The sequence below is a fragment of the Bacillus niameyensis genome (genome assembly GCF_001375535.1).
Taxonomy (GTDB): Bacteria; Bacillota; Bacilli; order Bacillales; family Bacillaceae_C; genus Lederbergia; species Lederbergia niameyensis.
The window spans coordinates 3398184-3455854 of record NZ_LN831197.1 but is presented as its reverse complement, the minus strand read 5'-3'; the positions used below and the strand labels follow the sequence as shown (position 1 = coordinate 3455854).

Annotated in this window: 56 protein-coding genes and 2 pseudogenes (1 of these 58 only partly in view); 7 read left to right on the top strand and 51 right to left on the bottom strand. The window is 40.2% G+C overall.

What is annotated here, in order from left to right; genetic code table 11:
• Window positions 1-339 carry the end of an efflux RND transporter periplasmic adaptor subunit gene (locus BN1243_RS16200; RefSeq protein WP_062108520.1) on the top strand. Its footprint begins 894 nt before the window's first position, so 339 of the gene's 1233 nt are visible here — the last part of the coding sequence; its start codon lies beyond the left edge, outside the window; its stop codon occupies window positions 337-339.
• Window positions 340-447: 108 nt separating this feature from the next.
• Here BN1243_RS16200 and nagB read toward each other — a convergent pair whose 3' ends face one another.
• A complete protein-coding gene (gene nagB, locus BN1243_RS16195) occupies window positions 448-1155 on the bottom strand; it encodes a glucosamine-6-phosphate deaminase (RefSeq protein WP_062108517.1) in 708 nt (235 codons plus the stop codon).
• Between the two features lie 44 nt (window positions 1156-1199).
• The gene (gene nagA / locus BN1243_RS16190) at window positions 1200-2339 is read right to left on the bottom strand and encodes an N-acetylglucosamine-6-phosphate deacetylase (RefSeq protein ID WP_062108515.1); all 1140 of its coding nucleotides are present in this window, start codon (window positions 2337-2339) and stop codon (window positions 1200-1202) included.
• A gap of 324 nt (window positions 2340-2663) precedes the next feature.
• Between nagA and BN1243_RS16185 the strand changes: the two genes are divergently transcribed.
• From BN1243_RS16185 to BN1243_RS16170, 4 genes are all read left to right on the top strand, one after another.
• Window positions 2664-3794, top strand: coding sequence for a C40 family peptidase (locus tag BN1243_RS16185; protein ID WP_062108513.1), 1131 nt, complete (start codon window positions 2664-2666; stop codon window positions 3792-3794).
• Between the two features lie 135 nt (window positions 3795-3929).
• Entirely contained in the window at window positions 3930-5507 is a 1578-nt protein-coding gene (locus BN1243_RS16180) for an SWIM zinc finger family protein (protein WP_062108511.1), read from the top strand.
• On the top strand, window positions 5497-8316 hold the full coding sequence (locus BN1243_RS16175) for a DEAD/DEAH box helicase (protein WP_062108509.1): 2820 nt from the start codon (window positions 5497-5499) through the stop codon (window positions 8314-8316). Before BN1243_RS16180 ends, BN1243_RS16175 begins: the two co-directional genes overlap by 11 nt.
• A gap of 17 nt (window positions 8317-8333) precedes the next feature.
• A complete protein-coding gene (locus BN1243_RS16170; RefSeq protein WP_062108506.1) occupies window positions 8334-8645 on the top strand; it encodes a hypothetical protein in 312 nt (103 codons plus the stop codon).
• Between the two features lie 142 nt (window positions 8646-8787).
• Here the strand turns inward: BN1243_RS16170 and BN1243_RS16165 are convergent, their stop codons facing one another.
• Entirely contained in the window at window positions 8788-8982 is a 195-nt protein-coding gene (locus BN1243_RS16165) for a hypothetical protein (protein ID WP_062108504.1), read from the bottom strand.
• A gap of 30 nt (window positions 8983-9012) precedes the next feature.
• Window positions 9013-9381, bottom strand: coding sequence for a single-stranded DNA-binding protein (ssb, locus tag BN1243_RS16160; protein WP_062108502.1), 369 nt, complete (start codon window positions 9379-9381; stop codon window positions 9013-9015).
• A 245-nt stretch (window positions 9382-9626) separates the two neighbouring features.
• On the opposite strand from ssb, the gene BN1243_RS16155 reads away from it, so the two are divergent.
• The gene (locus BN1243_RS16155; protein ID WP_062108500.1) at window positions 9627-10040 is read left to right on the top strand and encodes a YwpF-like family protein; all 414 of its coding nucleotides are present in this window, start codon (window positions 9627-9629) and stop codon (window positions 10038-10040) included.
• Window positions 10041-10130: 90 nt separating this feature from the next.
• On the opposite strand, the gene BN1243_RS16150 is transcribed toward BN1243_RS16155, so the two are convergent.
• The 46 genes and pseudogenes from BN1243_RS16150 to BN1243_RS15930 form a co-directional block, all read right to left on the bottom strand.
• Entirely contained in the window at window positions 10131-10451 is a 321-nt protein-coding gene (locus tag BN1243_RS16150) for a hypothetical protein (RefSeq protein WP_062108499.1), read from the bottom strand.
• Window positions 10452-10709: 258 nt separating this feature from the next.
• Complete coding sequence (gene fabZ / locus BN1243_RS16145; RefSeq protein WP_062108498.1) at window positions 10710-11135, bottom strand: 3-hydroxyacyl-ACP dehydratase FabZ; 426 nt, start codon at window positions 11133-11135, stop codon at window positions 10710-10712.
• A 70-nt stretch (window positions 11136-11205) separates the two neighbouring features.
• Window positions 11206-11505 (bottom strand): DNA-directed RNA polymerase subunit beta, encoded by a 300-nt coding sequence (locus tag BN1243_RS16140; protein WP_062108497.1) that lies wholly within the window; start codon window positions 11503-11505, stop codon window positions 11206-11208.
• 88 nt (window positions 11506-11593) lie between these two features.
• Window positions 11594-12430 (bottom strand): flagellar hook-basal body protein, encoded by an 837-nt coding sequence (locus BN1243_RS16135; RefSeq protein ID WP_062108496.1) that lies wholly within the window; start codon window positions 12428-12430, stop codon window positions 11594-11596.
• Window positions 12431-12455: 25 nt separating this feature from the next.
• A complete protein-coding gene (locus BN1243_RS16130) occupies window positions 12456-13238 on the bottom strand; it encodes a flagellar hook-basal body protein (RefSeq protein ID WP_062108495.1) in 783 nt (260 codons plus the stop codon).
• Window positions 13239-13365: 127 nt separating this feature from the next.
• The gene (gene mreB / locus BN1243_RS16125; protein WP_062108494.1) at window positions 13366-14367 is read right to left on the bottom strand and encodes a rod shape-determining protein; all 1002 of its coding nucleotides are present in this window, start codon (window positions 14365-14367) and stop codon (window positions 13366-13368) included.
• 225 nt (window positions 14368-14592) lie between these two features.
• On the bottom strand, window positions 14593-14865 hold the full coding sequence (spoIIID, locus tag BN1243_RS16120; RefSeq protein ID WP_062108492.1) for a sporulation transcriptional regulator SpoIIID: 273 nt from the start codon (window positions 14863-14865) through the stop codon (window positions 14593-14595).
• A gap of 480 nt (window positions 14866-15345) precedes the next feature.
• Window positions 15346-16233 (bottom strand): stage II sporulation protein SpoIIQ, encoded by an 888-nt coding sequence (locus BN1243_RS16115; protein ID WP_084781985.1) that lies wholly within the window; start codon window positions 16231-16233, stop codon window positions 15346-15348.
• Between the two features lie 172 nt (window positions 16234-16405).
• On the bottom strand, window positions 16406-17422 hold the full coding sequence (spoIID, locus tag BN1243_RS16110) for a stage II sporulation protein D (protein ID WP_062108488.1): 1017 nt from the start codon (window positions 17420-17422) through the stop codon (window positions 16406-16408).
• A 1178-nt stretch (window positions 17423-18600) separates the two neighbouring features.
• Window positions 18601-19908, bottom strand: a complete 1308-nt coding sequence (gene murA, locus BN1243_RS16105; protein ID WP_062108486.1) for a UDP-N-acetylglucosamine 1-carboxyvinyltransferase — start codon at window positions 19906-19908, stop codon at window positions 18601-18603.
• 32 nt (window positions 19909-19940) lie between these two features.
• A complete protein-coding gene (locus tag BN1243_RS16100; RefSeq protein ID WP_062108484.1) occupies window positions 19941-20684 on the bottom strand; it encodes a YwmB family TATA-box binding protein in 744 nt (247 codons plus the stop codon).
• Window positions 20685-20856: 172 nt separating this feature from the next.
• Window positions 20857-21090: a DUF1146 family protein gene (locus BN1243_RS16095; RefSeq protein ID WP_062108482.1), complete on the bottom strand. Its 234-nt coding sequence runs from the start codon at window positions 21088-21090 to the stop codon at window positions 20857-20859.
• A 97-nt stretch (window positions 21091-21187) separates the two neighbouring features.
• Window positions 21188-21589 carry a F0F1 ATP synthase subunit epsilon gene (locus tag BN1243_RS16090; RefSeq protein ID WP_062108479.1) on the bottom strand — a complete coding sequence of 134 codons (402 nt, stop codon included), beginning with the start codon at window positions 21587-21589 and terminating at the stop codon, window positions 21188-21190.
• 17 nt (window positions 21590-21606) lie between these two features.
• On the bottom strand, window positions 21607-23028 hold the full coding sequence (gene atpD / locus BN1243_RS16085; protein ID WP_062108477.1) for a F0F1 ATP synthase subunit beta: 1422 nt from the start codon (window positions 23026-23028) through the stop codon (window positions 21607-21609).
• A gap of 202 nt (window positions 23029-23230) precedes the next feature.
• Window positions 23231-24088 (bottom strand): F0F1 ATP synthase subunit gamma, encoded by an 858-nt coding sequence (locus BN1243_RS16080; RefSeq protein ID WP_062108476.1) that lies wholly within the window; start codon window positions 24086-24088, stop codon window positions 23231-23233.
• A 111-nt stretch (window positions 24089-24199) separates the two neighbouring features.
• Entirely contained in the window at window positions 24200-25708 is a 1509-nt protein-coding gene (atpA, locus tag BN1243_RS16075; protein WP_062108474.1) for a F0F1 ATP synthase subunit alpha, read from the bottom strand.
• A gap of 31 nt (window positions 25709-25739) precedes the next feature.
• Window positions 25740-26276 (bottom strand): F0F1 ATP synthase subunit delta, encoded by a 537-nt coding sequence (locus BN1243_RS16070; RefSeq protein ID WP_062108472.1) that lies wholly within the window; start codon window positions 26274-26276, stop codon window positions 25740-25742.
• 2 nt (window positions 26277-26278) lie between these two features.
• The gene (gene atpF / locus BN1243_RS16065; protein WP_062108470.1) at window positions 26279-26788 is read right to left on the bottom strand and encodes a F0F1 ATP synthase subunit B; all 510 of its coding nucleotides are present in this window, start codon (window positions 26786-26788) and stop codon (window positions 26279-26281) included.
• A 212-nt stretch (window positions 26789-27000) separates the two neighbouring features.
• On the bottom strand, window positions 27001-27216 hold the full coding sequence (gene atpE / locus BN1243_RS16060) for a F0F1 ATP synthase subunit C (protein ID WP_062108468.1): 216 nt from the start codon (window positions 27214-27216) through the stop codon (window positions 27001-27003).
• 62 nt (window positions 27217-27278) lie between these two features.
• Window positions 27279-27989, bottom strand: coding sequence for a F0F1 ATP synthase subunit A (atpB, locus tag BN1243_RS16055; RefSeq protein WP_062108467.1), 711 nt, complete (start codon window positions 27987-27989; stop codon window positions 27279-27281).
• 21 nt (window positions 27990-28010) lie between these two features.
• Window positions 28011-28388, bottom strand: a complete 378-nt coding sequence (locus tag BN1243_RS16050) for an ATP synthase subunit I (protein ID WP_062108466.1) — start codon at window positions 28386-28388, stop codon at window positions 28011-28013.
• A 283-nt stretch (window positions 28389-28671) separates the two neighbouring features.
• On the bottom strand, window positions 28672-29811 hold the full coding sequence (wecB, locus tag BN1243_RS16045) for a non-hydrolyzing UDP-N-acetylglucosamine 2-epimerase (protein WP_062108465.1): 1140 nt from the start codon (window positions 29809-29811) through the stop codon (window positions 28672-28674).
• Between the two features lie 69 nt (window positions 29812-29880).
• Window positions 29881-30510 (bottom strand): uracil phosphoribosyltransferase, encoded by a 630-nt coding sequence (gene upp / locus BN1243_RS16040; protein WP_062108464.1) that lies wholly within the window; start codon window positions 30508-30510, stop codon window positions 29881-29883.
• 575 nt (window positions 30511-31085) lie between these two features.
• On the bottom strand, window positions 31086-32321 hold the full coding sequence (glyA, locus tag BN1243_RS16035; protein WP_062108462.1) for a serine hydroxymethyltransferase: 1236 nt from the start codon (window positions 32319-32321) through the stop codon (window positions 31086-31088).
• A 162-nt stretch (window positions 32322-32483) separates the two neighbouring features.
• Complete coding sequence (locus BN1243_RS16030) at window positions 32484-33032, bottom strand: TIGR01440 family protein (protein WP_062108461.1); 549 nt, start codon at window positions 33030-33032, stop codon at window positions 32484-32486.
• Between the two features lie 202 nt (window positions 33033-33234).
• On the bottom strand, window positions 33235-33672 hold the full coding sequence (gene rpiB / locus BN1243_RS16025) for a ribose 5-phosphate isomerase B (protein ID WP_062108459.1): 438 nt from the start codon (window positions 33670-33672) through the stop codon (window positions 33235-33237).
• A gap of 109 nt (window positions 33673-33781) precedes the next feature.
• A complete protein-coding gene (locus BN1243_RS16020) occupies window positions 33782-34654 on the bottom strand; it encodes a methyl-accepting chemotaxis protein (protein WP_407638894.1) in 873 nt (290 codons plus the stop codon).
• A gap of 81 nt (window positions 34655-34735) precedes the next feature.
• Window positions 34736-34954: pseudogene (locus BN1243_RS23075) on the bottom strand (HAMP domain-containing protein); the annotation flags it as partial.
• A 155-nt stretch (window positions 34955-35109) separates the two neighbouring features.
• The gene (locus BN1243_RS16015; protein WP_084781982.1) at window positions 35110-35541 is read right to left on the bottom strand and encodes a low molecular weight protein arginine phosphatase; all 432 of its coding nucleotides are present in this window, start codon (window positions 35539-35541) and stop codon (window positions 35110-35112) included.
• Between the two features lie 168 nt (window positions 35542-35709).
• Window positions 35710-36231, bottom strand: coding sequence for a manganese efflux pump MntP (locus tag BN1243_RS16010; protein WP_062110694.1), 522 nt, complete (start codon window positions 36229-36231; stop codon window positions 35710-35712).
• 124 nt (window positions 36232-36355) lie between these two features.
• Window positions 36356-37405: an L-threonylcarbamoyladenylate synthase gene (locus BN1243_RS16005; RefSeq protein ID WP_062110692.1), complete on the bottom strand. Its 1050-nt coding sequence runs from the start codon at window positions 37403-37405 to the stop codon at window positions 36356-36358.
• A 239-nt stretch (window positions 37406-37644) separates the two neighbouring features.
• Window positions 37645-38418: a stage II sporulation protein R gene (gene spoIIR, locus BN1243_RS16000; protein ID WP_062110690.1), complete on the bottom strand. Its 774-nt coding sequence runs from the start codon at window positions 38416-38418 to the stop codon at window positions 37645-37647.
• Between the two features lie 92 nt (window positions 38419-38510).
• Window positions 38511-39350 carry a peptide chain release factor N(5)-glutamine methyltransferase gene (gene prmC, locus BN1243_RS15995; protein ID WP_062110688.1) on the bottom strand — a complete coding sequence of 280 codons (840 nt, stop codon included), beginning with the start codon at window positions 39348-39350 and terminating at the stop codon, window positions 38511-38513.
• An 11-nt stretch (window positions 39351-39361) separates the two neighbouring features.
• On the bottom strand, window positions 39362-40432 hold the full coding sequence (gene prfA / locus BN1243_RS15990) for a peptide chain release factor 1 (RefSeq protein WP_062108456.1): 1071 nt from the start codon (window positions 40430-40432) through the stop codon (window positions 39362-39364).
• A 79-nt stretch (window positions 40433-40511) separates the two neighbouring features.
• Entirely contained in the window at window positions 40512-41111 is a 600-nt protein-coding gene (locus BN1243_RS15985) for a thymidine kinase (protein ID WP_062108454.1), read from the bottom strand.
• Between the two features lie 258 nt (window positions 41112-41369).
• Window positions 41370-41570, bottom strand: coding sequence for a 50S ribosomal protein L31 (rpmE, locus tag BN1243_RS15980; RefSeq protein ID WP_062108450.1), 201 nt, complete (start codon window positions 41568-41570; stop codon window positions 41370-41372).
• A gap of 150 nt (window positions 41571-41720) precedes the next feature.
• Complete coding sequence (locus BN1243_RS15975) at window positions 41721-42410, bottom strand: ATP-binding cassette domain-containing protein (protein ID WP_062108448.1); 690 nt, start codon at window positions 42408-42410, stop codon at window positions 41721-41723.
• Window positions 42407-43195, bottom strand: a complete 789-nt coding sequence (locus tag BN1243_RS15970; protein ID WP_062108446.1) for a hypothetical protein — start codon at window positions 43193-43195, stop codon at window positions 42407-42409. The genes BN1243_RS15975 and BN1243_RS15970 overlap by 4 nt, the downstream gene beginning before the upstream one ends.
• Window positions 43188-43733: an RNA polymerase sigma factor gene (locus tag BN1243_RS15965; protein WP_062108444.1), complete on the bottom strand. Its 546-nt coding sequence runs from the start codon at window positions 43731-43733 to the stop codon at window positions 43188-43190. Before BN1243_RS15965 ends, BN1243_RS15970 begins: the two co-directional genes overlap by 8 nt.
• Before the next feature lies 1 nt (window position 43734).
• Window positions 43735-44412 carry a hypothetical protein gene (locus BN1243_RS15960; RefSeq protein WP_062108441.1) on the bottom strand — a complete coding sequence of 226 codons (678 nt, stop codon included), beginning with the start codon at window positions 44410-44412 and terminating at the stop codon, window positions 43735-43737.
• Window positions 44409-46541: an ABC transporter permease gene (locus tag BN1243_RS15955; protein WP_062108439.1), complete on the bottom strand. Its 2133-nt coding sequence runs from the start codon at window positions 46539-46541 to the stop codon at window positions 44409-44411. Before BN1243_RS15955 ends, BN1243_RS15960 begins: the two co-directional genes overlap by 4 nt.
• The gene (locus BN1243_RS15950; RefSeq protein ID WP_230200224.1) at window positions 46538-47476 is read right to left on the bottom strand and encodes an ABC transporter ATP-binding protein; all 939 of its coding nucleotides are present in this window, start codon (window positions 47474-47476) and stop codon (window positions 46538-46540) included. The genes BN1243_RS15955 and BN1243_RS15950 overlap by 4 nt, the downstream gene beginning before the upstream one ends.
• Before the next feature lie 4055 nt (window positions 47477-51531).
• Window positions 51532-52809 (bottom strand): transcription termination factor Rho, encoded by a 1278-nt coding sequence (gene rho, locus BN1243_RS15945; protein ID WP_062108435.1) that lies wholly within the window; start codon window positions 52807-52809, stop codon window positions 51532-51534.
• Between the two features lie 632 nt (window positions 52810-53441).
• The gene (locus BN1243_RS15940; RefSeq protein ID WP_062108433.1) at window positions 53442-54728 is read right to left on the bottom strand and encodes a UDP-N-acetylglucosamine 1-carboxyvinyltransferase; all 1287 of its coding nucleotides are present in this window, start codon (window positions 54726-54728) and stop codon (window positions 53442-53444) included.
• Between the two features lie 441 nt (window positions 54729-55169).
• On the bottom strand, window positions 55170-56033 hold the full coding sequence (gene fba, locus BN1243_RS15935; RefSeq protein ID WP_062108431.1) for a class II fructose-1,6-bisphosphate aldolase: 864 nt from the start codon (window positions 56031-56033) through the stop codon (window positions 55170-55172).
• A gap of 218 nt (window positions 56034-56251) precedes the next feature.
• Complete coding sequence (locus BN1243_RS15930) at window positions 56252-56614, bottom strand: response regulator (protein ID WP_062108427.1); 363 nt, start codon at window positions 56612-56614, stop codon at window positions 56252-56254.
• A 190-nt stretch (window positions 56615-56804) separates the two neighbouring features.
• Here BN1243_RS15930 and BN1243_RS15925 point away from each other — a divergent pair, with 190 nt between their 5' ends.
• Entirely contained in the window at window positions 56805-57329 is a 525-nt protein-coding gene (locus tag BN1243_RS15925; protein WP_062108425.1) for a DUF2529 domain-containing protein, read from the top strand.
• Here the strand turns inward: BN1243_RS15925 and BN1243_RS23135 are convergent.
• A pseudogene (locus BN1243_RS23135) lies at window positions 57326-57671 on the bottom strand (transposase); the annotation flags it as partial. The gene BN1243_RS15925 and the pseudogene BN1243_RS23135 sit on opposite strands and share 4 nt — an antisense overlap.

Sequence of the window (57671 nt, the reverse complement as noted above, 5' to 3'; positions counted from 1 at the left end):
GTAGATGCGGAAATTGTGACAGCTCAAGCCGAAAATGCCATTATAGCTCACGAAAACAACATTCATAAGCAAGGTGAAGCTGCTCACCTTTGGGCTATTAACCGTAATGGCGGGTTAGAAAAAAGAAACGTCACACTTGGACTTCAAGTAGGGAAAAAGTATGAAATAGCAAGTGGCGCTGACTTGGACGAATATTATGTTCATCATGCGGAAGCCGTAAAAAAACCTGGACCGTTTATAACGCCTTTTAAATGGGACAAGGGCATTATTACGATCTGGAAAGAAGCGAGCTTCCGAAAAATATTGAAGTATATTTTGGTAGGTGTGCTGCAGAGGTAGGTATTGGCTGCATTATTGTGAGCCATGAGAGCTGATTTGCATGCTATTGCTCTTCATAAAAAAGTAGTGCCAGAATCCCTTACATTCTAGCACTACTTTTTTCATTCATTATTTTAATTTACTAGCTGCCGCCTCGTCGAGGACGATGGTAACATTTGGATGGTTTTGCAAGACAGAAGCTGGGCAGTCTTCGGTTACTGGGCCTTCCACCATTTGCTGGACAGCGTCTGCCTTTGCTTCCCCGAATGCGAGCAAGACGATTTCTTTCGCTGCCATGATGGAAGCAATCCCCATTGAGACAGCAAGAGTTGGAACATCTTCTTCTCTTTCGAAGAAGCGTTTATTCGCTTCGATCGTTGATTGTGTTAACTCAACGACATGCGTTTTAGCTGCAAACGGTGTGCCTGGTTCGTTAAAACCAATGTGTCCGTTTGTGCCGAGACCAAGAATTTGCAAGTCTACGGGATGGTCAGCCAAAATGCTTTCATATCGCTCACATTCCGCTTCTAAATCTTCGGCTACCCCATTTGGTAAATAGGATGCTTTAAAATTCATGCTTTTAAAAAGTTCCTGCTCCATATAATAGTTATAGCTTTGTGGGTTATCAGCTTCAAGGCCAATGTATTCGTCGAGATTTACAGTCGTTACATCCGCAACGTCTAAATTTGCCTCACGCATTTGCGCATATAGTTTTAATGGTGTACTCCCTGTTGCAAGGCCAAGTGTCTTAATTTTGCCATTTTGCAGGCCTGTTTTGACAAGCTCAAACGCCTTTTCTGACGCTTCTTGATCATTTTTTGCAATGATAATATTCAACTTTCGTCCCCCTCTTATAACAATTCTTATTGTTCAAATTATACTTATTTATAACTAATACCCATACGATAAGTATTTTCTACTTCTAGTTCTTCGTTCATGATGACAAAATCAGCATCTTTCCCTGCTTGAAGAAGTCCTTTTTGTTCAAGACGGAATTCTCGCGCTTGGTTGCCGGATGTCATTTGGACAGCTTCCGCAATGGAGCATCCTGTGAATTTTATAATATTTTGGAATGCCTTGTCCATTGTCAAAGTACTTCCTGCAAGTGAACCGTTTTCGAGACGCGCTTCCCCATTGGAAACGAATACCTTTTGTCCGCCAAGTTCTGATTCACCTTCTAAAATCCCTTTCGCCCTCATCGCATCGGAAATAAGGGTGATCCCTTCTGCACCTTTTAGACGGTAGGCAAGATCAATCATGTCCGGGTGAATGTGAACGCCGTCTGCTATGATTTCCACTTGTAAACCTTCTGTTAATAAAGCATGACCTGCTACTCCTGGTTCACGATGGTGAAGCCCGCGCATTCCGTTGTACAAATGAGTTGCATGGCTTGCAGAGCTTTCCAGAAGCTCCGCGCGAACAGCGTCAGAGTGGCCGACAGAAGGAATAATTCCACGTTCGTCCATAACTTTTTCAAATTCACGTCCACCTTCTAGTTCAGGTGCATATGTAACGAGCTTTATATCTTCACCTGATGCTTCATACCATTTAATAAAAGTTTCAATATTTGGCGGGCAAATGTATTCAGGGTATTGAGCCCCTGCTTTGTTCACATTAATGAACGGTCCTTCTAAATGAACACCTTCAATGTTAGCGCCCATTTCTTTTGCCGTCTTGATTGCTGCCATCGCTTCAGTAATTCTATCATGAGATTGAGTCATCGTTGTCGCAAAGAAAGAAGTGACTCCTTCACCGAGCAACATATGACTAAGTTCTACAGTTTTTTCCGGGTCAGCATCCATAAAATCAATGCCATGCCCACCATGGATATGAACATCAATCATTCCAGGAATGACGATTCGCCCACCCGCATCAAGAACTTTTTCACCTTCTTGCTCTTTATACGCTTCCATATTTCCTACTTCGATAATTTGCTCAGAAAACCTTAAAAAGCCTTTTTCGATTGGTTGTTCATTGCCCCCAGGATAAATCGCTGCATTAATAATGACCTGCTGTTCCATATTCTCCACCTCTCATTTTCGCATTTCTATTATCTTTATTATAAATCTACTTACCAGTAATGACAAACAAGATCAGTCGCAAAAGATATTGAGCATTCATATGCTATTTGCCGTTCTCCTTTTTTAGCCATTAAACCTTTTTACTCTCTTTATATAGGTCATTCATCCTACCTTCATCAAAAATTTGCTATTTTTCCCTAAAAACCCGCACCTTTTATCCCGTTTCTTTAAATTCATGTTACAAATTGGAAGATATTACAAAATTATAGTCATTTTATGCTAGAATATTTGTAAGTAATTAGGGAAGATAGGGGGATTAATAGAATGCGCAAAGCAATAGTTGGCACAGCAACAGCTGTAATGTTAGCGACTTCTTTTACTGGCACTGCGTTAGGCGCGACTCATGAGGTGAAATCCGGAGACTCTCTCTGGAAAATTGCATCAAAGTATAATACATCTGTTACTCAATTAAAAGATTGGAATGACCTAAAGAGTGACTTGATCTATCCTAAACAAGTTCTCTTAGTAACTTCAGATGAAGTGAAAAAGGAACAAGACAAAAAACCTGCAACAAAAGAACCATCCGAATCAACTGCTGGCAAAACACAGACAAGTCCGGCAGCGGTAGCTAAAACATATGTTGTAAAATCAGGGGATAACTTATTTAACATTGCTATTAAACATAAAATCTCGTTAGTGAATTTAATAGAATGGAATAATTTGAAGACTGATCTTATCCATCCAGGTCAAGTACTAAAAGTCTCCAATTCGAAAGCGACGACTACTAAACCGCCAGCTGAGAACACGACACAAAATAAAGATAATAATACAAGTACTAAACCTGAACAAAAACCAGAAACGAACAATACTGCTACATATACAGTAGTTAAAGGCGATACTTTAAGTGGTATTGCTGTAAAATATAATACAACAGTAAAAGAGATTAAATCCTTGAATGGGTTAAGCTCTGATTTAATAACGATTGGACAAGTTTTAAAGCTTAAAGGTACAGCAGCGACCCCAGAAAAGGAGCAGACAGCACCAACTCCAAACACTAACCCAAAACCTGAAGTAAAACCTGAAGCTCCAAGCAGTGTAACGAATTTAATTAATACAGCTAAAAAGGCGCTTGGAACAAAATATACATGGGGTGGAACGACGCTAGGCGGCGGATTTGACTGCAGCGGCTTTATCTATTACGCCTTTAATCAAAGCGGACAAAAGATTAGCCGTTCAAGCACAGATGGCTACTATGATCGTTCTTATTATGTTGACAATCCTCAACCAGGAGATCTTGTTTTCTTCCGTAATACATATCGTTCCGGAATTTCTCATATGGGGATTTACCTTGGTGATGGCAACTTTATCCATGCCAATGATAATGGAGTAAACATTACAAATTTAAGTAATTCCTACTGGAAAAGCAAATTTGACGGTTTTAAAAAGTTTTATTAATCCAAAAGAGGTTCTCTACATTAGAGACCTCTTTTTATTATTTCATTTAAAAAACTTCAGGAATTCCCCCCCTTTTTATCCACACTCTTTTTAAATTTTCTAAATCGCGGTATAATAACCTTTTGGAGGTTAATTATGATCAATAATCAACAATTACGACGGGCAATCGAATTTTATAGTGATGAATTGCAGAGTCTCCTTGATCCTAGGATAGAAGAACATCAAAAATTGGTTCAAAAGGGGTTGATGCTATTTCGAGGACAGCATGTGACTGGAGTGAAGTTTAGCCATAGAAAGATGGTAGGAACTGTCCGGGATGTCACTCCTGTTCGAGTTGATTTATTTTTCGAGCAGCTTTCTGCCAATAGATGCTCTTGTCCTGAAGAAGGTATGTGCCGCCATCAGGTTGCGCTCTTCTTTACGATTTTGAGCAGAGAGCAAAATGTCTTTTCGTGGGTGCAAAAATGGAAGGCGCGCTGGAATATGGAAGACATTCTTTCCACTTTACAGCGCGGGTCGGATTTGTTAAAGAAGCCTTCTATTGCTACTGAAAGCGGTCCTGGTCAATGGGTCGAGCGAATTCGCCGCTCTTATGAGCAAGACACGACCAAAAATTTCTATCAGCTAGATGAGTGGGCTAGAATATGTCACCAACGTCTGATGGGATCCGCTCCTGTGGAACGAGAATGGCGACCGCTTTTTCGGCTATTTACTGCTTGTGAATCATTAAAAGTGATCAATTCGATTGCGAATGATTCCAGGAAGCAAAATGAATTAGCACCTTTCGTTGATAAAATGGTTGAAGAAGCAAGCATTGCCCTTTCAAGTTTGGCAATGACCGCCTCCCCTTTTGCTTTTGACGAGTATTTTCACTATTTGCGTGAACAAAGTACTCGATTTTTAGAAGAGGAAACTGTCTTTGATGATGAATTTATTGATTTATATACAATGTTATGGACGAGACTTTTTAAAAACAGGCAAGACCGATTAGACGAATGGAATTACCTTCAAGGCTTAGACCATACAGACAATAAGCGAATCGCACTTGGCATTATTCATTTAGCTATTTTACTTGAAAAGGATCCAATTGCTATTGGAAAAATTAATCAGTTTGGCACTAATTTTGCTCCGTTTGCATTGCGTTATATGGAATGGATGCCAAAGGAACGTCTTACTGCATTTTTACCTTCCTTTATTTCGGAAATGGAGGATTTTGTCGCTAATCTCGACAATCAGCATGAGAAAATCCACTTTACAAGGGTGCTATTCCAAGCTCTTGATAAAGGTGGTTCAGATAAAATCGACACGCATACATTAGAGAAGCTATATATGGCTTTAATGCCTTATAGCCGTTATCGCTATAAAGACCTCTTGTTCGACCGTGAGGATTATAAAACATGGGCTGCTTTGCAAATGTATACGAATAATACGATTGATTTAATTGATCGGCATACGTTAGATATCGTCGCTAAGAATGATCCCGAAGCATTAAAGCCTCTTTATCACGCGTCAATTATAAGCTTAGTTGAAAATCGTAATCGGGATTCATATAAAAAAGCAGTTCGTTACTTAAAAAAGCTGCGAACCCTTTATCGCAAACAAAAAAATCTGGCTCAGTGGGAGCGCTATTTAACAGCATTGCTTGACAACACAAAGCGCTTGCGTGCATTTCAAGAAGAATGCCGGAAAGGAAAGTTAATCCATGAGGAATGACGACATAATGAAACTTTATATTCTGCCACTTTCATCAGGTTCTTTTTTCATCTCTGCTTTCTATGGGGCAGACGGTTCCTTAGCAATTGATCCGATCAACTGGAAAGATAACCTGTTTCTTTGGCATGAGGAAAGTTTCTACGGCTCCTTTCTAGAAGGTACAACAGTCGATGGGAAGATCGGAATTGAATTAGATAGCTATAGCTTATTAACATTGCTAGGACGAGAGCAATTCACTCCTTTTATTCAATGGGTTTGGGATGAATCAAGTGACCCGCTTTTAGCCGTGACGCCTATTATGTTAGACGCCATTCGTGATGGAAAATGGAATCCAAAGTTTGCTGATGACGATGAAAACTTGTTTACTTGGCGAGTTCCTCAAATCGTCTGGGATGAGTTTCCAAGCGATTTTTGGGAACAAACTTTTCATGATGAAACGATGAAAACTTTCGTTGAGCGTTTTTATCATCATGCCTTGTCCGCCCATTTAGAGCAAAACCCAAGCAGCCAAGTTTTGGCGGAAAAGCTCGCTGTTTTAAAAGAAAGCCCGCTTACAGCAAAAGAATTAAATGCTTATTTTGATGAAAAACGGTGGAATGAATGGGTTGATCCAAGTGTAGAAAGCTTGCCTTTTTCGATCGGGCTTCGCCTTTCGGAACCAGATGCGGATGATGAACCTTGGTTACTTGAAACGATTCTTCGTGATGTAAAAAATCCAGATCGTCTTTATTCCACTTTAGAAAAATTCCCAAAACGTTGGGAAGGCCATCTCGATTGGGTGAAGGATGAGGAGGAACGATGGATCAAGCTGTTTCCGTGGCTTGAAGGGGAAAATGGCTTGACTCATGAGCTCGAAGAAGCAGCTGCTTGGGATTTCTTAACGGAAGCAAGTGAAAAATTACATTCCCTTGGTGTGGAAATTTTGCTTCCTTCCTGGTGGGAAGCAATGCGGGAAGCAAATTTAACCGTAAAGGCGAAAGTGCGCCAAACGGGGACGAATTATCGCCCCTCTTTCGTTGGTCTTGACGCGATGCTCGATTTTAATTGGCGTTTTTCCATGAATGGTGCAGACTTATCCGAGGAAGAATTCCAGAAATTAATTCAAGAACAGCGCCGGCTTGTAAAAATTCGCGGGCGTTGGGTAAAGTTAGATCCAAAAATGATTGCCCATATTCAAGCTCTTATGCAACAAGCGAAAAAAGAAGGGTTGCGCGTTCAAGATATTTTTGCGCTTGGAGCAGAGGATGAGGATATTCCTACTACTGAAGAAGAGTTTGATCCACGGGCTTTCGCACAGATCAAGGTCGAACTCAATCAATCCATGAAGCAAATGCTTCGACAGTTAAATACGCTCGAAGAAATACCACAAGTTGAAATTTCATCAGACTTATTAGGTGAACTACGCCCTTATCAAAAGTTAGGCGTCGATTGGCTCGCCTTTTTACGGCAATTCGGTTTTGGGGCTTGTCTTGCAGATGATATGGGACTCGGGAAAACGATCCAGCTTATCGCTTATTTGCTTCATGTTAAAAAAGAAACATCAAGTAGCCAGCCTGCTTTAATTATTTGCCCAACTTCAGTTCTCGGTAACTGGCAACGTGAGCTAGAGCGCTTTGCACCGAGCATGAATGTCGTGCTCCATTATGGTTCGAATCGACCAAAGGGCGAAGATTTTACCGCAAGTGCGAAAGCTGCCGACATTATTTTAACAAGTTATGGGCTCTCTTCTTTAGACTTTGAAGAACTGTCTGCAGTTGAATGGAGTACGATTGCTCTTGATGAAGCGCAAAACATAAAAAATGCGGATACAAAACAATCACGGGCGATTCGAAAATTGAAAGGTTTACATCACATCGCCTTAACAGGAACTCCGATGGAAAATCGTCTTGCTGAATTGTGGTCTATTTTTGATTTCATTAACCATGGCTATTTAGGAACGTTCGGTCAATTTCAGAAAAAATATATTGCTCCAATTGAGAAGGACGGCTCCGAGCGAAAAATTCGTGAATTGCAACGGCTGATTAAGCCGTTCTTATTAAGAAGAACGAAAAAGGATCCTGATGTTGAACTGAATTTACCAGAGAAATTAGAGCAGAAAGAATATTGCGCTCTGACTGCAGAGCAGGCTGCCTTGTACGAGGATTTAGTTCAGGAAACATTTACTAAAATAGAAACACTGAGCTTTTTTGAGAGAAAAGGGTTAATTTTACAAATGCTGAATCGATTAAAGCAATTGTGTAACCACCCCGCTCTTTATTTAAAAGAAGATTCACCGGAAAATGTTTTAACCCGCTCGAATAAAATGGAAACATTAGTCAGCATTGCAGATGCGGTCGTTGAGCAAAAAGAAGCAGGAATTATCTTCACTCAGTACATTCAAATGGGAGAAATGATTCGAAAGCTGCTCGCAGAACGTTATTCGATACAAGTACCATTCTTAAATGGAAGTATGCCAAAAGCACAACGAGATGAATATGTCAGCCGTTTTCAAAATGGAGAATTTCCGTTTTTCCTACTTTCCTTGAAAGCTGGTGGCACGGGTCTGAATTTAACAGCGGCCAACCATGTCATTCATTACGATCGTTGGTGGAACCCAGCCGTTGAAAATCAGGCAACAGACCGCGCCTACCGCATTGGCCAAAGTCGCTTTGTCCATGTCCATAAATTGATAACAACAGGAACGCTGGAAGAGCGAATTGATATGATGTTAGAGAAAAAACAGGCGTTAAATGAAGAAATCATTCGCAGTGATCAATGGGTAACAGAATTATCTAATGATGAATTACATTCGTTATTAGCATTAGCCTAATAGGGAGGGACTCAATTGTGTCTGAGGATTTGGCGAAACTACTCCATCAATTAAAAGCAAGATATGATTTATTTGAAGCAGAAAGAGCGGAAATACGAATGGATTTTCTCATCCGCGGAATTTGCGATAAAGAAGTCGATGGTTTGCTAGAAGATCCCGGACTTTATTCAGAAAATTGGCTTCCCCCCCATTTGCGCTGGCCGTCTTTAAAACAATCGGGGAACCGACTGTTTGAATTACTAAATGAAGCAGCCGAGTTTATGCAGATTGCTCCTATCGACGACTTTTCTATTTCCCAAGTTGAAAAAGTAATTAAGGAAATCGAGTGATGAGCAGGATCTTTATTCGGGGTTATCCGCTATCCTAGGCGTGTGCGACTATTTTATCCCAACAAAATGAGGCTGTTCCCTAGTGGGTGCAGCCTCTTCAAGTGGGGAAGAAAGCGAGGATGAGTTGAGCACAGCTGTAAGGTTATTGTGCCATCATTTTTCTCTCTATAATGGGGCGGGAATCTGAGGAACTATTTGCTAACTGATTTTGCAGGAGAAATTCAAGTTGTGAAACTCTTATTGTCAGTTGATGGATTTGCTGGTTCGCTTTGCCCAATTTAAAAATGAGATCACTAATTAAAATTTCCATTGAGTCATTTTGGTAAGATTGCTGCAAATGGTCACCCCCTAAAAAAATTGTCTCTCCCTAAAAAGGAAGTGCTTCTTCAGATATATTCACTTTTTTATTTTCAGGTGGTCTGCCATCCATGAATTTTATAGAGTCCGCGATGACTTCTGTTACATAAACCTTTTTCCCTTGGTCATTATCATAATTTCTAGTTTGGATCCTGCCTGTTATTCCTACAAGCGAACCCCGATGGCAATATTTTGCTGTGTTTTCAGCGGTCTTGCCCCACAAGGTACATAAAACAAAATCAGCTTCATACTCTCCTTTCGCATTTTTGAACTGGCGATTAAGGGCGATCGTAACATTTAAGACTACTTTGCCGTCCACTGTATAACGTAGATTAGGTTCCTTCGTCAATCTACCGACTAATGTCACTTGGTTGATCAACTTATTTTCACTCCTCCTTCCAAGCAATGTAACCACATTTTATAGGACTTACTACCCTATGTAAAATCGTCAAAATATGATAATTATCGCTATTTTCGACAACAAAGGTCCTGTATTTGACTTATTAATCTAATTTTAGAATCCATTATAGTTCCAAAATTCGAAATCTAACTATTTTAGATTATTTTTTAAAGATAGGTGAAAAATGATATAATTTTATAAAAAGGTTGTGGAGGCGAATTGGTTTGAAGACCTTTAAAATTGTTGCCCTACAGATTATCGAAAAACATAAGGCCGTGGACATTCCTTTAACAGATGGTTTAATTATTAATAAAGAAAATCGAGATGGAGTCTGGATTATTGAAGCGTATATAGATAAGCAGTATCTAGAAGTTTTTCAAAGCAAATTTGCTGAACGCTTGTCCTTTGAAATCAGGGTGATTATTACTCATGCTGCTAACGATCCCGCCCCATTTACTGCAAAGATCATTTCAATCAATGAATTCGAACGGCATTTCAGTATACTATTTGAAGGTAAACTTAGCAGAAGACGCAATCAATATCCTGAATTACTGCTAGATGACTTAATTAAGGAAGGGTTTAGCGGTGACCATTTAATGGCTGAATTTAAGAAACGAATGAAGGCAAAACAAACATAAGTTACAAAAGCGCAGGCGCATTGCTCATCGGGCTAAAAACGCGCAGTCCGATTTTCTAAACAAAAAAAAGACAAGCAGGGAATCCCCTGCTTATCTATTGTCATCATCATTGCGGTCATTATTATTCAAATCATTATCATCGACATCGTTATTATCATTCAAATTATCGTTATTCGGATTGTTGATATCATTGTTATTGTCATCGTTTAAATCATTATCTAAAACTCCATTATCATCATTTACTCCGTTATTGTCATTCACACCGTTGTTATCATTAACCCCGTTATCATCCACTCCATTGTCATTGACTGGTGGCGGTGGATTTTGATCGTCGTCATTGTTTGCACAACCTACTAATAGTGCAGATGCTAATGCGAAACTTCCTACATACTTTGTCCATTTTACCTTCATTTTGGTAAGCTCCTTTCAGATTTTCCCCACTGTGGAGGGATTTGGGCTTTGTCATATTTGACATTGCACTTTGCCTGACATTAGCTTTCCCAAAAATTTATAAATCCTTCATAAAATTTAATAAAAATTTTATTTTATGTGTGTGGACGATAAATCCCCCCGGAATCTTTATGTATTCCGGCATTCATAATATAACCCTTTTCGAAAAAGAAACGCATGTAAAAAGCTGACAGCTCATTTACAAGCTGTCAGCCTATATTAACCTTGTATAGCAAACATAATTTCAGCTTCCATCGCTATCTCACCATCGACTTTAGCTATAGCTTTTCCTTTACCAATCCCACGACGAATCGTTAATAATTCAACTTCCATCATAAGAGTATCACCAGGCCGAACTTGGCGTTTCCAGCGGCATTTCTCTACGCCAGCAAAGAAAGCAATTTTCCCTGCATACTCTGGCATAGATAAAAGTGCGACCGCACCTGTTTGAGCACACGCTTCTAATGTTAAGACACCTGGAAAAACAGGATAATCAGGAAAATGACCATTAAAAACTTCTTCATTTGCTGTCAAATTCTTTTTTCCAACGGCTCTTTTTCCTGGCTCTAATTCCTCAATTGAGTCAATAAGTAAAAATGGATGACGATGTGGAATAATTTCTTTAATTTGTTGAATATCTAACAAAAACGTCTCCTCCTTTAATGATATGTATTGGCAAAAAGGATTCACCGTTATGATGAACCCTTTAACAATTTTATTTACCTTTTTTCACTAAATCTATGATATGAGTCCATGTTTCTTTCTGGAAGACATCTGTTGGTTTCCCGTCTCCGATGACACCATATCCAACTAGCAAACCGCCTGCAAGACTTGCCGCTAACAGAATAACGAACAAAATAATTCGCAGCCAAATAGGAATTAATCTAATTCTCACACGCTTCATAGATTGCTTTTCAATCTTTTGTTCGCGTTTCTTCCTTTTAGCTTCAGATTTCTTTTTCTTCAGTTCTTCTCTTGTTTGTACTTGCTCTTGGCTGATTTGATTGGCCATCATTTGCTAAACTCCTTTGATCCCGCCAATTTGCAGTGGAAATAGGGCAGAACAGAAAATGGATAAAAGACTGATATTATCATAACATATTTTAGCGAATATTGTTGACAATTCCCAGCATTTGGTCAGATAAAGTGATGGATTTTGACTGGAATTGAAGTGCGCGTTGCACCATAAGCATGTTTGTCATTTCCTTACTCAAGTCGACATTCGATCCTTCAAGTGCGCCTTGCTGCAGTCCAATATTATTTCTTTCAGCAAATGTAGCCAAATTCGTAAAAATCGTTCCTTGATCAACTTGCACATCTTGAGAAAGTCCAATTAATGAGTCGCCTTTTTGCTCCATAAACTGCGGTTTGTGGAGAGCGATAACTCCTAAATCAAATTCCCGAGGTTGTCCAGTCGCGCCTTTTGCTTGAAAGCTACCATGATCGGTAACATAATATTCATCAAGCTGATTCGAAAAAATAATCGGTTGATCATCTGCATCTAAAACTGCATGTCCATCTTGAGTAACGAGCATGAGATTTTCATTATCCGTTTGAGTTACATATAAAGCTCCATTACGGGTATATTGAACTTCAGAACCTTCCCCTGTTTGAACTTGAACTTTTAAATATTGATTAGGTTTTGTAAAAGCAAGATCAAGAGAGCGATCCGTTGTTTTAACTGGCCCTTGTGTAGAATTTAAAGAAGACTTCGCAATCTTCGCTCCAACACCTTGACGAATTCCAAGCGGAGATACTCTTCCAACTTCCTTCTCAGGAGAGGATTGATTGTAAATTTCTTGGACTAATAAATCCGTAAATGAAACATCCCTGCTTTTAAATCCTGTAGTTTGGGTATTGCTAATATTATGGCTAATTATATCAAATTGCTTCTGCAATTGATTCATTGTATTCATTGCGGTTGTCATTGAACGATTCATTTAAAATGAACCTCCTAGTGATTCCTTATCCATTAACTCTGCCAATTTCGTTAACAGCTTTTTCCATACTTTTATCGTAAGCCTGTAAAACTTTTTGATTCGCTTCGAATGCTCTATAAGCCGTGAGCATTTCTGTCATAGCCTTCGAAGGATCTACATTAGCTCCCTCAATAAAACCTTGGGAAATAGCATATGTATCGATATTCGCGTTCATGAGCGGCTCGTTATTCTCTGTTCGAAACAGACCGCTCCCTTCCTTAATTAAGGCTTCAGGATTGTCTGTGATCGCTATTCCAAGGCGGGCAACTTCATTCCCATTTTCTAAAATAATTCCTCGATCGGAAACCGTAAATTCTTCGCTGTTCAGCTGGATTCGATTCCCTGCCTCGTCTAATACTGGAAAGCCCTCTGAAGTAGTCAGAAGCCCGTCTGAATCAAGCGTAAAGCTTCCATTTCGAGTATATTTTATTTGATCATTATTTTCCACCGTAAAAAATACAGGTTGATCACTTCGATCCGTTAAAGCCAAATCCATATTACGGTCCGTTTGGCGTAAATCTCCTTGAATAAAACGTGGCAAGATTTCTTGCATATAAACACCTGTATTCAAACTTCCCACTTCACGACTGCCGGTAAATTGGTTTTGACCCCCGATTCTTTGCAAGAGCATTTCTGGAAATGCTCGAATAGCAGCTTGATCTTCTTTGTAGCCAGGAGTATTCATATTAGCTAAATTATTCGTTAGCATCTCTGTGCGACGCTGCTCCGCAAACATACCAGAAGCGGCTGTATAAAATCCTCGTAACATTTTATCACTCCATTTAAGAGTCCTTATCTATTTTATCGACGGAAAGGGGATTATCTTGATAGACAGATTATACCAGATCTGATTCTCAGGCTACGGCAAGATGTAGCCTGGGAACTCACTGTGGGCATTAAATGAAACTGCGTCGAGAAATTCGGTCCATATTCTTCAGCATGATGCCCGTTCCGATTGCTACGGCATCCATTGGCTGTTCGGCAATTAGAACTGGAACTTTAAGCTCCTCAGCTAGCAATTGATCCATACCGTGTAATAAAGCTCCTCCACCTGTTAACATTATACCGCGATCAATAATGTCTGCAGATAGCTCAGGCGGTGTTTTTTCCAAGACAGTTTTCGCTGCATGAACAATTGTTTCAACTGATTCATGTAAAGCTTCTTCAATTTCTTTGGAACGGACGGTAATTGTGCGTGGCAGTCCAGAGACCATATCACGACCACGAATATCCATTTCTTCGTTCCGAGAATCATGAAAAACAGTTCCGATATTAATTTTAATATCTTCGGCTGTACGTTCACCGATTAACAGCTTATACTGTCTTTTGACGTAATTTAGGATTTCGTTATCCATCTTATCTCCAGCCATTTTAATGGAGGAAGATGTGACAACATCACCCATCGACAATACTGCAATATCCGATGTTCCACCGCCAATATCCACTACCATATTCCCGCTTGGCTGAAAGATATCCATCCCTGCACCAATTGCGGCCACTTTTGGCTCTTCTTCAAGATAGATTTTCTTGCCACCGCTCTTTTCAGCAGCTTCTCTAATCGCTTTTTGTTCAACACTTGTTATATTTGTTGGACAACAAATTAGAATTCTAGGTTTCGATAAAAATCCTTTAACATTCAATTTGTTAATAAAATGTTTCAGCATTGATTCTGTTACATCAAAATCAGCAATGACCCCATCTTTTAAAGGACGAATCGCAACAATATTACCAGGTGTTCTCCCAACCATTTTTCTTGCTTCCTCACCAACAGCAAGCACTTTATTCGAATTCTTTTCAATAGCTACAACGGAAGGTTCGTTTAAAACAATTCCTTGCCCCTTTACATGAATCAAAACATTTGCAGTTCCTAAATCAATGCCGATATCCTTTGCAAACATCCCGTAATCCCTTCTTTCCCTTTAAATCTTTATATTTTTATATAGTAAAAAAGTCATTAGTAAGTTTATTCCCTAATTGTTTATTTTACCATACTCTTAAACATTTTTATTCATCTTTTTACAAAATACTTGCTTTTTTGCTAGGCAAATTTCAGGTGGAAGTTTATACCGAATAAACAATATGATAAGGCTATCCAAACAGCATTGGATAGCCTTATCAGGTTCCTATTTAGTTACAATATTCATTTCTTCTTCTTTCTTATATTTTTGTCTAGTTGCTTCACCACCTCGCAAATGTCTAATTGATTTATGATATTCAAGAATCGTTTTGACTTCGTTTGCCAAATCCGGATTAATCTCTGGCAGGCGTTCAGTCAGGTCCTTATGAACTGTACTTTTTGATACTCCGAATTCCTTAGCAATTACGCGAACTGTCTTTCTCGTCTCCACGATATATCTTCCTATCTTGATTGTTCGCTCTTTGATGTAATCGTGCACACCTCTCGCCCTCCCCAAATTGGATGTGAGGAGTGTGAAATGAGACTCGTCTGTATTATATAAATTCTACATTTGCCAACAAGGGTTATTAAATTGAATGCACCCTTCCGCAGCTAGTATTAGTCTAGTAAATGTTCTATTTCAAATCCCTCTCTTTTTTCTGGACTTAAGCATATATTCAACTGAATGTGGCTTCCATAAACGATTACTCACCTCAAACACTCACAATATTTTGTACAGTTTGTATATACTTATTTCCAAGCTAGGAAATATATGCTTAAAATCCATAATATTCCGAATCAATCGGCTGTAAGTTAGAACCTTTCCCATATCATGTTTCGATTTTCAATGACAAAGAGCCAATTATTCCGACGTATTTGATAAAAAATTGCATTTATTTCCCGAGAAATGATTTATTTTTTCTCGAATCAAGGCAAAAAAAGACGAGCCTATTTTAGACTCGTCATACATTTTCATTCATTACTCTTGTTCATCAGCGGGTGGAGTATCTTCCGTTTTATTCTCTTCATCAGTTTCAGTTTCACTTTCAGAGTCAGTTCTACTATCGGAATCTGTTTCATTTCCAGTTTCCAGTTCTTCTTCTGATTGAGACTGATCTGCTCCTACTTGCTCTTCTGCATTATTTTCAGCTGAAGATTCAGTGTGGAGTGCAGTAAGTGGTTGCCCGAAGAAGTTTAACGGATTCATTGCTGTGCTATCTTTCCTAATTTCAAAATGGAGATGGTTTTTTGCCGCCTTGTTTAATTGGCTTGTACCAGATGTTGCTATCACATCACCTTGTTTGACGCTATCTCCAGCCTTAACTTGAATGTCCTTAATAGATTGATAAATGGTAGCAACCCCATTTTCGTGATCAATTTCAATGACATTTCCTAGTAAAGAGTCATCACGTACTGCTGTTACTTTACCACTTAGAGCCGCAAGCACTTCAAACTCTGAACCATCTTTGGCTGCGTAATCAATCCCCATATTAGGATGATATTTATTGCCATTTACTACTAGAGCCATTTCTTGTTCTTCTGCAGATGCATTAATATCGAAAAATTCCGTTACAACTTCGACATCGTCTTGATTTTTCAGAGGTAAAGCAATATCTTCAAAAGTTTGAGTTACTTCGATTGCTTCCCCATCTGGATTATGCCCTAGTAAATCATCTGGATTTTCAGATACATTCGGCTGTTCAGCAATATCTTTATTTGCCGTTTGGAACCAAACAATACCTGAAATGAGCAACGCTGCACAAGCAAGATAAACTGCTGGATATACCCACCGCTTTTTAAGGACTTTTTTCCATCGAGAAGATTGATTCTTTTCTTCCTCTCTCATTTTCATCACCTCTGTCACCATTCTGAACAGAAAATGAGAATAATATACTTGGTGCTGAAATTTTATCCACTTATTTTTCGACAAATGTGAAAAAATTATACAGTTTTTTTGAAATTGGTTAAAATTCCCTTATAAAGAAGGTTTTTTATTGAAAAAAAGCGTTAAATCTCCGTTTTCCGGAGATTCGACGCTTTTATTTAGATACATATTTTTTATCCATAAAATCATTTGCTTTTGTAATACTTACATCCTTGTAATAATGTTCCACTATGTCTCGATAGTTCTTTCCTTCTTTAGCCATTCCATTTGCTCCATATTGACTCATCCCTACGCCGTGACCATATCCTTTTGTCGTAATGATAACGGAGTTCCCGTTTCTTTGCCAAGTAAAATGGGTTGATCTCAAGTCTAACTTTTCTCTGATTTCTCGTCCTGTGAAGGTTTTGTCATTAATTTTAACAGCTGCCACCTTGTTACCTGTCGTCCTTCCAGTGATCGTTCCAATATCTTTGCTATCACTAATTTTCACGCCAAGTTTTTCTTCAAATTCTGCAACACTTAAAGTTTTTTTACTTTCAAACTCGGGAGCTTGAGTATCCCAAGGACTTTCCACACTTTTTAAGTAAGGTATTTTATTTTCCCAATATTCCTCGGAATTCTCTGTAAAACCATTACCTGTTGAAAAAAAGGAGGCTGTAATCGGCTTATCTTGATAAGTTAGGATCTCCCCTTCTGTTGCCTGAACAGCTTCGGTTATTTTTTTATATTTTTTTTCAAAATCTTTTCCCCATTGTTTCTTTAATTCTTCCTTATTTTTAAATACTTGATGGTTCACTGTATCTGTAATATTTGCTCCATCAGGTAGGGATTTATCTTCAGACGAATTAAGCAGGTAGTTCGTAATATATGTTCTGGCCGCAAGTGCTTGAGCTTTTAAAGCTTCTATTTCAAATTCAGCAGGCATTTCCGATGCGACAACGCCTACGACATACTCCTCAAGTGGTAAAGTCTCAATGGTCTCTGTCGCATTCCGAAATACAGCAACCTCTGTTTTTGAGCTATCCACAACCTTTTTAGACTCCTGTTTTAATTCTGATAAGTGAGGGCCATCTTTTTCTTTGGCAGAAGGCAAAACGAGCAGAGACGGTAGTACAAATGTAAGAGCAAGTAAAATACTGACAACAATAAATAGTGGTTTTAATGGTTTCATGCCTATTCCTCCATATTTAATTTTCGATCTGATTTATGTATATGGGCTTGGACAAGCAATTATGATAATTTTAGTATTTGAAAATTATTAAAAACAAAGGAGAGTAATCTATTCGACCATCGAAGGCTCTTCTCTTTCGGTTCGGGAGAATAGGGATGCCCTATTCGACCTTTGGACGACTCGACCTGGCGATTCGGGCGAATAGAGACGTCCTATTCGACCTTTGAAGGACTCGACCTGGCGATTCGGGCGAATAGAGGCGCCCTATTCGACCTTTGGACGACTCGACATGGCGCTTCGGGCGAATAGGGACGTCCTATTCGACCTTTGGACGACTCGACATGGCGCTTCGGGCGAATAGAGACGTCCTATTCGACCTTTGAAAGACTCGACCTGGCACTTCGGGCGAATAGAGATGCCCTATTCGACCTTTGAACGACTCGACCTGGCGATTCGGGCGAATAGAGACGCCCTATTCGACCTTTGAACGACTCGACCTGGCGATTCGGGCGAATAGGGGCGCCCTATTCGACCTTTGGACGACTCGACATGGTGCTTCGGGCGAATAGAGACGCCCTATTCGACCTTTGAAAGACTCGACCGGGCGATTCGGGCGAATAGAGACGCCCTATTCGACCTTTGAAAGACTCGACCTGGCACTTCGGGCGAATAGAGGCGCCCTATTCGACCTTTGAAGGACTCGACCGGGCGATTCGGGCGAATAGGGACGTCCTATTCGACGTTTGGACGACTCGACCGGGCGATTCGGGCGAATAGAGGCGCCCTATTCGACCTTTGAAGGACTCGACCTGGTGCTTCGGGAGAATAGGGACGTCCTATTCGACCTTCGAAGGACTCGACCTAGTGCTTCGGGCGAATAGGGATGCCCTATTCGACCTTTGGAAGACTTTCCCTGGTGCTTCGGGCGAATAGAGATGTTCTATTCGACCTTTGGACGACTCGACCTGGCGATTCGGTCGAATAGGGACGCCCTATTCGACCTTTGGACGACTCGACCTGGCGCTTCGGGCGAATAGAGGCGCCCTATTCGACCTTTGGAGGCGCTTCTCCTGTGCTTCGGACAAATGACCCTTTTCACTCTAATAGAAAAACCAGATACTCAAGTACCTTTAACTAAAAAAATGAGAAAGCCTTGGAAAGACTTTCTCATTTTACTTTTAAATTTCAGCCACTTCGGACTGTGCTTCATCCGTAATCATTTGTTCAATTTCGTCGTTAACTCGCTCTATATCTGCGCCTAATCCACGAAGTTTTAAATGAAAATCTAAATAACCTCTATCTAAGTGTTGTAGTTCCGTTATGCGAGTGTAGCCATCTGCTGCTAAACCAGCAATAATTAGCGCTGCAGCTGCTCTTAGGTCTGTAGCTGCTACTTCTGCTCCTTGAAGTTCACATGGACCAGAAATAATGACAGATCGACCTTCAATTTTAATTTCTGCGTTCATTCTACGGAATTCTTCGACATGCATATAACGGTTTTCAAAAACGGTTTCCGTAATTAATCCTGTTCCTTTTGCACTTAATAGCAAGGCCATTATTTGTGATTGCATATCTGTCGGAAAACCAGGGTGTACCATCGTCTTAATATCGACTGATTTTAAGTGATCAGAACCAATTACACGAAGTCCATCGATCTCTTCAATAATCGTAACACCCATTTCTTCTAGCTTAGCAATAACGGATGACAAGTGTTCAGGAATCGCTCCTTGCACAAGTACATTTCCTTTCGTAATAGCCGCAGCCACCATAAATGTGCCTGCTTCAATTCTGTCTGGAATGACAGTGTGCTCTGTACCATATAGTCTTTCTACACCTTCGATTCGGATTGTCCCTGTTCCAGCACCTTTTACATTAGCTCCCATTTTATTTAGGAAATTAGCAAGGTCGACAATTTCCGGCTCTTTTGCACAGTTTTCAATCACGGTCGTTCCTTCAGCCAATGTTGCAGCCGTCATAATATTTTCTGTTGCTCCAACACTTGGAAAGTCTAAATAGATTTTTGCTCCCTTTAACCGATCCGCTGTAGCTTCAACAAAACCATTATGCACCTTCACTTTTGCTCCCATCGCCTCAAATCCCTTTAAATGGAAATCGATGGGACGGGAACCGATGGCACAACCGCCTGGCAGGGCAATTCTTGCTTTGCCATACCTTCCAAGTAAAGCCCCCATAACCTGTACGGAAGCACGCATTTTGCGCATGAACTCAAATGGAGCTTCTATACCAAGCTCATTTGAAGCATCAATGGTGACAGTTTTATTTTCAAACTCAAAACTCGCATTTAAACTGCGCAATACTTCGCCAATTGTATATACATCGGAGAGAGATGGTACATCCCGAATGATGCTTTTTCCCTCACTGGCTAATAATGATGCAGCGATAATAGGCAATACAGCATTTTTTGCTCCTTCAACTTTAACAATGCCGCTAAGCCTTTTTCCGCCGCGGACGATGATTTTTTCCAAGAGTATTCCCCTCCGCGTCCGTAGTCTTTATATTAATATTCAATCGTCAAGATGGGTGTGCCGACTACGACAGTAGTCCCTGTACCCAAATCGTTTTTTCTCATTCCAATTTGCATATTCATTTGTTTATCGGTAAATGATAAGTTCTGTGTTAAAAGAGAGGAATATGCTGAGATGGATTGAAATTCCTGTTCTTTTATTGATTCAATTTCTTCTGCGTTTAAGGAATTTAGAAATTCGTTTAAAGAAACGTTCATAAATTCTTCGCTTGTTTCATTGAATTCGCCTTTTATACAAGAGAACAAAACGGGCTCCTTGCTAAAAAGTTTGTTAAGTTGCTCACTTGCTGATTCAGAAACGGTATGATTCGTTTCAGAGTTCCAATCAGAACCTTTTAGCTCGTATGAAATATACGATGGAGAATAAATATTTTCCCCATTTACAATTAGTTTAATGATCATACTAAAAGATGGCAGGCTGTCATTGACACCTTGCAATGTGTTAGTTTCCTCGGAAAATGTCCAATTGAAATCAGGAAAATCTGTCATCAACTGAACTTTCTTGTCCGACCACTCATCTTTTGTATTAAAATAAATGGGTTCTCTTGCATATAGAGACCATTCAATCATCTCTCCATGCAAATGCTCCATTGTTTCTGCTAACTCATTCATATCTTTCAAAATGGGATTTGCACTTGTCCTATTCCCATAAAAAATAGTCGTCAAACAGATGAAACAAACAAACAAAATAAAATATAGCTTTTTTTGGTTTTTCACTTTTCTCTCCCCCTCATTAACATTGTTTCCTTTCGAGGGGAAGCCATACGATCAAATTGCCGTCAATATCAGATATTTATCTCATCAATATTCGACATAAATTGTCGCATACTATCAAATCATAACTAAAATTTCATTTCTTGCAAACAGGTAAATAGTCCCATATTTCATTTTAAAACAAAAATTGGATTTGTCTAGACCAATATAAGTAATCAAGGAAAAAATTACTAACAGTTGTTCCAATGACAATCGTTAATAGAATGTAAAGAAGGCGAGCTTGAAAAACGCGATTGGCTTTAATAAATTTATCAAAATGTAATGCTTGCAGTGCGAAAAAAGAGATGCCAATGAAAAATAAATGGGAGAATAACGTTAGTAGAGCTTGTTGACCCAGATCTTCATGCATTCGACTACCCCCTGACATTGTAAATTTCATTACCTACCTATATACACAAAAGCAACACCTTCCGACAACAAAATCGGAAGGTGCCATATTTTGCAAATTAATGATGCTTATACACATTAATACGATTCATGGCCCGCTTCAGTGCCAGTTCTGCACGTCTAAAATCAACTGCATCTTGATTTCCTTGAAGTAAACTTTCAGCACGTTTCTTCGCTTCTTCAGCACGAGCAATATCGATGTGATCTGCCTTTTCGGCTGTTTGAGCAAGAATCGTTACCTTTTCTTGTTGAACTTCTAAAAAGCCGCCATTCACTGCAACATATTCGGTTTGATTGCCAATATTTAGGCGCACAGCTCCGATCTGCAATGGAGCAACCATTGGAATATGCCCTGGCAAGATTCCAAGTTCACCAGATTCAGCTTTCGTGCTAATCATTTCCACTTCACCGTCAAAGACCGGACCATCGGGAGTGACAATACTAACTTGCAATGTCTTCATTTGGAACCCTCCCTATTTTAAACTTCTACGCCCATTTCTTGTGCTTTTTTAATTGCATCTTCAATTGTACCAACTAGGCGGAAAGCGTCCTCAGGCAAGTGGTCATATTTACCTTCAAGTAATTCTTTAAAACCTTGAACTGTTTCTTTAACAGGAACATATGAACCTGGTTGACCTGTAAACTGTTCTGCAACGTGGAAGTTTTGTGACAAGAAAAATTGGATACGACGAGCACGTGCAACAGTTAGTTTATCTTCATCAGAAAGTTCGTCCATACCAAGGATCGCAATAATATCTTGTAACTCTTTATAACGTTGCAATGTTTGCTGAACTTGACGAGCAACTTCATAATGCTCTTCGCCCACAATTTCAGGGGAAAGTGCTCTTGAAGTTGAAGCAAGTGGATCCACCGCAGGATAAATACCCATTTCTGAAAGCTTACGCTCAAGGTTAGTTGTAGCATCTAAGTGAGCGAATGTTGTTGCTGGAGCCGGGTCAGTATAGTCATCCGCAGGAACATAAATTGCTTGAATGGATGTAACTGATCCAACGTTTGTCGATGTAATCCGCTCTTGCAATTGCCCCATCTCTGTAGCAAGTGTTGGTTGGTAACCAACGGCAGAAGGCATCCGTCCAAGTAGTGCCGAAACCTCAGAACCTGCTTGCGTGAAACGGAAGATATTATCGATAAAGAACAACACGTCTTGTCCTTGTTCATCACGGAAATATTCAGCCATAGTTAGACCTGTCAAGGCAACACGCATACGTGCACCAGGAGGTTCGTTCATTTGCCCAAAGACCATCGCGGTTTTGTTAATAACCCCTGAGTCTTTCATTTCATAGTAAAGGTCGTTTCCTTCACGTGTACGTTCACCAACGCCTGCGAAAACGGAAATACCACCGTGTTCTTGGGCGATGTTATTAATTAATTCTTGGATAAGTACTGTTTTACCTACACCCGCACCACCAAAGAGGCCGATTTTACCACCTTTGATATATGGAGCTAGCAAGTCAACAACTTTAATACCTGTTTCAAGTATCTCAACCTCTGTGGAAAGTTGATCAAATTTAGGTGCGTCACGGTGAATCGGATCACGGCGCACATCATTTGCCAATTTTTCATCGAGGTCAATGTTTTCACCTAACACGTTGAAAACACGTCCTAGTGTAACGTCACCGACAGGAACGGAAATTGGTGCACCTTGGTCTTCAACATCCATTCCACGTTGAACACCATCCGTGGATGCCATCGCAATGGCGCGGATCGTATCGTCTCCAAGATGAAGAGCTACTTCAAGTGTTAAATCAATATTGACTTCAGAACTTGTTTTAGCATTATAAGTTACTTTTAATGCATTATAGATGTCAGGGAGTTGACCGCTTGGAAATTTAACGTCAACGACCGGACCCATTACTTGTAGAACCTGTCCTTTGTTCATCTTTTTCCCCTCCTACCTGGGATTTCTTTCTCATTATTTCCGCTTTTCACTGTCTAGCTACAGGCGGCAGCGACTTGCGAACTTTCAGCTTCTTCCTACGATAAGTCAACATCGGTTCGTCCTATCGGACTTACCGTGTTTCCTTTATCTCGTCTGAAGCTTAAAAAGTTCGTACGTCGCTAAGCGCCGCCTTCCGCTTTTCCTATTCTAACGCTGCCGCACCAGCCACGATCTCAGTCAATTCCTGAGTAATAGCTGCTTGACGTGCACGGTTATATGATAGTGTTAAGTTATCAATGAGTTCAGCAGCATTATCTGTTGCACTCTTCATCGCTGTCATTCTTGATGCATGTTCACTTGCCTTTGCATCAAGCAATGCTCCATAAATCAAGCTTTCCGCGTACTGTGGAAGTAATACTTGAAGAATAGCTTCAGCTGATGGCTCATATTCATAGGACATTAATTTCGTACTATTGGCAAGATCAGATAGTGGCAAGATTTTTTTCGTTGTCACTTCCTGAGTAATTGCACTTACATAGTGATTATAGTACATGTAAAGTTCATCGAAAGTTCCATCAGAGAACATAGCTACTGTTTTACTAGTGATTTCCATAATATCCGCGAAATTTGGCTGATCTGGTAAACCGCTAATATCAAGCATAACCTTCATGTTTCTTTTTAGGAAAAAGTCCTTCCCCATCCGTCCGATGGCGATAATGGCGTATTCCTCATCAGATTTATGTCGCTCTTGAATCTTTGAATAGACAGCTCGCAAGACATTACTGTTGTACGCTCCTGCCAATCCACGATCTGCGGTAATCACTAAGTATCCAGTTTTCTTCACTGGCCGTTTTACTAGCATAGGATGATTAACATCATTACTTCCAAGTGCAATACTAGCTACAACTTCTTGAATTTTCTCCATATAAGGTACAAACGATTTTGCATTCGTTTCTGCACGATTCAATTTAGCTGCGGAAACCATTTGCATCGCTTTCGTTATATGGCTTGTTTTCTTTGTCGAGTTGATGCGAGATTTGATATCCCGTAAGGATGCCACGAATTCTCACCATCCTTTCCCAAAGTTCGAACCTCATGTATAAGTGGAACATTCCTTAAAACCGATGTTCCACTTATAAGGATCGATATTTCTTGTAAATGGGTTTTATATTTATTCGCTCTTCGCAAATGTCTTTTTAAATGAGTTAAGTGCTTCGGACACTTTATCATCACTTGGAAGATTACCGGTTGTACGGATCTCCTCAAGTAATTCGGCACGATTATGATCAAGCCAACTATACAAGGAATCTTCAAAACGCATGATGTCATGAACTGGAATGTCATCAAGGAATCCCTTCGTTAGTGCATAAAGGATCATAACTTGCTTCTCAACCTTAATTGGTTTGTTCAAATCTTGTTTCAATACTTCAACAGTACGTTGTCCACGAGCTAATTTAGCTTGAGTGGTTTTATCAAGGTCTGATCCGAATTGAGCAAATGCCTCAAGTTCACGGAAAGACGCCAAGTCAAGACGCAGCGTACCCGCAACCTTCTTCATTGCTTTGATTTGAGCTGATCCACCAACACGGGATACGGAAAGACCGGCGTTAATCGCTGGACGTACACCTGAGAAGAACAAATCGGATTGTAAGAAGATTTGTCCGTCTGTGATGGATATAACGTTTGTTGGAATATAAGCGGAAATATCACCAGCTTGTGTTTCAACGAACGGAAGAGCTGTTAATGAACCTGCTCCTTTAGCATCACTTAGTTTCGCTGCACGCTCCAATAAACGGGAGTGTACGTAGAAAACATCCCCTGGGTAAGCTTCACGGCCTGGAGGGCGACGTAATAGCAAGGAAAGTTCACGGTAAGCAGATGCTTGTTTAGAAAGGTCATCGTAAACAACCAATACATGTTTACCGTTGTACATGAATTCTTCACCCATTGTTACACCAGCATATGGTGCAAGGTAAAGAAGTGGTGCTGGCTGTGAAGCAGATGCTGTCACAACGATTGTGTAATCTAATGCTCCGTGCTTACGTAACGTTTCAACAGCTCCACGCACAGTGGATTCCTTTTGTCCAATCGCTACATATACACAAATCATATCTTGATCTTTTTGATTCAAAATGGCATCAATTGCCACTGTTGTTTTACCAGTTTGGCGGTCACCAATGATCAATTCACGTTGTCCGCGACCAATTGGAACTAAGGCATCAATCGCTTTAATTCCCGTTTGGAGTGGCTCATGAACAGATTTACGATCCATTACGCCTGGTGCTGGGCTTTCAATCGGACGAGTTTTCGTAGTATTGATCGGACCTAAGCCGTCAACAGGTTGCCCAAGAGAGTTAACTACACGACCAATTAGCTCTTCCCCTACAGGAACTTCCATGATACGCCCTGTACGGCGAACTTCATCACCTTCACGAATATCTTTATATGGACCAAGGATAATTATCCCAACGTTAGATTCTTCAAGGTTTTGCGCCATTCCCATAACACCATTAGAGAATTCAACAAGTTCTCCAGCCATGACATTATCCAGTCCATAAACACGGGCGATACCATCCCCGACTTGGATGACTGTACCAACGTCACTAACTTCCATATCAGCCTGATAATTTTCAATTTGCTTTTTTATCAGGGAGCTGATTTCTTCAGCATTAATGCTCATGTATTTCACCCCTCATTTTCTAAGACTTTCATCAAGTTGTAAGTGTTCGTGCTAAACGATCAAGTTGTCCCTTAAGACTACCATCAAAAATACGGTTTCCAATTCTAACCTTAATTCCACCAAGTAAATTACTGTCAACAACATTCTCAATGTTTAAGGAACGTCTATCGACTTTAGCTGCAAATGTCGCAGAAATTAATTCTGTTTCATTTGAAGTAAGCGGTCGAACAGAATAAACTTTCGCTTCTGCCACTCCGCTGTCTCGACTTGCATAATCAATAAACGATTGAGCTACATCTGCAATGTCATTTTCTCGATCACGATCGATTAACAGCATGATCGTATTTAAAACGGCTGGTGACAATTTTGCAAAGATCTCATTGACAATATTCTTTTTTTGTTGAATGGTTAAGTTTGGGGAGGATAATAGTGTGGTGAAAGCCGGATTTTCATTGATGGCCTTTCGGACAACACGAAGTTCCCCTTCAATCTTTTGAACATCATTTGTTTCTTTGGCTAGTTCATAAAGAGCCAAAGCATAGCGTTCTGCGACAACGTTTTGGCTCATTTTTATTCTCCTGCCTTTTGAACGTAGTCATTGATCAATTTTTGTTGATCTTCTTCATTCAGTTCCTTTTCGATTACTTTCGAAGCAATCATGACGGAAAGTGTTGCCACTTGTTCACGTAAAGCAGTAATGGCTTGCTCTTTTTGTTGTTCGATTTCGGCACGCGCAGAATCTTTAATGCGCTCGGCTTCCCCGCGCGCGATTTGAATAATCTCTTCACGCTGCACTTCGCCGTGTTTCTTGGAATTCTCGATCATTTCTTGAGCTTCTTTTCGTGCATCATTTAATAGCTTTTTTTGCTCTTCCAATAGTTTATTGGATTCAACGCGGCTTTTTTCCGCCTCTTCAATTTCAGTTGCGATATAGTCTTCCCGCTTGATCATGATCCCCATTAAAGGACCCCAAGCAACTTTTTTCAATATGAATAGTAACACTAGGAAAGCAAATAATGTGAAAATGACATCTCCACTATTAAACACTTGTTGACCTAGTACCATATTATTTGCAAGCACGTTTGCTTCACTCCCTTCGAATTAAGGCATATCTAGGGTAGGTATTGCCGCGAATAGGCAGGTACCTTCAATATTAGTTATACATAAACGAATGGCGAAGTTTCTCACGAGCTTCGCCATTTTAATCTTGTAAAAGCCCGGATAAGATACAGGCTGGCTATTCTAAATCTTTTTGAATTCAAGAATGCCAGCCTTACCGAGAAAATTATTGATTAGACTCTACCTTGAAGCATGAACGCAATAACGGCACCCATGATCGGAATCGCCTCAACGATACCAACACCGATAAACATAGTTGTTTGAAGCATACCACGAGCTTCTGGTTGACGAGCCATACCTTCAACTGTTTTGGAAACGATCATTCCGTTACCAAGACCTGCTGCTAAAGCGGATAAACCTACTGCAATTGCTGCTGCGATACCATACATTATTATTTTCCTCCTTATTTTTAAAAGAAATATGTTTTCCGTCCATAAAGAACGGTTATATATTAATGGTCGGAACTCACTTTATGCGAGATATAAACCATCGTTAACATTGTGAAGATGAATGCTTGAAGCGCACCTACGAAAATACTAAATCCTTGCCAAGCCATGAGTGGTAGTAAACCACCGATTTTCCCAATCCAACCTGTTGCTGCTAGGGATGCCAGTAGAGAGATTAACACTTCACCAGCATAGATGTTCCCGTAAAGACGCAAACCAAGGCTCAGGGAGTTGGCAAGTTCTTCGATAATTTTAAAAGGAAACATAAATCCAACCGGTTTAAAGAAATCTTTTCCGTATTCTTTGAATCCTCTCATTTTCATCCCATAATAATGAGATAAAAGAATAACCATAACTGAAAGTGTTAATGTAACTGTTGCATCTGCGGTTGGCGATTTCCACCAAAGCTCACCATTAAACTCCATGGCAAATGGCAAACCTAGTATATTAGCTACAAAGATAAACATTAGCAGCGTAATACCTAATAGATGAAAGTTTCCACCTGTTCTCCAGTCCATATTACTATTGATGATTCCTTTTACAAAGTCCATAATCCATTCCATGAAGTTTTGCATACCAGTCGGTTTCATTTCAAGCCTTCTAGTACCAATCACGGCGATAAGAATCACAATTACAGCTGTAACCGTAATCATCAACACATTGGACAAATTGAATGTAAGTCCCGCAAACTCCTGTAATGGTGCTTTGTGTTCCAATAAAATTCACCTCTCTTCCGACTAGTTACGCGGTTTGAAAATTTGCATAATGACAAAATCTATCATAACAACAACATAGGCTGTCACTATTCCAATTATAACACTTATTAAGTGAAAAACAGTAGGATATTTTGTTGCAACAAATACGGCCAAAATCACAGCAGCCATCCGAATTAATGTACCCATGCCATATGCTTTTTTGCCTTCTGTTACAACCTTTTCAATCCGCTTTGTTTTCCTGTAAAGATTCCAATGATTGAATAAACTAACTGCGGTACCGAGAATAAGACCCATAAAAATAGTTTTGTATTCTGTAAAACCCCAACCAAGTACGAGAATGGACAATAAATACAGCATGTATTTACAATGTCTATAGAATAATTGTTGAAGTTCTGGCATATTTTATAGTCTCCTAAAATGTCGAACCTTGAGGTATAATCAGCAGAATAAAACAGGATATGTAGTCGGTTTCCGTTATGAAATACGTTAATATGTAAGTGGTCTCATCCCGACTAATAAAAGCGGTTTTTGCCGTGTATTCACAGCTTTTTTTAGCATACAATAGCACTATATCAATGTCAATGAGTTTTCTATCAATTTAGTAGTTGGTATTTTGTAGAAATTCAGTATTTGTTCACAAAATCCCAACATTTCAGCGTTTTTCATTTTTCAACATTTTTCCTTAAAAATTTTCGGGGCGATCCGCTCTTTTTTTGTAGTGATAAAGAAGAGCTTCGCAAATTCTAGATGATGCTTTTCCATCTCCATATGGATTTGCTGCATGGGCCATTTTTTTATAATCTTGTTCATTTGTTAATAGCTCCATTGCAAGTTGGTAGATTGTCTCTTCCTCTATCCCTGCTAATTTCAATGTTCCCGCATCGATTCCTTCCGGACGCTCCGTCGTATCTCTTAATACGAGAACAGGAACACCTAGTGATGGTGCTTCTTCCTGAACTCCACCTGAATCCGTTAGAATTAAATAAGCTCTGTTTGCAAAATTATGGAAGTCAATGACATCAAGCGGTTCGATTAAATGAATTCGATCATCATTTCCAAGAATTTCATCCGCTAGTTCGCGAACGACTGGATTCAAGTGAACCGGATAAACTACTTGCACATCGGGTTGCTCTTGAACAATTCGTTTTATTGCCCTAAACATATTGCGCATCGGCTCTCCTAAATTTTCTCGGCGATGAGCAGTCATAAGAATTAGACGATCGTCTCCGAGCTTTTCGAGCACTTCGTGGTTATACTCTTTTTTTACTGTAGTTTGTAATGCATCAATTGCAGTATTCCCTGTGATAAAAATAGCCTCAGCATGTTTACCTTCATTTAAAAGATTCGTTGCTGCCTTTTCAGTTGGTGCAAAGTGTAAATCAGCAAGAACTCCTGTTAACTGCCGGTTCATTTCTTCTGGAAATGGGGAGTGCTTATTCCAAGTTCGAAGGCCTGCTTCAACATGCCCAACTTCGATTTGATTATAAAAGGCTGCTAGACTTGCAATAAAAGTTGTAGAAGTGTCCCCATGGACAAGGACAATGTCTGGCTTTACTTCTTTCATAACACGATCAAGTCCCTCGAGTCCTCGAGTGGCGACGTCTATGAGCGTTTGGCGATCTTTCATAATGTTTAGATCATAGTCAGGAGTAATCCCGAAAATTCCCAAAACTTGATCAAGCATTTGCCGATGTTGAGCCGTTACTGTTACGATCGACTCAAATTGATTTGACCGTTTTTTTAGCTCCAAAACAAGGGGTGCCATTTTTACAGCTTCTGGTCTTGTCCCAAAAATAGACATTACTTTTATTCGTCTTTCCATTACCTTCCTCCCCTTCTCAGTATAGTAAAGAAGGTGAGAATGATCATCCCACCTTAGTCCTTTATAACTTTATTTTGTTCCAAATAACCGATCGCCGGCATCTCCTAGCCCAGGAACGATATATCCTTTTTCATTCAATTTTTCATCTAGCCCCGCAATATATATATCAATATCAGGGTGTGCCTTCTGCATCGCTTCTACACCTTCAGGAGCGGCAATTAAGCACATAAATTTAATGTTTTTTGCGCCGCGAGTTTTTAATGATTCAGCAGCAGCAATAGCTGATCCTCCAGTAGCGAGCATCGGATCAACTAGAATTAATTCTCTGTCTGCAATATCATTAGGAAGTTTCACATAATATTCAACAGGTTTTAATGTTTCAGGGTCACGATATAAACCAACATGTCCCACTTTAGCAGCTGGGATCAAGTTTAAAATTCCATCCACCATACCAATTCCGGCTCGAAGAATAGGAATAATTCCAAGTTTTTTTCCAGCTAAAACTTTTGACTTTGCGGTAGCGACAGGTGTTTCAACATCTACCTCTTCAAGGGACATATCTCTTGTGATTTCAAACATCATTAGAGTTGCAACTTCATCTACAAGTTCACGAAACTCCTTTGTCCCTGTGTTCTTATCCCGAATATATGTCATTTTGTGTTGGATGAGAGGATGATCGAACACATATACTTTAGCCATGGTATCTCTCCTTTAATGTTAATCTTGCCGAAATTTGCGGATTTTTGTCTTCTGCGTCAATCAGCTTACCTCTGATTATTTTACAGAAAAGATATGAGCGGAGCAAGGGAAAGGGGGAGAATCTGCAATTATATTAGGATGAGGGCAAATACTTAGTTGAAAGAGCGTGGTTTCTTGAAGGGATTCGCTGGATTCTTTCGACTTTTGGGAGGGATTTCGCGAATTCCGGTGGAAATTTTTTGAATTTGCTGGAGATTTCGCGACTCTGCGAGATATTCTTTTAAATTTGTTGAGAATTTCACGACTTTGAGAGATATTCTTTTACTTCGGTGAGATTTTCACGACTTAAACAGATATTCTTTTAAATTTGTTGAGAATTTCGCGACTTTAAGAGATAATCTTTTAACTGCGCTAGGATTTTCACGACTTCAGAATATAATCTTTTAACTGCGCTCCGATTTTCGCAACTTCAAGAATTAATTTCTTACTTGCTCGGAATCTCCCGACTTCAATGGATACTCCGTTAACTAACCTTTTTCTCCATAAGAAAAACCGGCCGTGGAGCCGGTCTTTTCTTATTCATATAATGAAAACTTAGCCGTTAAAGCTTCAACGCGATTACGTGCTTCAGCTAATTTAGCTTCGTCATCATGATTTTTCAATACAAGTCCAATAAGGGATGCAATTTCGTCCATCTCTTCAGGACCAAAACCTCTTGAAGTAACGGCTGGCGTTCCGATCCGGATTCCGCTTGTTGTGAACGGACCTTCTGGATCGAATGGGATTGTATTTTTATTAACTGTAATTCCAACCTCGTCCAAAACTTTTTCAGCCACTTTTCCAGTTAGGCCGATTGGTCGTAAATCGACTAAAAGTAAATGATTGTCTGTACCGTCAGAAACGAGATTCAGGCCTTCCTTTTTCAAAGATTCGCCAAGGCGCTTAGCGTTATCAATAATATTTTGACTGTAGACTTTAAATTCCTCTGTTAATGCTTCACCAAATGCAACTGCTTTTGCAGCAATAACGTGCATAAGTGGACCACCTTGAATCCCAGGGAAAACGGATTTGTCAATTTTCTTAGCGAATTCCTCTTTACATAGAATCATTCCGCCACGAGGTCCGCGCAATGTTTTGTGGGTTGTCGTCGTGACAAATTCGCAATATGGAACTGGATTCGGATGAAGGCCAGCTGCTACTAGACCAGCGATATGCGCCATATCCGTCATTAAATAAGCACCGACTTCATCTGCAATTTCACGGAACTTTTTAAAATCAATAATCCGTGGGTAAGCGCTCGCCCCAACTACGATCAGTTTCGGTTTATGTTCTAGAGCTTTTTGCCGAACATCTTCATAATTTATGCGATGGTCGACTTCATCTACTCCATACTCAACAAAATTATATTGAACACCGCTGAAATTCACAGGGCTACCATGTGTTAAATGACCGCCGTGTGACAAGTTCATGCCAAGGACAGTATCTCCAGGCTCTAGTACTGTAAAATAGACAGCCATATTCGCTTGAGCACCGGAATGCGGCTGTACGTTTACATGTTCTGCGCCAAAGATTTCTTTTGCACGGTCGCGAGCAAGATCTTCCGCGATATCAACATATTCACAGCCGCCATAATAACGGCGACCAGGATAACCTTCTGCATATTTATTCGTTAAAACTGACCCTTGAGCCTCCATAACAGCGGAGCTTACAAAGTTTTCTGATGCAATTAATTCAATTTTCGTCCGCTGCCGTTTTAATTCTTTTTGAATGGCTTCATACACTTGCGGATCTTGGTTAGCGAGGTTACTCATTTTATCCGTTCCCCCTTCATCTTTTTGACAATTTTCAAGTTTTAAATTCCATCTCATTCTACCACGGTAGAGAAGCAATGCCAAACGATTTTTTCATTTTTTGAAGCTAAATCCTAACATTTAGGACATACATCCTATTAAATGTTCAGCTTTAGGCAAACATCATTCATATATAGCTCTTGCTCCACCAATTAACTTCGGTCTCGTTGTAGCTAATGTTACATGGGCATTGCCTAATTGTTTTTGCGAGATGCGAATTGGGACGGCTACATGCTTCAAATGCATTCCTATAAACGTATCACCAATATCAATACCAGCATCAGCCTTAATAAACTCAACGACAATCGGATCTTCAAAATGTTGATAAGCAAATGTAGCCATTGACCCGCCAGCTGTCGGGGCTGGAATTACAGATACTTCTTCCCATCCGTGTTTTTGGGCCGTTTTTTTCTCTGTAACGAGAGCACGGTTCAAATGTTCACAACACTGAAAGGCTAGCGCAAATCCATGCTCTTGTGCATAGTTCCGCAGCTCTTCAAAGATAACCTTTGCTGTTTCCATTGATCCTGACGTTCCTATTTTTTCACCCGCGATTTCCGAAGTGGAACAGCCAACCACTAACACCTTGCCAGGCCCTAGATTCAATTGATCCTTACATTCTTGAGTGATTCGCTGCATCTGATTCATCCATTCACTCAAAGGTAGAGTCAAGTTGTTACCTCCCTTACCACTATTCGACAAATTTCGGGGCGTGTCCAGCTCCAGGCAGCAGCGCCTAGCAAACTTTCGGTTTCTTCCTACGATAAGTCAACATCGGCTCGTTCCTCGCCGTGTTTCCTATATCTTGTCAGAAAACCTAAAAAGTTTGTACGGCGCTAAACGCTGCCTTCCGCTTTTCTTTGTGCCAGGCACCTTATTCTTCGTAATGGGTAATTTTTTCGATTCGCTTTTGGTGGCGTCCACCTTCAAATTCTGTTTCAAGCCAAGTTTTAGCAATTTCCCGAGCAAGGCCTGGGCCGATCACACGCTCTCCCATCGCAAGGACGTTGCTGTTATTATGGAGACGGGTCATTTTGGCACTGAAAAGATCATGGACAAGTGCACAACGAATGCCCTTTACTTTATTGGCCGATATACTCATTCCAATTCCCGTCCCACAGATTAAAATCCCTCGGTCAAATTCCCCGTTTGCCACTTTCTCAGCAACTGGAAGAGCATAATCCGGATAATCAACAGAGCCTTCACAGTTACAGCCAAAGTCCTCGTATTCAATGCCCATCTCGTCCAATAAATGTTTAATATCTTCTCGAATATGGATTCCTCCATGGTCTGATGCCAATGCCACTTTCATAATTACAGTCCTCCTTAATGAATAGACACTCTTTTAAAAGAGTGTCTTCTTTTTCTTTTATTATAATGGAAACTTCTATGATTGGCTGTTTTTTTACTTACAATAATTGTTAGTTTGTCGTTTCTGTTAAATCAAAGCGGGAAATCGTATCTTTTAATTTACTAGCTTGCTCTTTTAATTGTCCTGTTAATTGATCAATTTCTTCCATGTCAGCTGCTTGCTTTATAGCCATCTTAGCTACTTCTTCGGCCCCTGCTGACGTTTCCTCCGCAATGGCAGCTACTTCTTCTGCCTGTGCAGAAGTTTCTTGAACGTTATCCATTTGCCTGTCTACTAAATGAGAAATCGACTCTACCGCTTTAGCAGATTCATGAATCGTTTCTGTCATTTTCGCAATGGCGATATTCGTTTGTTTTCCTTTTCCTACTTCTGAATTAGCTGAGACAACTTGCTCACTAATTTGCTCGACTACTTGATTTACTTCTGATTGGATCGCATTAAGAAGTTCAGAAATTCCATTTACTGCTTTGGCACTTTCATCTGCTAGTTTCCTAACTTCATCTGCGACAACAGCAAAACCTTTTCCATGCTCGCCAGCCCGTGCTGCTTCAATCGATGCATTCAATGCTAATAAGTTCGTTTGATTCGCAATATCTCCAACGAGTTGAATGATTTGCCCAACTTGAGAAGTATTTTCCTCGAGTCGTTTAACAGAATTAAGTGAATCATTATTGTTCACTGCCAAATTGGTAATCCCTTCAACAAGTGACTCTACGACTTCTTGGCTTTTAATTAGTTCAGTCAGCATCACCTGCGAAATTCTCTCGGACTCTTTTGCTCTGTCTTGTACTTCATTCGCTATTCGAGTAATATCTTCTACTGATTCAGCTGTCTGTTGAATCGCCGCAGCTGAACTCTCAGCTCCTAAAGATATTTCTGAAATTGTGTGAGCAGCACTTTCTGCTTCTCCTGCCACTTTCATTGTTTTCTTGGAAATGGAAACGACATTCTCATTTGTACTTGTTACACTTTCTTCGATTTGCTGAACCATTTCTCGAAGATTATGCAACATTAGATTAAAAGCTTTCCCTAAGGAATTGATTTCATCATCTGTTTTACTTACTATCACATCTTCTCTAATGTCTCCATTTCCAGCTCGAACCGCTGCTTCCTCGAGTCGATGTAAAGGTCTAGTTATTACGAATGCTGCAAACCAAGCAATAATCCCCGACCAAATGATTCCTAATAACAAAGTTCCGAGAGTAAACAAAGTCTGATTCATATACTCTTCTACAAGTGGGTAAATAAAATATAAAAAGAAGGCACTTGTAGAAAAGGTTACGGTTGCAACCGTTGTCGTAAACATAACCAATTTCTTCTGTAAACCCATTCGATATTTACGCTTTTTTTTCATTGAACTTCCTCATCCTTTTATGATTAATCTTTAAAAATTCGGCTAATTAAATGGTCAAGCTCAGAAAATGTCATTTTATAAACTTCTAGATCTCCTCCAAAAGGATCAATCACATCGAGGTCATGTTCAGAATGATGTACATATTCTTTTAGGGTAAAAATCTTATCGCTTGCTTCAGGGAAATAATTCATCAGCATTTCCTTATGTGCCAACGTCATCGTCAAAATATGAGTTGCCCAGTTCATATCTTCCTTTTTCACTTGGCTAGATTGATGCTGAATTTCAATGCCATGTTCGTTCAATACACTGGATGCGTTTAATGCTGCCTCTTGCCCTTCTGTTGCAAATAAGCCAGCAGAACGTGCTTGACCTTTTTCTGACCATCTATCGTTAAAAATGGCAGCCGCCATCGGACTTCTACAAGTGTTACCTGTACATATAAACAAAACTTTCAATTAATTTTACCTCCTTTTCTTTTTCTATTTAACATAACGTTCTAAATATGTAGGTCAAAAGCATTACGTAAGTTTATTGAAATTATGCCATATTTGAAAATAAAAAGACAGCCCTCTTTTGAAATAGCTGTCATGAAATAATTATTTTCATAAAGAAAACGGAATAGTTTACCAGGGAAAAGGGAGCAATAGTTTGATCCCAAACGATATAAGGATTACGCCCCCTAGCAGTTCTGCATAGGCGCCAAGCATACTTTGGATTTTACGTCCGATTAAAAGCCCAGACCATGTTAAAAAAATGGATACAGCTGCAAAACAGATAACAGCGATTGCTGCTTTAACTCCAAAAATACCAAGGCTTAATCCAGCTGAAAAACTATCAATACTTACAAGTAAAGAAAAAAGGAATAATCCCCAGCCAGTCGGAATAATAACCGTATCCTCTTCTTTCCGAAAAGAGGAAAAAGCCATCTGCATTCCGATAATAACTAATAAAATTCCTCCAACATATATCGTAATTTGCCCAAATGTGCCGGATAATAGATGACCCATCAGAATTCCAACTAATGGCATTAACAAATGAAAAAGGCCAACAACTAGACCGATATAGAACATTCTTCTTAGTCTTATCTTATAAACACCCATGCCGAGGGATATGGAGAAAGCGTCCATCCCAACTGCAAAAGCCATAATGATCAGCGCAATAAATTCCGCAAGCACTTTCTATTCCCCTTTCACTTTAGGACATGCCTATTAGGGAACATATGCGGATTTATGCAAGAGTAGACTAGCTTTTTTCCTATTCTTATTGAATTCAGTCTTTCTGACGAATCCAGTGATGTCCAGCTGCTTTATCCAATCTATTCATAATCGCAGCTCCAATTCCAGAGTCTGGGAAAACTTCGGAAAAAATACAATCCAATGGAACCTCATCAAATTTTCGCAGTACTTCGTATAAATGGTGAGCAACGGATTGTAAGTCCATTCTGCTGCCACATTCCAGGACAAGATCTGCATTATAATAATGCGTATTTTCAGTTGTAGACATTATGCCTACTTTCAACCCATCCCGGCGCTTTTGATCGATCATACTCTGAATCCATGACGGTTCACCGTCTAATAAATATAAAGGAGCGACAGGAGCATAGTGCTTATATTTCATGCCTGGCGATTTCGGAATTTCCATCTGATTTGGCGAAAGTGGTCCAGCGAGTACATTTCCTATCACCTTTTCTATGTCTTCCATGGAAATACCACCTGGGCGCAATATAATCGGTACTTCCCCTGTACAATCAACGACAGTCGACTCAAGACCTACACCAGTTGGACCGCCGTCAAGAATACCCGCAACTCTCCCATCAAGATCTGTTGCTACATGACGGGCAGTTGTAGGGCTTGGTTTCCCCGATCTATTAGCACTTGGAGCTGCAATCGGCAAACGGGCTGCAGATATGAGTGCTAGCGCAACCGGATGGTCCGGCATCCTTACCGCAATCGTATCAAGACCCGCTGTTACCTTCTCGGAAACAACACCAGCCTTTTTTGGAAAAATAAGCGTTAATGGGCCTGGCCAAAATTCCTTCATTAACAAATGAGCATGGGCTGGTATCGAATCAACTAATTCTTCAAGTTGTTGCAATTCAGCTATGTGGACAATTAGTGGATTGTCAGAAGGTCTTCCTTTCGCCTCATAAATTTTTGCGACGGCGTCATCAGATAATGCATTAGCACCAAGTCCATATACGGTTTCTGTAGGAAATGCCACAACTTGATTAGACTGTAATAATCGAGCTGCCTCTCTAATTTGTGGATAACCTTTTAAATTATCCACATCTTTATTCACAGACCAATGTAAAGAATCCATTGTTCTTTCCTCATTTCTTTTCAAACATTTATTTATTAAAACATCATATATTTTGGGGATTTCCTCTTTTTTTTTAATAAATGAAAGAGGTGTTCCATATTGAAGGTTATACACATATTGTGGATAATTTTCCACATTCCGTGGATAACTCCTGTGATTAATGTGAATAACTACCTTATTATACACAAGTAATTCACAATATTCATATAAAAAAAGAAAAAATCTCCCCCTTGAGAGATTTAAAAGATTTTATTAAATAGTTCCACCAAGAAAAATTTTACCTCAACTTCACTTTCATCATCAACAACAATTGGAGCTTCTGCAGTCTTATCCACATTCTTATCCACAACTTCAGAATCCGCTTCCAGCTGTTCGTTCTTTGACTTCGTTTCTTTCTTTTCTTTAGCTTCTTTTGTTTGTTTCTTTTCTTTCTCTTCTATCTTTTCTTGCTCTTCTCCGGACTCCTCAATCCCTTCACTAACTGCAAGACTATTGGAAAAGTCAAGGAAACAGAGGGGCGGGAATAGAACACACCACCAGTTAGCACCATTACCTTTTCCAAGTGTGATCACAATGGCTTCGTAAGTTCCAGCAGGATAAAGAAATTGACCATAAAGCTTTGTAGGAAACTGTGCTTCGCCAAATTCTACATTAAGTGAATAATCGAATCCTTTTTCTTTTAAAATTTGCTGAGCTATTTCTTCAATTTCATCAAGACGAGAAGTCATCACATGACGTGCGTCTTCTATAGAAGTCAATTCCTCCACCCAACGATTAATTTCGTCATTTACAGCATCGCGAATTTCACGCTTCACTTCTTGGTCTTTCTCACTGTCGCTATTGGCAAGGATCCTGAGACGAATCGCCTCATTCGGAATAACTAATGGATCGACCGCTGCCGCTTGCTCATACTTTGGAATAGCTAAACTAGCCACCGTTCCCAATACGAGTACCAATATATAAATTAACGCTATATTTTTTTGATAGAATCTATGTTTCCTGTAATCTTTCATCATGTCCATCTCCCCTCTATGAGAGCATTATGGACAAAATGATAGAATCGTATACATCTATTTTTTTGAGTACGTTAAAATCTACTGGCTTTTTATAATTGCGTCAAAACAATCCGATCTTTCCCATTTATATCAAATATAATTTCTGTATTTGCCCGAGGAAAAGCCGCTTGCATAATCGCTTGCACAGCAAGCCCCTGTCCAGCTCCGATTTCAAAACCAATTAGCGCTCGTTCATTCACGACTTTAGGCAAGTCGCGCGCCAATCTTCTGTAAAAATCAAGACCATCTATGCCACCAAACAAGGCACTATGCGGCTCATAATTTTTTACGACATCAGATAAATTTTCGCCATCGGGTATATAGGGTGGATTGGAAAGAATGATATCCCACTTTTCACTAGTTTTTAAAAAGGGCTCTAGTAAATCTCCATGGAAAAATGCCATATTTGCATCCAATAAGGAAGCGTTCCTTTTCGCGATTTCGAGTGCATCTTCAGAAATATCAGAAGCAGCTACAGCTAATTCGGGAAACTCTAACTTCATTGTAATAGCGATGGCACCACTGCCAGTCCCGATATCGGCAAGTCTCAAAGGAGTATTCAAACGAGTCTTTATATGCGACGAAATCGCCTCGACTAATTCCTCCGTTTCCGGTCTCGGGATCAAAACATCCTCATTAACGATAAACTTTCGACCGTAAAATTCTTCATACCCAATTATATGTTGAATCGGACGACCTGCGACATGCTCCATGATCGCCTGTTCAAAACGACTCCGATCATGGTCTGATAACGGCATTCTTAACTCAGCAAGAAGCTGGGCTCGCTCCATCTGTAAGATCCACTTCAAAAATAACTCTCCTGCATTTTCATCGCGACCATGGTCTTTTAAAAAAGAAGAAGCCCATTTTAGGGCCTCGAACACTTTCATTTCCGACATGTTTACTCTTCCACGCTCTCTAATTTTTTTGATTGTTCTTCAATGACTAATGCATCGATTACTTCATCAAGTTTTCCCTCTAAAATTTGATCAAGCTTTTGGATCGTCAAACCAATACGATGATCAGTCACACGATTTTGTGGGAAGTTATAAGTACGGATTCGTTCCGAGCGATCTCCAGTTCCAACAGCAGATTTCCGGTTTGCATCATATTCTGCCTGTGCTTCTTGCTGGAATTTATCATAAACCCGAGCACGCAATACTTTCATCGCTTTTTCCTTATTTTTAATTTGCGATTTCTCATCTTGACAAGAAACAACAGTTCCAGTTGGTATATGTGTCAATCGCACAGCAGACATCGTTGTGTTAACACTCTGTCCACCAGGACCACTGGAAGCAAATGTATCGACGCGAATATCTTTTTCATGGATATCTATTTCAACTTCTTCAGCCTCAGGAAGAACAGCAACGGTAGCCGTAGACGTGTGGATACGTCCGCCAGATTCAGTTTCAGGCACACGTTGAACACGATGGGCGCCATTTTCATATTTTAACTTTGAAAAAGCTCCATTTCCATTGATCATGAAGATAATTTCCTTATATCCACCAAGACCTGTTGAGTGAGCTTCAATCACATCTGTTTTCCAACCTTGGTTTTCAGCATAGCGGCTGTACATTCTGTAAAGAGCCCCAGCAAATAACGCTGCTTCATCTCCCCCAGCTGCCCCACGGATTTCCATAATAACGTTTTTATCATCATTAGGGTCCTTAGGGATAAGGAGAATCTTCAAACGTTCTTCCAGTTCCTCTAGTCTATCTTCAAGCTCATTTACTTCTTCTTTCACCATTTCCCGCATATCGCTGTCTAAGTTTTCATTCAGCATTTCTTTCGCATCATTGCATTCATCTTTGGCATTTTTATATTCACGATAAACTTCAACAGTTTCTGCAATTGCAGACTGTTCCTTTGAATATTCACGTAGTTTATCGGCATTGCTAACAATTTCCGGGTCGCTTAAAAGCTCATTTAACCGCTCATAGCGTTCCTCAACAGATTGCAATTTGTCAAACATATCGGTTCACCTCAAAAAGTTGACTTCAAGCACTATTATATTATAACGTGGCAAGGCTCTAAAGCAAATAGTTGGAAAATCATCGTTCTTTAGAAACTTTTTCTCTAACTGGCACTTCATGATGATGGCGGCATCTAGCTTCATACGCCTCGCTTGCACCTACAAGAATAACTGGATCATCATAATAAGCTGGTTTACCGTCAAGGAGCCGTTGAGTTCTACTCGCCGACGATCCACAAACTGCACAAACAGCATGGAGTTTCGTTACTTCCTCCGCAACAGTTAACAGTGCAGGCATTGGTCCAAAAGGCTCACCGCGAAAATCTTGATCAAGACCAGCGATAATAACACGATGACCACTATTAGCCAATTGTTGTGCCACTTGGATCAATCCATCATCAAAAAATTGTGCCTCATCAATTGCAACAACATCCACTTCAGCATTTACACTATGTAAAATGTCGGAAGAGTGTTTAACTGGTAAAGCTTCAACGGCTGTCCCATTATGGGAAACTACTTCATTCACACTATAACGATTATCGATTTGGGGCTTGAAGACGATCGCGACTTCTTTTGCAAATTGAGTTCTGCGCACACGGCGGATTAATTCCTCAGATTTCCCCGAAAACATGCTTCCACAAATAACTTCAATCCAACCTGACTGTTTCATGATTTCCATTATGAAGGATCACCGCACCTTTCTATCTGATGCCTTTATTATTGTATTTTGGGCAATAAAAAAACAGGCAACGTTCTTGCCTGTTTTTCTACTATACAAATCTTACTGTCTAGCTACAAGCGACAGCGACTAGCAAACTTACGGTTTCTTCCTACGATAAGTCAACATCGATTCACCCTACTGGGCTCATCGTGTTTCCTTTATCTCGTCAGAAAACCTTAAAGTTTGTACGTCGCTAAACGTCGCTTTCCGCTTTTCTTACTTCATTCCATACTTCTTATTAAAGCGATCTACACGTCCAGCTGCAGATGCGAATTTTTGACGTCCTGTATAGAATGGATGACATTCTGAACAGATTTCAACACGTACTTCGTCTTTTACAGAAGCACTTTCAAATTCATTTCCACAAGCACATTTAACCATAACTTTTTTATAACCTGGATGAATTCCTGCTTTCATCTTTTCCACTCCTTATGCCCTGAATCATTTGCTGAGTCAGAGTTTAATGTATGTTGATAGGAAGCGAATACGCTCCACTGTCTTTACAAAAATCACATTCTTTATTATAACAACTGAGTTTTTAATTTGCAATAGCTGGTCCAAAATTGTTTAACGCTTCCCACCGAAACATTCGAACTCATTTCCTTCCGCTCTAGCAATATTCCCTTCCTCCATATAAAGAAAATCCCCATCAATTATTTCATCCATTATATGGGTACTTATTAACACAATACTATGAAAGGAAAGTCGTTGAATCGTTCGTTGAAAATATAATCTCTCCGCAATATCTAGCCCTTCAAAAGGTTCATCCAAAATACAGATGCGAGGTTGATTAATTAGAGTTTGGATTAAGCCGACCTTTTTCAATTGGCCACCTGATAGGGAGCGCAACTTCCGTCTTTTTAGTTTAGCCAACCCGCTCTCTTCTAACCATTTTTCTAAAGTTGATTTTACAATCTTATACGGAATCCCTTTATGATAGGCCATATATTTTAAATATCTTTCTATCGTCATTTCTGGGTAGCCTGAAAATTCTTGCGGCATATACCCGATCATTGTTCTAATCTCATCGACATTCAATTGTTTGCGATATAACCCATTATCTTTCATTAGTCTTCTATAACAAATCGTTCCTTTTGCAGGTTGAATGGCGGTCGCGATTAATTTTAAAAGAGAGCTTTTACCAGATCCATTTTTTCCGACAATATTGGTGATTCCTGTTGTAAAGGAACATGTCATTCCTTTAATAATCTTCGTTCCCTCTTTTTCGTATTCTACTCCTTCTAATGAAATTCTCATAAAGAGTCCCTCATAGGTCGATAGCGCCAACGCACTGTTCCAAGCAGGAGAATCGAAATTCCTAAGATCACCGCATGAATAAGCAGATTTGATTGGGCAAAAAGCGAGAAGGACAGTTTATCAAAAAAGATTTGAACGAACCATATCAAGATTGTAAGCAATAACCCCAGTTTTGAACCGAGCCAAATCGTACTAACGAACCCAACAACCCCAAAGAAGAATAAAGGTGTAAATACTTTGAGCATATACATTAATATTCCCGCTTTTCCAGTGATGACAAACACTAAAGGAAAGGCGATCACACATTGCAACACTATAACGATTATAAACCGAGCAAACATTTGCTGAATAAGCGGATAATAACTTAATGTCTCAATCGCATAATTCCCTTCATCTTTCGGGCGAAATGCATAACCAATCACCGCAATCATGATGAGAGTCACCCATTTAATCCAAGCTGCGAACCCAGTCATTTCATCGGCCATATTTTGACTAATCGTGACTGATAAAATCAGCATAATAACGCCTGTTAGAAGCCAGCTTTTCATTCCGTGGAATGTCCACTGGGATAAAAACAAATTGATCCATTTATCTTTCCATGATAAGGAGGATTGGGCGATTTCCAGCTGTGCTCGCAAATCAATCGGCATTGTCACTTCGTCCGATGCTTTTATTTTTTCAATTAAACGAAATGTATCTTCTCTTGTCGGTTCAGGCGCTGTAAAGCGTTCAAAGCGGTCTTTCCACTCTTCTTCTAACCGTGTTAAATCTTGCTCTTCAGTCATTGGCCCTCGCCCCTTTCCTCTCATCCTCTTTTATAATAGATTCAAGTTGTTTCAATCCCCTTGAAATTCGCGTTTTCACCGTGTTAATCGGAAGATCTAATGCGATCGCAATTTCGGCATACTGCAAATCTTGATAAAACCGTAAATAGAGAACCGTTCTATAATCGAGTGATAATTGATTCAATGATTCGACCATCCATTGCCGCTCTATTTGACGATCGATAATATGATGGACTTGACTGTTTTCATTGATTTCAGAGATTCGTTCCCTTTGGGTCGAAGCTTTTCTCCAATAATCTTTGCATGCATTCGTCGCAATTTTATAGATCCACGGCTTAAACTGTTCTGGAACAAATCCCTTTTTTCCTTGTTGATAAATTTTAAGAAACGATTCTTGGACAATATCTTCCGCTAACTTTTCATCTTGCAATAATCGAAATACATAGCCAAACAATGGTTTGTGGTAACGGAAAACAAGAGATTCAAAAGCTGAATCGATTCCAAGCGACAGTTGGCGCATATATTCTTCGTCTTGCATTTTATTTCCTCCATTTAATGTGAGCTGTCATCATCGCAGCTCCCATCAATAGTACTCCTATCCCGATATAACTGGAACGATTATAAAGAATCCAGCGATTTTCCGAAGCCCAAAAGCCACTTTCCCCGCTGACAAATCGCTCAACACTTCCATAGACAAGTAATATAACATTGAAATCCTTCAATAGGGCACCACCGAATAAATAGAACATCCAAAAGAAGATTCCCATCAAAAGTCCACCAAGGGAGTGTTTACCAATTAACGTTCCAAAAAACACAAATCCGCTCATAGCCATATACAAGGGAATTGCAAAAACGAAACTTTTCCAGAAATAATTCCCATAACTATAGGATAAGATGACAGTAACGACGCTTAATAACCCCAGGAAGATCAACGTTGCAAATAGGAGTCTTTCGATTAAAAACTTCCATTTTACAATCGGATAGGTGATAAGTTGATGATAAAATTTTGAATCAAACTCAATAGCAAGGAACCATTGTAAAATAAAGATGAACCAAATAGGTGCTGCTTTTTCATAAATGATACTTGTTAAGTCAGCGATTGTATACGTTCCCGAGTTGTAAATGACAATCGCCATAACTGGTATAGATAAAACAATGAGCAGGGAGTATATCGATCTAAGCCATAGTTTTAAAAAAAGTTGGAGTCGTACGATCATCGCCCTGACTCCTTTTCATATAATTTCAAGGCTGCTGTCATATCAAATTCCTGACCGTTCTCTAATTGGGTCCAATTATAATAAAGGTATTTGACAACGTCTTGAAATTGCTCAGGACTTTCCTCTTCGTAACTAGATAATATATCAACAAGCGTAAGGTCATCATCTTCATTCCACCAAAGACTTTTATACCATTCTTTAAAAGTAGACTCTCCTTGTAAATGATGAAGAATCGGCCAGATCATCGCATCTTCCAACAGGAAAACATCCTCTACGCTCTCCATATCGGACCGTTCTTGAAATAAACTCCTTTGTAATCTATAAGCAATCTGCTCATCATTCGAATCTTGAATGTCCCTATTCCCCCAAACTAAAAAGCCTTGATTCACCGTATCATCGGATAAATAATAATGCTCATCGTTCATTACAAAAATAACGGAAGGGACCATTGGAATACCTAGCCAACCTTCAACAAACCGAGAAGCCTTTTGGTATCTTTCCGCTACATCTTTTGCACCTTTCAAAGCCTCAGGATGAGCAAGGATACGAGTTTCCCCAACAGTCTCTTCTTTGAAGTTGCCCCCAATTAAGGAAAGACCATAAAATGAATCACCTTTATAAAATCCTGCTTCTACTTTTGGAACAGTCAAAGCTATCGGAAGATCCTCGCTCTCAATCTCCACAGTGAAGTTTGTCGGATAATCTTCTACTAATCTTGCATTTCGCATTTCAAAACCAAAATAACGTTCTTCATGTTCTCGGGCAATCACTAACGATCGCTTGCCAATGAGCGGATACCAACCAGCTTCTTTTGGGAGATAAATTCTATTTTTATCAATAAAGGCTTGCTCTACATAGCCATCATACCGGTATTGTAAAATATTCCCCTCATATTCGAGACTTACTTCCATCTCACCTTCAGGCTCCATCATTTCGTCAAATTGAAGCGTGATCCAATCGCCATCCCTTATACAAGTTACTCCCGCTGGACTCGTACATTCTTTAACAGTTAAACCGTGATACAATGTTAACTCGACATCTTTGACAGGAGCTTCCCCATTATTTTTAATCGTTACCTTACTTTGGACACGGAGTTCATCATTGCCTAGAAGTTGCACCTTCAAATCCGCTTTTTCCATGGCAAACTCATACGGCTCATCATCCAAATGTTCATCATAATACGAATTCATCCACTCATAATACTCCATCCCAACCTCTTTTGAATAAGATTGGGCATAGGTCTTTCCTGTTTCAATTAACTTTTTCAATGCTTGTTCATATTGCATATATCGAAAACCACTTACTACTACTGTTGAAATGAGAAAGATCGTTACAAGTAGTAAAATGAGCCGTTTCTCCTGATGACTTCTCCGATTTGGACGGAATATCCACAATGTGATAGAGATTAGAACAATTCCTAGTAAAAAGACACCGATTTGATGCAAGATCGTTGGTGCAAAAACTCGTTCAATCCCCCAAATTCCCTCATAGGGGGTTCCAATAAACATATAATCAAAGGGTGTTAATAAATGAAACCTTGGATTATCGTAAGTTAGTGCCGTACCTACATTATCAAAAGGGAGTGCGAGTGTGAGCAATAAAATAACAGGAATCGAAAGATAAGCAAACATATTTTTTATCAATGTACCAAATAAAAAACCGAAGGAAATAATGAAGAAAAGGGCTCCTTCCATTTGAACAAATACATAAACGAGATGTTTGCTCCATTCCCCAAGTGACATGTCCGCCCCTATGAACCAGAGTGCCTGAATCGCGACCGTTAAGACCGTAATCAGAACTCCATACAATTGGGCCACAAGCCACTTTCCGAGTATCCACTCCATATTTTTCACATGATAGCTTGCCATTAATGGTTCAAATTTCGTTTCACGATCTTTACTAGTAAGATAAACTGCGATAAGACCAATAATTAACAAGTTCAATAGCAACATCCAAATGAATCCGCGGTAAAAAACAGCAGCCGTCTCTTCATAGTGAACTCCTTGGATTTCATAGGAAATAATGATATATCCCCAACAGAGGAGATTGATGATCAAAGGGATCGCAAAAAATTTATTACGTAATAATAAAATCAGTTCTTTTTGAAATACCGTCTTTACTCTCTTCATGCGATCACCCCATTGATCAGAGCCATATATCCGTCTTCGATCGTTGGTTCGATTGCAATCGCATCTTGTCTAGGGGATTCTTTCGCTAAAACTCGGAAAATCACATTCTCTTGATCTCTTCGACTAGAAAGAACGAGATAATCCTTTTCCACACTGTCATATTCTATATAGGGAACAGTGATTTCCCAAACGACGTTTTTAGCCTGTTTTGCTAAAACTTCAGTCGTTCCTTGATAAAGGACATCGCCATGGTGGATGACCCCGACATTTTTACAGCTCGACTCAATGTCACTAATAATGTGGGTCGATAAAATAATCGTATAATCTTTACTAAGCTTTTCGATCACATTGCGGAAACGAATCCGTTCGGATGGATCAAGTCCTGCAGTAGGCTCATCCAAAATAATGAACTTCGGATTCCCAATGAGTGCTTGCGCAATTCCAAGTCGCCTCTTCATCCCACCAGAATATCCTTTAATTTTTTTATTGGCATGATCGAGTAAATTCACTTGCTCTAATACTTTTTCAACCTGTAAATCACGTTCAGCCTTCGCTGTGACACCTTTCATCGAGCATACGTAGTGGAGAAATTCTCGCCCTGTAAATTGGACAGGCGGATGAAAATGCTGTGGCAAATAACCAAGTAATTCGCGAATCTTTCCGCCTTCCTTTGCGAGGTCAAATCCGTAGACTGTTACTTTTCCTTCGTCCCAAGGCAGAAGGGTGCTCAATATATTCATTAAAGTTGATTTCCCTGCTCCATTTGGACCAAGAAGACCAAATAAGCCAGTCCCAATTTGTAAATCAATCATTTTTAGCGCCTCAAATTTGCGATACGTTTTATGTAGTCCTTCTATTTCGATTGTAATCAGAATGTCCGCCTCCTTTAAGCTGTTTCTGATTCTTACACGTTTACCCGCTCCTTTTTGTTTCAAATAGGAAAAATAAATTTATGATAAAAGATAGAGGTTTCAGTCCTTTATAAAAGTGGTTATTCTCATCTTAATTTTATATGGCAAAGTTCTATTCTACCCTTGGGTACAATTTTCTGTTCCTTCGGGCGAATAGAGACGTCCTATTCTACCCCTAGATACACTTTTCTTCCTCTTCGGGCGAATAGGGACGTTCTATTCTACCCTTAGATACACTTTTCTTCCTCCTCGGGCGAATAGAGATGTCCTATTCTTCCCTTGGATGCAATTTTCTTCCTCCTCGGGCGAATAGAGACGTCCTATTCTACCCTTGGATGCAATTTTCTGTTCCTTCGGGCGAATAGGGACGTTCTATTCTACCCTTAGATACACTTTTCTTCCTCCTCGGGCGAATAGAGACGTTCTATTCTACCCTTGGGTACAATTTTCTGTTCCTTCGGGCGAATAGAGACGTCCTATTCTACCCCTAGATACACTTTTCTTCCTCCTCGGGCGAATAGAGACGTCCTATTCTACCCCTAGATACACTTTTCTTCCTCCTCGGGCGAATAGAGACGTCCTATTCTACCCCTAGATACACTTTTCTTCCTCCTCGGGCGAATAGAGACGTCCTATTCTACCCCTAGATACACTTTTCTTCCTCCTCGGGCGAATAGAGACGTCCTATTCTACCCCTAGATACACTTTTCTTCCTCCTCGGGCGAATAGAGACGTCCTATTCTACCCCTAGATACACTTTTCTTCCTCCTCGGGCGAATAGAGACGTCCTATTCTACCCCTAGATACACTTTTCTTCCTCCTCGGGCGAATAGAGACGTCCTATTCTACCCCTAGATACACTTTTCTTCCTCCTCGGGCGAATAGAGACGTCCTATTCTACCCCTAGATACACTTTTCTTCCTCCTCGGGCGAATAGAGACGTCCTATTCTACCCCTAGATACACTTTTCTTCCTCCTCGGGCGAATAGAGACGTCCTATTCTACCCCTAGATACACTTTTCTTCCTCCTCGGGCGAATAGAGACGTCCTATTCTACCCCTAGATACACTTTTCTTCCTCCTCGGGCGAATAGAGACGTCCTATTCTACCCCTAGATACACTTTTCTTCCTCCTCGGGCGAATAGAGACGTCCTATTCTACCCCTAGATACACTTTTCTTCCTCCTCGGGCGAATAGAGACGTCCTATTCTACCCCTAGATACACTTTTCTTCCTCCTCGGGCGAATAGAGACGTCCTATTCTACCCCTAGATACACTTTTCTTCCTCCTCGGGCGAATAGAGACGTCCTATTCTACCCCTAGATACACTTTTCTTCCTCCTCGGGCGAATAGAGACGTCCTATTCTACCCCTAGATACACTTTTCTTCCTCCTCGGGCGAATAGAGACGTCCTATTCTACCCCTAGATACACTTTTCTTCCTCCTCGGGCGAATAGAGACGTCCTATTCTACCCCTAGATACACTTTTCTTCCTCCTCGGGCGAATAGAGACGTCCTATTCTACCCCTAGATACACTTTTCTTCCTCCTCGGGCGAATAGAGACGTCCTATTCTACCCCTAGATACACTTTTCTTCCTCCTCGGGCGAATAGAGACGTCCTATTCTACCCCTAGATACACTTTTCTTCCTCCTCGGGCGAATAGAGACGTCCTATTCTACCCCTAGATACACTTTTCTTCCTCCTCGGGCGAATAGAGACGTCCTATTCTACCCCTAGATACACTTTTCTTCCTCCTCGGGCGAATAGAGACGTCCTATTCTACCCCTAGATACACTTTTCTTCCTCCTCGGGCGAATAGAGACGTCCTATTCTACCCCTAGATACACTTTTCTTCCTCCTCGGGCGAATAGAGACGTCCTATTCTACCCCTAGATACACTTTTCTTCCTCCTCGGGCGAATAGAGACGTCCTATTCTACCCCTAGATACACTTTTCTTCCTCCTCGGGCGAATAGAGACGTCCTATTCTACCCCTAGATACACTTTTCTTCCTCCTCGGGCGAATAGAGACGTCCTATTCTACCCCTAGATACACTTTTCTTCCTCCTCGGGCGAATAGAGACGTCCTATTCTACCCCTAGATACACTTTTCTTCCTCCTCGGGCGAATAGAGACGTCCTATTCTACCCCTAGATACACTTTTCTTCCTCCTCGGGCGAATAGAGACGTCCTATTCTACCCCTAGATACACTTTTCTTCCTCCTCGGGCGAATAGAGACGTCCTATTCTACCCCTAGATACACTTTTCTTCCTCCTCGGGCGAATAGAGACGTCCTATTCTACCCCTAGATACACTTTTCTTCCTCCTCGGGCGAATAGAGACGTCCTATTCTACCCCTAGATACACTTTTCTTCCTCCTCGGGCGAATAGAGACGTCCTATTCTACCCCTAGATACACTTTTCTTCCTCCTCGGGCGAATAGAGACGTCCTATTCTACCCCTAGATACACTTTTCTTCCTCCTCGGGCGAATAGAGACGTCCTATTCTACCCCTAGATACACTTTTCTTCCTCCTCGGGCGAATAGAGACGTCCTATTCTACCCCTAGATACACTTTTCTTCCTCCTCGGGCGAATAGAGACGTCCTATTCTACCCCTAGATACACTTTTCTTCCTCCTCGGGCGAATAGAGACGTCCTATTCTACCCCTAGATACACTTTTCTTCCTCCTCGGGCGAATAGAGACGTCCTATTCTACCCCTAGATACACTTTTCTTCCTCCTCGGGCGAATAGAGACGTCCTATTCTACCCCTAGATACACTTTTCTTCCTCCTCGGGCGAATAGAGACGTCCTATTCTACCCCTAGATACACTTTTCTTCCTCCTCGGGCGAATAGAGACGTCCTATTCTACCCCTAGATACACTTTTCTTCCTCCTCGGGCGAATAGAGACGTCCTATTCTACCCCTAGATACACTTTTCTTCCTCCTCGGGCGAATAGAGACGTCCTATTCTACCCCTAGATACACTTTTCTTCCTCCTCGGGCGAATAGAGACGTCCTATTCTACCCCTAGATACACTTTTCTTCCTCCTCGGGCGAATAGAGACGTCCTATTCTACCCCTAGATACACTTTTCTTCCTCCTCGGGCGAATAGAGACGTCCTATTCTACCCCTAGATACACTTTTCTTCCTCCTCGGGCGAATAGAGACGTCCTATTCTACCCCTAGATACACTTTTCTTCCTCCTCGGGCGAATAGAGACGTCCTATTCTACCCCTAGATACACTTTTCTTCCTCCTCGGGCGAATAGAGACGTCCTATTCTACCCCTAGATACACTTTTCTTCCTCCTCGGGCGAATAGAGACGTCCTATTCTACCCCTAGATACACTTTTCTTCCTCCTCGGGCGAATAGAGACGTCCTATTCTACCCCTAGATACACTTTTCTTCCTCCTCGGGCGAATAGAGACGTCCTATTCTACCCCTAGATACACTTTTCTTCCTCCTCGGGCGAATAGAGACGTCCTATTCTACCCCTAGATACACTTTTCTTCCTCCTCGGGCGAATAGAGACGTCCTATTCTACCCCTAGATACACTTTTCTTCCTCCTCGGGCGAATAGAGACGTCCTATTCTACCCCTAGATACACTTTTCTTCCTCCTCGGGCGAATAGAGACGTCCTATTCTACCCCTAGATACACTTTTCTTCCTCCTCGGGCGAATAGAGACGTCCTATTCTACCCCTAGATACACTTTTCTTCCTCCTCGGGCGAATAGAGACGTCCTATTCTACCCCTAGATACACTTTTCTTCCTCCTCGGGCGAATAGAGACGTCCTATTCTACCCCTAGATACACTTTTCTTCCTCCTCGGGCGAATAGAGACGTCCTATTCTACCCCTAGATACACTTTTCTTCCTCCTCGGGCGAATAGAGACGTCCTATTCTACCCCTAGATACACTTTTCTTCCTCCTCGGGCGAATAGAGACGTCCTATTCTACCCCTAGGTACACTTTTCTTGCTCCTCGGGCGAATAGACATTCTATTTCAGGACACAAAAATAGCATGTGAATCTTTTTACAGTTTCACATGCCATTTATCTGCTATTTTTTTAAGATCTTCCACTTACTCCGGCTTTCATTTCTGCGTCGAGCATATTGAAGAATTCTTCGTTCGTTTTGGACTGTCTTAACTTACGCATGAACTTTTCAATAAAGTCAGGTGTATCAGACATCGCCTTACGTAATTTCCATAGTTTATCCAACTGTGCTTTTGGAATTAGCAGCTCTTCTTTTCTTGTACCAGAGCGGCGAATGTCGATCGCAGGGAAGATTCTTCTTTCTGCAAGAGAGCGATCCAGATGCAACTCTAGATTTCCCGTTCCTTTAAATTCCTCATAAATAACATCATCCATCCGGGAACCTGTATCAACAAGGGCTGTTGCTAGAATCGTTAAGCTGCCTCCCTCTTCAATATTACGGGCAGCACCGAAGAATCGTTTCGGCCGATGGAATGCAGCTGGATCAATTCCCCCAGATAGAGTTCGACCGCTTGGCGGAATGACAAGATTATAGGCACGAGCCAATCGGGTAATACTATCCATTAGAATAATAACATCACGGCGATGTTCTACAAGACGCATAGCGCGCTCTAATACAAGCTCTGCCACTTTAATATGGTTTTCAGGAACTTCATCAAAAGTGGAACTCACAACATCCGCGTTAACAGATCTTTCAATGTCAGTTACTTCTTCAGGACGTTCATCAATTAAAAGCACGATTAATTCTGCTTCAGGATGATTAGTCGTAATAGAATTAGCAATTGATTTTAGTAACATCGTCTTTCCTGCTTTTGGTGGAGCTACGATCAAACCACGTTGTCCGAAACCAACTGGGGAAACTAAGTCCATAATTCTCGTTGATAGATTGGTTGGGGTTGTTTCCAATTTGATTTGACGATCAGGATAAAGTGGAGTTAATGCAGGGAAGTGGACACGTTCCTTTGCACTTTCCGGGTCTTCTCCATTAACAGCTTCTACATGGAGCAGGCCAAAGTACCGCTCGTTTTCTTTCGGAGGCCGAACTTTACCAGAAACTTTATCACCATTCCGTAAGTCAAAGCGACGAATCTGTGATGCAGAAATGTAAATGTCCTCGGAGCTAGCCGTGAAGTTGATTGGACGTAAAAATCCGAAACCTTCGGACTGGATAATTTCTAAGACACCCTCCATGAAGAAGAAGCCTTCTCTTTCTGCGCGAGCTTTTAAAATAGAAAAGATTAATTCCTTTTTTGTTAATTTACTGTAGTAGGAAATTTTGTATTCCTTTGCAAGTTCATATAATTCTTTGAGTTTCATATCTTCCAACAATGAAATATTTAAATCAGCCATTATGACACCACACTTTTTAAATTTAAAAAATCACCAAAATTATATTATAAAACACCACAGACGAGAATACCTATCCACCAACAATTTGAAATATAAGGACAAAAACGCGTTGACTATCGGCGGCAAACTTTCCAATAGAGTTGAACGGCTAAAGACGCGCCGTTTTGACCAACATCTTGTTGGCCCGAGATAAAGGGAACACGGCGAAGCATGAACCAATGTTGACTTATCATAGGAAAATTTGCTAGTCAAAATATGTATTGGAGCTAGACGAGTATACATAGCGTTTTAACTTATCCATATCCTCCAATTTATAATTTCTAAGCAACCAGAAAGAAGTTACTCTTGTTGATTTTCGGGAAGGAAAGCATATGATAGCCGTACAGCTGAAGAGTAGAAGATGGAATTTTATCGGCATTGAAATAAAATTCCGATAAGTTCAACTAAATCAGTGGAGATAAAGTAAAACTTCAATTAGTCGGGGTCTTGTTGCTAGTATATTCAGGATAAAGAGACCCGATTTTCGGAAGGCTCACTTTATGCCTATATTGTACACGGAAACATGAAAAGTTGCAAAGGAGAGTCTACATTTCTTTTTGAAAAGACTCTCCTTTAAAACTAGGCGATTGCCCTTAAGAATTTTTAAACTGTTCAATTTCAACTTGGGACATTTCCTCACGCCAAATAGTTGCTCCAAGTCCATTCAATTTTTCAACGAGACCACTATATCCACGATCGATATGTTCCAGACCTGTTATTTCTGTGACCCCTTCCGCAAGTAAACCTGCAATCACAAGCGCCGCACCAGCTCGCAAATCAGTCGCTTTTACTTTTGCACCTTGCAATTTGGACGGGCCGTTAATAATCGCGGAACTGCCTTCCACTTTAATGTTTGCGTTCATTCTTCTTAATTCATCTATATGTTTGAAACGTGCCGAATAGATTGTATCAGTCACAATTGAAGAACCTTTCGCTTTCGTTAAAAGCACAGTGAAAGGTTGCTGCAAGTCTGTTGGAAATCCAGGATAGACGAGAGTCTTTACATCAATAGGTTTGTAGTGATCACTTTTACCAATAAAGACTTGATCATCCCCTGCTTCGACATGTACACCCATTTCCCTTAATTTAGCAGTTAATGACTCCAAATGATGGGGAATAATATTATCAATTAACACGCCTTCTCCTACAGCAGCTGCTAAGATCATATATGTACCCGCTTCTATTCTGTCAGGGATAATGGTATGACGGCAACCTTCCAATTTTTCCACACCATCAATCCTAATTACATCCGTACCTGCGCCTTTAATCTCAGCACCCATACTCGTTAAAAGTGTTGCTACATCAATTATCTCCGGCTCTTTCGCAGCATTTTCGATAATCGTCCGACCCTTTGCTTTTACAGCCGCAAGCATAATATTAATAGTAGCACCAACACTAACAACGTCTAAGTATATTCGTGAACCACGCAATTCATCCGCACGCAAATAAATAGCGCCTTGTTCATTTGTTACTCTGGCACCTAATGATTCAAAACCTTTAATATGTTGATCAATGGGACGCGGTCCTAGATGGCATCCACCTGGGAGACCAATCACAGCTTTTTTAAAGCGTCCAAGCATTGCACCCATTAAATAATAAGAAGCTCTTAACTTTTTTACTTTGCCATTCGGTAAAGGCATCGAAACCATTTTAGTCGGGTCGACAGTCATCGTACCATTCTCAAATGTGACGTCTCCGCCAATTTCTTCAAGCAAAGCTTTTAATGTGTGAACATCCGATATATCTGGAAGTCCATCAATCGTTACAGGCGAGTCGGCCAAGATCGTAGCAGGGATCAGAGCAACAGCACTGTTTTTGGCCCCACTCACTTTAATGGTACCTTTGATAGGAAATCCGCCCGCAATTTTAAGCTTTTCCATCTTTGTCTTCCTTTCCGCCCGTTTCATTCATTGTTCCATAATCAAAAAACAAGGCATTTTACAGGTATTATATACGAATTTTGGCGAAACATGTAGGCTATCTGACTATATTTAACATTAGTAACATGTTTGTCTTATAAAAAACTACGTACTTTTTCAAGCTAAAAGCACGACGTCGTGTCGCAACGTATAATAAACTTCTTAGGATTCTAACGAAATAAAGGATTCAGGATGAGCCAAAAAGCGAATCCGGCTTCCTTATATACTAGGCAGTGAAGCTAGACAAGCAAACCTTGAGGATTCGACTCCTTGATTCATATGATTAGTAATAGTGGAACGATAGATGGGGCTCTTGTTTAGTTGATTCTAATAGTGAACGAAAACCGCTCCTCTTGCGATGGGGGCGGCCTTCATTCAGTATCATTCAGTTCTATATAGCTATTAAGCTTTTCCAGTGGAACCAAATTCGCGCATTTTTCCAACGACAGTTTCTTTAATTGCGTCACGTGCTGGTCCTAAATATTTACGTGGATCATAAAGATCAGGTTTAGCCGCTAAAACTTCACGTACAACTTTTGCAGAAGAAATTTGGTTTTCTGTGTTGACATTGATTTTAGCTGTACCTAATGAAATAGCACGCTGAATATCTTTTGTCGGGATTCCAGTACCGCCATGAAGAACAAGTGGAATACCAGTCAAATCACGAACTTCTTCCATTCGATCAAAGCCAAGATTTGGTTCACCTTTGTAAGGACCATGAACAGATCCTAATGCAGGAGCAAAGCAATCTACTTTTGTTTCACGAACAAGACGATCGCATTCTGCTGGAATAGCATATGCTGCATCTGCATCATCAACTGTTAAATCATCTTCTTGTCCACCAATTCGTCCAAGTTCTGCTTCAACAGATACTCCATGAATATGAGCAAGTTCAACAACTTTTTTAGTCAACTCAATGTTTTCTTCTAATGGGAAATGGGAACCGTCAATCATAACAGATGTGAAACCTGCATGAATTGCTTGTGCACATGCTTCAAAACTTGAACCATGGTCAAGGTGAATTGCGACAGGAACGGTAGTACCATATTCCTCCATTAAACTTTCGACCATTTTTACAACAAACTTAAATCCGCCCATATAGCGCGCGGCACCCTCTGATACACCAAGGATAACAGGTGATTTTTCTTCTTCAGCAGCTTGAAGGATCGCTTGAGTAAACTCAAGGTTATTGATATTAAATTGGCCTACTGCGTATTTTTCATCTTTTGCTTTATTAAGCATGTCAGTCATGGAAACTAAAGGCATACTTTCTTCCTCCTCTAAGTAAACTGCGCACTGGTGTGCTAGGACTATCCGGCTCCATTTTGCTGGGCTGGATTTATTTCTTTATTATCATATCAAATTCGTCTTTTTATTACCAATGATAGCAAACTTTTTTAGAAGGAAACCTTATTTTACAATACCATGCACTGATAGTAAGACCTATTTAAAATAAAGCTTCACTTATTTATTATGTAAATGATCTAGTTCGAAATATACTTTTTTACAGTTTCTCGAACTTCTTGGATATCAAAGGGTTTAGTGAATTGACCCAGAATTCCTAGTTCTTTTGAAGCTTCTATCATTTCATGTTCTCCATAAGCCGTCATAATGATTACACGAATATGCTCATTTATTTGTTTCATTCTTTTGAGAATTTCGGGACCGTCCATCCCTGGAATCCGCATATCTAATAAAACCAGATCAGGATCATGCTCTTTTACGATCGATAAAGCTTGAGGACCGTTAGCTGCTTGAAAAATTTGAAAACCTTCTTTTTGAAAAATTTCGTTTAATAGTGTTCGAATACCAAACTGATCATCAACAATTAAAAGTTTTCCCTTCATTTCATCTCCCTCTCTACACTCATCATTATAAGCAAAATACTTGGAAGTTAATAGAGCATTAAGTTACAATTCCATAACTATTATTTCTGTTTCTTTTCAATTACTCCTTCCCTAATATGTAATTCTAGAAACTGTTTTTCCTATTTTTTTAATATATAATAAAAAGAATGGGTCAAAGGAGCGAATTTATATGCAAAAAATGTTCACAACCCAATTAATGGGACTTTTTAAGCGAATCATGGATCATGAAGAATATTCAATCGAGGACGGTGCTAGACTATTAGCCCAGGCGGCAGCAGGAGAAGGCACGATTTTCATTAAAGGTTTTGACGAAATGGATGGTGTTACCTTCGAAGCTTTGGAAGGCGCAGAACCTTTAAAAATTGCTCGTCGGCTTGAATCGGTCGCTAGTATAGAATCTGTAGATCGAGTCCTTATCCTGACACGCTATTCGGACCATGAGGAAGCTATAAAACTAGCTGAAGAACTTGCGGAAAAGGGGATACCTTTTGTAGCGATTTCTGGAAATAGAGATTCTGAAGGAAAAAGAATAACAGATCTTGCAGACGTCCATATCCACACCCACCTTCTAAAACCATTACTCCCAGGTGATGATGGAAATCGAGTTGGCTTCCCTTCTTTAATGGCAGGGCTTTATATTTATTCTTTATTGAAATTTGCGTTGGAAGAAATTTTAGAGGACTATGAAGATTAGCTTATATAAGGCAAGAGGAGAAAAATGACACTGTTTTCTCCTCCTGTTTTTGTATCTTTTTGCTTATTACCTGAAAATAGCCAGCATTCGCCAGCTATTTTCAGGAGATTGTGAGCAAAGGCCACAATTCCGAATTCAGTGTGGACCTTTTCAAGACCCCGTAGTAAAAATCTACGGAATGATCAATTGCCCTTGATGTGACCGAACACGCTTTCCACCTCAATCTTGCGCCGAGCGTAGATAGCTGCCTTCTTATCACATTCAAGGGCTGTTTTTGCTTTTGTTTTCATTTCTTCGAAAATCGGATTCCAATGAACTTGACGATCACCTTTGACTTTTGTG

What these genes read in the sequence shown, in the direction of transcription:
- BN1243_RS16185 (WP_062108513.1), top strand. Translation starts at nt 2,664, where the DNA reads ATGCGCAAAGCAATAGTTGGCACAGCAACAGCTGTAATGTTAGCGACT.
- BN1243_RS15965 (WP_062108444.1), bottom strand. Translation starts at nt 43,733, where the DNA reads ATGCAAGACGAAGAATATATGCGCCAACTGTCGCTTGGAATCGATTCA.
- BN1243_RS16150 (WP_062108499.1), bottom strand. Translation starts at nt 10,451, where the DNA reads ATGAAGGTAAAATGGACAAAGTATGTAGGAAGTTTCGCATTAGCATCT.
- BN1243_RS15940 (WP_062108433.1), bottom strand. Translation starts at nt 54,728, where the DNA reads ATGGAAAAGCTTAAAATTGCGGGCGGATTTCCTATCAAAGGTACCATT.
- atpA (WP_062108474.1), bottom strand. Translation starts at nt 25,708, where the DNA reads ATGAGCATTAATGCTGAAGAAATCAGCTCCCTGATAAAAAAGCAAATT.
- BN1243_RS16135 (WP_062108496.1), bottom strand. Translation starts at nt 12,430, where the DNA reads ATGAATCGTTCAATGACAACCGCAATGAATACAATGAATCAATTGCAG.
- BN1243_RS15930 (WP_062108427.1), bottom strand. Translation starts at nt 56,614, where the DNA reads ATGAAGGGAAAACTTTTAATTGTTGATGATCAGTTTGGTATTCGAACA.
- BN1243_RS16010 (WP_062110694.1), bottom strand. Translation starts at nt 36,231, where the DNA reads ATGGCTTTTGCAGTTGGGATGGACGCTTTCTCCATATCCCTCGGCATG.
- BN1243_RS15960 (WP_062108441.1), bottom strand. Translation starts at nt 44,412, where the DNA reads ATGATCGTACGACTCCAACTTTTTTTAAAACTATGGCTTAGATCGATA.
- nagA (WP_062108515.1), bottom strand. Translation starts at nt 2,339, where the DNA reads ATGGAACAGCAGGTCATTATTAATGCAGCGATTTATCCTGGGGGCAAT.
- atpE (WP_062108468.1), bottom strand. Translation starts at nt 27,216, where the DNA reads ATGTATGGTATCGCAGCAGCAATTGCAGTAGGTTTATCCGCTTTAGCA.
- upp (WP_062108464.1), bottom strand. Translation starts at nt 30,510, where the DNA reads ATGGCTAAAGTATATGTGTTCGATCATCCTCTCATCCAACACAAAATG.
- BN1243_RS16130 (WP_062108495.1), bottom strand. Translation starts at nt 13,238, where the DNA reads ATGTTACGAGGATTTTATACAGCCGCTTCTGGTATGTTTGCGGAGCAG.
- BN1243_RS15925 (WP_062108425.1), top strand. Translation starts at nt 56,805, where the DNA reads ATGCAAAAAATGTTCACAACCCAATTAATGGGACTTTTTAAGCGAATC.
- mreB (WP_062108494.1), bottom strand. Translation starts at nt 14,367, where the DNA reads ATGTTTGCAAAGGATATCGGCATTGATTTAGGAACTGCAAATGTTTTG.
- BN1243_RS16050 (WP_062108466.1), bottom strand. Translation starts at nt 28,388, where the DNA reads ATGCCAGAACTTCAACAATTATTCTATAGACATTGTAAATACATGCTG.
- BN1243_RS15975 (WP_062108448.1), bottom strand. Translation starts at nt 42,410, where the DNA reads ATGAGAATTTCATTAGAAGGAGTAGAATACGAAAAAGAGGGAACGAAG.
- glyA (WP_062108462.1), bottom strand. Translation starts at nt 32,321, where the DNA reads ATGAGTAACCTCGCTAACCAAGATCCGCAAGTGTATGAAGCCATTCAA.
- BN1243_RS16180 (WP_062108511.1), top strand. Translation starts at nt 3,930, where the DNA reads ATGATCAATAATCAACAATTACGACGGGCAATCGAATTTTATAGTGAT.
- rpiB (WP_062108459.1), bottom strand. Translation starts at nt 33,672, where the DNA reads ATGAAAGTGGCATTGGCATCAGACCATGGAGGAATCCATATTCGAGAA.
- BN1243_RS16095 (WP_062108482.1), bottom strand. Translation starts at nt 21,090, where the DNA reads ATGCATGAAGATCTGGGTCAACAAGCTCTACTAACGTTATTCTCCCAT.
- fba (WP_062108431.1), bottom strand. Translation starts at nt 56,033, where the DNA reads ATGCCTTTAGTTTCCATGACTGACATGCTTAATAAAGCAAAAGATGAA.
- prmC (WP_062110688.1), bottom strand. Translation starts at nt 39,350, where the DNA reads ATGAAAGTGTTCGAGGCCCTAAAATGGGCTTCTTCTTTTTTAAAAGAC.
- BN1243_RS16070 (WP_062108472.1), bottom strand. Translation starts at nt 26,276, where the DNA reads ATGAGCCAAAACGTTGTCGCAGAACGCTATGCTTTGGCTCTTTATGAA.
- rpmE (WP_062108450.1), bottom strand. Translation starts at nt 41,570, where the DNA reads ATGAAAGCAGGAATTCATCCAGGTTATAAAAAAGTTATGGTTAAATGT.
- spoIID (WP_062108488.1), bottom strand. Translation starts at nt 17,422, where the DNA reads ATGAAACCATTAAAACCACTATTTATTGTTGTCAGTATTTTACTTGCT.
- spoIIR (WP_062110690.1), bottom strand. Translation starts at nt 38,418, where the DNA reads ATGAAAGATTACAGGAAACATAGATTCTATCAAAAAAATATAGCGTTA.
- BN1243_RS15985 (WP_062108454.1), bottom strand. Translation starts at nt 41,111, where the DNA reads ATGGAAATCATGAAACAGTCAGGTTGGATTGAAGTTATTTGTGGAAGC.
- BN1243_RS16175 (WP_062108509.1), top strand. Translation starts at nt 5,497, where the DNA reads ATGAGGAATGACGACATAATGAAACTTTATATTCTGCCACTTTCATCA.
- BN1243_RS16005 (WP_062110692.1), bottom strand. Translation starts at nt 37,405, where the DNA reads ATGGATTCTTTACATTGGTCTGTGAATAAAGATGTGGATAATTTAAAA.
- atpD (WP_062108477.1), bottom strand. Translation starts at nt 23,028, where the DNA reads ATGAACAAAGGACAGGTTCTACAAGTAATGGGTCCGGTCGTTGACGTT.
- wecB (WP_062108465.1), bottom strand. Translation starts at nt 29,811, where the DNA reads ATGGAAAGACGAATAAAAGTAATGTCTATTTTTGGGACAAGACCAGAA.
- BN1243_RS16020 (WP_407638894.1), bottom strand. Translation starts at nt 34,654, where the DNA reads ATGAAAGTGGCAGGAGAAGCAGAAAGTGCTGCTCACACAATTTCAGAA.
- rho (WP_062108435.1), bottom strand. Translation starts at nt 52,809, where the DNA reads ATGGCTGATTTAAATATTTCATTGTTGGAAGATATGAAACTCAAAGAA.
- BN1243_RS15970 (WP_062108446.1), bottom strand. Translation starts at nt 43,195, where the DNA reads ATGACTGAAGAGCAAGATTTAACACGGTTAGAAGAAGAGTGGAAAGAC.
- BN1243_RS16115 (WP_084781985.1), bottom strand. Translation starts at nt 16,233, where the DNA reads ATGGTGACAGAGGTGATGAAAATGAGAGAGGAAGAAAAGAATCAATCT.
- BN1243_RS16140 (WP_062108497.1), bottom strand. Translation starts at nt 11,505, where the DNA reads ATGATGGCCAATCAAATCAGCCAAGAGCAAGTACAAACAAGAGAAGAA.
- BN1243_RS15955 (WP_062108439.1), bottom strand. Translation starts at nt 46,541, where the DNA reads ATGAAGAGAGTAAAGACGGTATTTCAAAAAGAACTGATTTTATTATTA.
- BN1243_RS16090 (WP_062108479.1), bottom strand. Translation starts at nt 21,589, where the DNA reads ATGAAGACATTGCAAGTTAGTATTGTCACTCCCGATGGTCCGGTCTTT.
- prfA (WP_062108456.1), bottom strand. Translation starts at nt 40,432, where the DNA reads ATGTTTGACAAATTGCAATCTGTTGAGGAACGCTATGAGCGGTTAAAT.